Genomic DNA, 49,186 nt, shown 5'->3' with positions numbered 1-49,186 from the left:
CACTAAACCGCTCATGAGAATCAACCCTATAAGTTCTTCCAGCAAGTATGAGTGACCTCCTTGCTCTGCTTTCCTCTTGAAATACGTACAATCAAAACACCACATCTCCAACAGAGGTAATCAGCGTCCGCTTATCGACCCTCTGAATGTTAAAACGCTCTTTTCTGGCTCCGCAATCACTAAGCATTGAGTTCATTCTTGAAAGAACTTCACCCAAGAAAGAAGCAGAAAAAGCCTCTGTAGAGCTTTTCACAGACCTCTCCAGAGAACTAAAGTCCTTAGGATTTTCAAAAAATTTGTTCTCTGCATCAAGTAAACCTTTTACCAAAACCTCTAATAGTGCTACAATATCCATGAGAGTAGTCTCCTTTGCATAGTTTTTTAGTCGAAACCATTGTATCAAAGGATTAATGATTACTCTCTTTTTATTTCTTTATCAACTGACAAAATCTTTACTCTATTACCCTTTGTCTTGGCCGCACTAAGTGCAATCCCCGCGGACATAACGACCTCCTTCGGATTGGCATTGCCCTCCGAGCAGGCAACTCCGCCGGACGCTTTCATATAGACTGTTTCCCCGGACACGGTTATCGAACGATAAAACGCCGCCTGTATCTCTTTAATTTCCAAGGAATCTTCTTGCAGAATTGCCCGGGGAAAAACAATCAAAAATTCATCTCCGCCGTAGCGTGAGGCCACCGCACCGTAGTCTCTTTCCATCTTCTTTAATCGATTGGCGACTGCAGAAAGATATAAGTCTCCCGTCTCATAGCCTCTTAATTCATTTAATTCTTTCAGATTATCAATATCTACCAGGACACAACTGAATTCCTTGCTGTTTTTCAACAACTCCTCCATATTGGAAAGAGCAGCCTGTCGGTTCAACAATTCCGTGAGATAATCATAGCGCAACTTATGAGCAAGCTGGTCTTGCTCGTAAAGCAGACGGTCATTTTCTTCTTCCAAAACTTTGAATAAACTCCTGCTGCGCATTCTGCTTAAAACAAAATAGAGCGAGAAAAGGAAAAGGGAAAGGAACGGAAGCGATGCAATGATAACGATATCCCTGTATTTCCTCCAGATGTCTTGAATTCCACCCTTAATCTCGCATCCCCTAGGCAATTTTTTCCCGGATAAGCGGTAAGCGGTAAGCACCCTGTCACTTACGTACAGAGTCCCCGGACTGTCTTCCGTAACAGGTTGTTCTTCAATCTTCACTCTATTGGAAAGAATCTCTGTCAGTAAAAGCGTGGCGTCTTCCGCCATCAGACGATAATCCACGATTCTCCCCCCTAAAAATCCGGGAATCTCCTCATCCATGGCATGTCCGTAGAGAGGTGTACTGACCTTCGATAAAAGAAGCTTCGTGATCTGACTTCTTGGATAACGGTTTCCATCCTCATCTTCGCCTGCATAAAGGTACAGGAGAATACTCTCTTCGTCTAAATTCTCTATTGACTGAATGAACTCTTCTCTGCTTAATTGGGAAAAATTAATTCCCTCGAAGCGATAATCCGGAAATTGATCCTGAAGAGATAAAAACTCTTCTCTCTCTTCTGCCCCCAAGTAACTGTTATCGTATATTGCCAGAATAGATTTAGCCCTCACTTGCAAGGCTGTAGCCAGATCCAAGGTTTCCTTCATATAAGAAAACATATAGTACCCGGTCATCTTGCTGTTTTTACTGACGCTCTTAGCCAGCTCCTGATCCCGGATGGAGAAGAAAATCAGTGGAATGTCCGGGAAAAGGCTGTCCTTGTATTGCTTTACCAAGCTTAAGCTTCTATCATCTCCTACAAGAACTCCATCATATATAATTCCCTTTTTTTGCAGATAGGCATTCATATCGGCATAAAAATCTGTAGCATCTCTCTCGTCATCCGATGAATAAGATCGCACATGAAAGCTGTCTAAATGAGTCTCCGTTCCGTCCAGAACAGCTCTCACGCCCTCAATCTGTCTCTGAAAAATCTCTTCCGAAGCGGCATCGGAGCTTATAAAGAGGATATTTTTGGAAGAAATCCGCCCCCCTTGCCCTTCCTCTTCTTCCGTCTCCTGCCTATCTTTCTGAACTGCCCAGTCTTTAGGCATGGAATGAAAATAAAATTTCCAGGATTTTAAAACGAAAACAACAAAAATAAGCAGAAATACCATTCCTGCCGAAAGTAGACTTAGCCTAAAAAGACGATTTCCGTCCCTACTTTTCATAATCTGTCCTCGTGTTTACCCTTCTCTCCTTAAAGTAGTATGAATACAAGGCAAATTCTATTCGAGTCCGTCCCCTGCTGCATTTTTTCTGTTTTTTCCGGAAACAAACTCCATGAATCCTTTCCGTTTGCTCCGTGATACTCGCTTTTCCGTGGATGTGTTCTCCTCCTACAACACGAAAAAAGAGGTATACTCTCTTGTATATACCTCTTTTAGTGTACACGATTTGGCTAAATATGCAAGATTTAATTCCAGCCCTTCGGGAGCTCCAAAATCGCCCCTCTGTTTCCGCTGGTAACCAATGCCTGATAGCGAAGAAGATAGCCCTCCGTCACCTTCGGTTTTCTGGGTTTCCAAAGTTTTCTTCTTCTTTCCAACTCTTCCTCCGAAACCTTCATATCGAGCTTATTTTTTGGAATATCAATGGAAATAATATCGCCTTCTTCTACCAAAGCAATCGGTCCGCCGACAGCCGCTTCCGGAGAAACATGACCAATAGAAGCACCACGGGATGCGCCGGAGAATCGGCCATCGGTAATAAGTGCAACGGTACTGCCGAGTCCCATTCCCATGATGGCGGAGGTGGGGTTTAACATCTCGCGCATTCCCGGACCGCCCTTCGGTCCTTCATAACGAATCACGACCACATCCCCGGGATGAATTTTTCCGCCTTTAATGGCAACAATCGCATCGTCCTCACAGTCAAACACCCTCGCCGGACCTTCGTGAACCATCATTTCGGGCGCTACAGCGGAACGCTTTACCACACCGGTATCCGGGGCGAGGTTTCCCTTTAAAACGGCAATGCCTCCGTTTGGCATAAAGGGATTTTCGATAGGACGAATAATCTCTTCGTCCAGATTTCTCGCCCTTTCGATATTTTCTCCCGTTGTTGCCCCCGTAACCGTAATACCGTCCAAATGCAGAAGATTTTTCTTCGACAGCTCCTTCATGACTGCAGAGATACCGCCGGCTTCATTTAAGTCCTCCATATAGGCGGGACCGGCAGGTGCTAAATGGCAGAGATTCGGTGTCGTATCGGAAATTTGGTTGGCATATTCCATATCCAGGTTAATGCCGCATTCATGGGCTATTGCCGGAAGATGCAGCATTGTATTCGTAGAGCAACCGAGAGCCATATCCACACGCAGAGCATTTTCAAAACTGTTTTTCGTCATGATGTCTCGTGGACGGATATTTTCCTTCAACAAATGCATAATCGCATATCCGGCCTGCTTTGCGAGCCGAATACGAGCCGAATACACCGCCGGAATCGTTCCGTTTCCGGGAAGTGCCATACCGATGACTTCACTTAAGCAGTTCATGGAGTTTGCAGTGTACATCCCCGAGCAGGAACCACAGGTAGGACAGACATTTTCCTCGTAGAGTTTGAGTTCTTCCATGCCTATTTTTCCGGCCTCATACTCTCCTACCGCTTCAAACATGGCGGATAAAGAACGCTTCTTTCCATGTACCTTTCCGGCAAGCATGGGTCCGCCTGAAACAAAGACGGTCGGTACATTGACACGGGCTGCCGCCATAAGGAGTCCCGGCACATTCTTGTCACAGTTCGGAATCATCACAAGGCCGTCGAACTGGTGTGCCTTCGCCATACATTCCGTGGAATCCGCAATCAGATCTCTTGTCACAAGAGAATACTTCATGCCCACATGTCCCATGGCAATCCCGTCGCAGACCGCAATCGCCGGAAATTCCACCGGAAGACCGCCCGCTTCGGCAATGCCCATTTTCACCGCCTCACAAATCTTATCCAGATTGATATGTCCGGGAACAATTTCATTGTAGGAACATACCACGCCGATCATCGGCTTCTTCATTTCTTCCTTGGTATAGCCCAAGGCATTAAATAAACTTCTATGTGGCGCCTGTTGCACGCCTTCCCTTACATGATCACTATTCATTCAATCCTCCTGAAATACGCTAAGAATAACGCAACTCATCCATAATACTACAACAAAAACTCAATTTAGGAATATTTCAAAATTAAACTGTATTTTAAAGAAAACACGCGAGCATGCTCTTCTGCTCAAATCTTTCCGCCGTGCTTGGAGCTATAGTTAAAAATATTGGCAAGAATTGCTCCCGAAATATTATGCCATACGGAGAAGACCGCTCCCGGAACCGTTGCGAGAGGGTACTGAGCAAAGTGGGTTGCCGCAAGGCTCGTCGCAAGCCCGGAGTTCTGCATACCCACTTCAATGGAAATGGCACGACACTTCGTGGTATCCAGCTTCAGCGCTCTTGCTGCAAGGTAACCGGTGAGGTACCCCAATACATTGTGGCAGATAACCACACAAACAATCAGAAGACCGTTCTGCATGATTCGGGCAGAGTTCACGGAAACCACCGCCGCAATAATCAGGACAATCGCAGTTGTGGAAATTAAAGGAAGTGCTTTTACCGCTTTCTCCGTTACCTTGCTAAAGAAACGATTCACCACAATTCCGAGAATAATCGGCACAAGAACCACTTTAATAACGGAAATAAACATCCCGACCACCTGTACATCTACTGTCTTTCCGGCATAGAGTAGCGTAAGAAGCGGTGTCATAAAAGGTGCCAGAATGGTGGATACGGAAGTCATGCAAACCGAAAGGGCAACATCTCCCTTGGAAAGATAGGTCATAACATTTGATGACGTTCCCCCCGGGCAGGTTCCCACAAGAATCACACCAATCGCAAGTTCCGGTGAAAGACGAAATACCTTGGTAAGAAGAAAAGCCAATAATGGCATCAGGGTAAACTGTGCCACTGCCCCGATGATGACATCTTTCGGTCTCTTAAAGACATCCGTAAAATCCGACGGTTTCAGAGTAAGCCCCATTCCAAACATGACGATGCCGAGTAAGGTATTAATCCATGCTGTCTTAATAAAAGATACGCTAGACGGAAAAAAGAGAGAAATGGCGGCCACGAGAATCACAATCAGTGCCATCCACTTACTCACAAAATCACTCAACTTTTCTAATACTCTCATACAATCCTCCTCTCGGACATGCCTCCTCTTTTGCATTGTCCTATTCCAAATAGCTCTTCCCCTATTCCCGATATGGACGGGATATAAAGAAAATAAAAAAGATTTCTCTTTATACATGCGTAAAAGTATAAAGAAAAATCTCTTTTATAATGTTTGCTATTTTATCGCGGCTTTCTCACTTTCGCAAGAAAATGCCGTAATTCTACTATACAGATTCGGAATAGGAGCTATATAGAAGATTTCTTCTCTTAGCCCAAAATCATCTTTTTAGGAAAAATCATCTGTAAGCTCCAAAGTATGTTCTTTCTGCATCTTCGCACAAACTTTTAAAAATGCATCCAAAGGAACATTGTTAACCTGTTTATTGGAGCCTCTCATATTGATGGAAACGGTATTTTCCGCCATTTCCTTATCTCCCAGAACAAGGATATACGGATCCTTATAGTTCTTGTAGGTCTTGATTTTCTCCTTCATATTCTTGTCCGTGTAGTCCACCTCGGTACGAATTCCCATCTCGGAAAGAGCGTCATAAACTTTCTTTGCGTACGCGTTGTGCTCCTCCCGGATCGGTACAATACCCACCTGCTCCGGAGAAAGCCAGAACGGGAAGCTTCCCTTAAAGTTCTCTATTATAATCCCGATGAATCTTTCCAAGGAGCCATAAATCGCACGGTGCAGCACAACCGGCATCTCCTGCTCACCCTCCGCATTCTGGAAGGAACAACCGAAGTTGTGCGGAAGCTGGAAGTCAAGCTGTACTGTTCCGCACTGCCACTCTCTTCCAAGAGCATCCTTAATCTGGAGGTCGATTTTCGGACCATAGAAGGCACCATCACCCTCATTGATCTCAAAACCGCCTTCCCCGTATTTATCGGTCAGAATCTTCTTTAAAGCAGCCTCTGCTCTGTCCCAAACCTCAATGTCTCCCATAAAGTCCTCCGGTCTTGTGGAAAGCTCTGCACGGTAGCTTACACCGAAGGTCTTGTATATTTCATCCGCAATGGAGATAATATCGGCAATTTCCGCCTCAATCTGGGACTCCATAACAAAAGTATGGTCGTCATCCTGCCGGAACTCCTGCACACGGAAAAGTCCGTTCATCTGGCCGGATTTCTCTTTTCTGTGCAGAACATCGTACTCGGAATAACGAATCGGTAACTCCTTATAGGAACGATTTCTTCTCTTGTAAGTCAGCATGGCATTCGGACAGTTCATCGGCTTTGCTGCCATGGTATCGAGATTTTCACGATTGTAAATTACGGAACCGGCCTGAATCTTCACCGTCTTCTCCGGAAGACTCGTGTCATTCGGGTTCTCCATCACGCCGGAAAGGTCTGCATCCGCCTTCAACCACCCCGAAACTCCCGGTACCATAAACATGTTATTGATGTAATGTGCCCAGTGACCGGAAATCAACCACAGCTTCTTATTGTTAATGAGCGGTGCGGAAATCTCCGTATAGCCATGTCTTCTTTGTACCTCTCTGGAATACTGGAGCAGCGCCTGATACATCTTCCAGCCTCTCGGAAGCCAGTAAGGCATACCCGGTGCAGTCTCGTCGAACATAAAGAGGTCAAGTTCCTTTCCGAGCTTCTTATGATCTCTTTCCTGCGCTTCCTGTAACCACTTCAAATGTTCCTTCAAAGCATTCTTATCCGGATAAACAAAAAGGTAAACTCTCTGCAACTGATCTCTATGCTCATCTCCTCTCCAGTATGCTCCGGAAACGGACTTTACCTGGAAAGCCACATTCATCAGTTCCTGAGAATTCTCTACATGGGGTCCCCGGCAAAGATCTACAAAGTCATCTCCGGTATGATACACGGAAATCACCTCTCCATCCGGAAGGTCTTCGATTAATTCCTTCTTGAACTTCTGCTTTGCAAAAAGCTTCAAAGCATCTTCTCTGGAGAGCTCTTCCCTTGTCCAAGGTTCTCTTCTCTTAATGATTTCCCGCATCTTATTTTCAATTGTCGGAAAATCTTCCTCTGTTAAACTCTTCGGAATCCAGAAATCATAGTATGCGCCGTCTTCAATCTGCGGTCCAATGGCATACTGTACCTCTTCCCCGTAAAGCTCAATCATTGCCTTTGCTAAAACATGGGCAATGGAATGTCTGTATCTTTCTAAAAATTCTTCTCTTTCCATAATTCAACCTCATTTACTTACTTTAAGCGTTCGCCTCAGTTCTTACACCTTACGCAACCACTTTTACTTTTCTTTCTTTATGCGTTTGCTTCTAATCTGGCTACGGCCTTTTTCAGTCTGCCAAGAGACTCCTCTTTTCCGAGTACGGAGAGAATCTCTGTCGCTCCTGCCGGCGTCATCATTTTTCCGGAAAGGGCAATCCGAATCGGCCACATGGTGAATCCCGTCTTATAGCCTTTTTCCGTACTGAACTCCTGTAAAAGGCTGTAGAGGCGGTCATTGCTGTAATCCGTTTCCTGCTCCAAAAGAGGAAGAACCTCTTTTAAAAGCTGTAAAGAATTCTCCTCTGTTGTCTTCGCCTTCTTATTCTGATAGAGAGAAAGGGCGTACTCCGGCACTGCCTTAAAGAAGTCTACATGCTCCGGAATATCCGGGAAAATCTCAATACGGCTCTTCACCATCTCGGCAATTTTCTTTAAATCCACCTTCTCCCCGGCAGCCTCCTTCAAATAAGGGTATGCTCTCTCATAGAACTTATCGAAGTCCATCTTCTTAATATACTCTCCGTTCATCCAACGAAGCTTTCCCATATCAAAGACGGCAGGGCTCTTCGAAATTCTGTGATAATCAAACTCCCGAACGAGATCCTCTAAAGAAAGAATCTCTTCATTTCCTTCCGGACTCCAGCCAAGAAGCGCAACAAAGTTCACAACTGCTTCCGGCACAAAGCCCTGGTCAATCAAGTCCTCAAAGGAGGAGTGCCCGGAACGCTTGGAGAGCTTCTTATGATTCTCATCCGTAATCAAAGGACAATGCACGAGTTTCGGGGATTCCCAGCCGAAGGCATCATAGAGTCTCTGATACTTCGGGCTGGAGGAAAGATACTCATTTCCGCGAACAACATGGGTAATCCCCATTAAATGGTCGTCCACGACATTTGCAAAATTATAGGTCGGGAAGCCGTCGGACTTAATCAGCACCATGTCATCCAGTTCCGTATTTTCTACAGTAACATCCCCGTAAAGCTCGTCATGGAAGATCGTTGTCCCCTCTGTCGGGTTATTCTGCCGGATTACATAGGGAAGACCTGCTGCAAGCTTCTCCTCTATCTCTTCTTTCGAAAGGGAAAGACAGTGCTTGTCATAGTGCATGAGGATTTCCCCGTTTACCTCCGTCTTTAAAGACTCAAGCCGTTCCTTGTCGCAGAAGCAGTAATAAGCTTCTCCCTTTTCCACAAGTTCCTTGGCATACTGCATATAAATGCCGGTCTTCACACGCTCGGACTGCACATAGGGGCCGCAGGAGCCGGGATTGTCCGGACCTTCATCCCAAAAAAGCCCCGTCTCTTCCAGGGTTCTGCGGATAATCTCCACAGCCCCCTCCACTTCTCTTTCCTGGTCTGTATCTTCTATGCGAAGAAGGAAATCTCCTCCCTCATGCTTGGCAATCAAATAGGCGTACATGCCTGTACGAAGATTCCCTACATGCATCCTTCCGGTGGGGGAAGGCGCATATCTGGTCCTGATTTTCATAAAAGCCCCCTAACTTAAATTATTCTGCTAAATCCTGCGGTCTCATGGAAAGGTTGATTCTTCCCATCTTATCCACCTCAATCACCTTTACACGAACTTTGTCTCCGATATGCACAACATCCTCAACTTCATTCACTCTCTTATCGGAAAGCTTGGAAATGTGTACCATACCGTCCTTAGTCGGGCTGAGCTGTACGAAAGCGCCGAAGTTCATCATGCGTACTACGGTTCCCTCTAAAATCTGACCCGGTTCAATATCATTTACGATGGAAAGGATAATCTCCTTTGCTCTCTCTAATGCCGCGAGGTCGATTCCGGAGATAGATACCATGCCGTTGTCATCAATATCAATCTTTGCACCGGTCTCCTCGATAATGGCGGTAATCGTCTTCCCCTGCTTACCGATAACATCTCCAATCTTGTCGGTCTCAATCTGTAAGGTAATAATCTTCGGTGCATAGGGAGAAAGCTCTTTTCTCGGCTCGGCAATCGCATCCTTCATAACACCGTCCATAATAAAGAGTCTTGCCTCTCTGGCTCTCTTAATCGCCTCTTCCACGATAGGACGGGTTAAACCGTGGATCTTGATATCCATCTGGATTGCTGTAATTCCGTCTCTTGTTCCCGTTACCTTAAAGTCCATATCGCCGAAGAAATCCTCAAGACCCTGAATATCGGTGAGTACCAGATAATCCTCGTCCGTCTCTCCGGTAACCAGACCGCAGGAGATGCCCGCAACCGGCTTTCTGATTGGAACACCGGCAGCCATCAAGGACATGCAGGATGCGCAGGTGGAAGCCATGGAAGTGGAACCGTTGGACTCCATCGTCTCGGAAACGGAACGAATGGCATAGGGGAACTCCTCTACAGGAGGAAGCACCGGAATCAAGGCCTTCTCTGCGAGGGCACCATGTCCGATTTCTCTTCTTCCGGGACCTCTGGAAGCCTTTGCCTCTCCTACGGAATATCCCGGGAAGTTGTACTGGTGAAGATAGCGCTTCTCCGTCTCAAATTCATTCATCCCCTCTACCTTCTGTACCTCGGAAAGCGGAGCAAGGGTGGTCACATTTAAAATCTGCGTTTGTCCTCTCTTAAACATGGCGGAACCATGAACTCTGGGAAGCAAATCCACCTCCGCCTCCAACGGACGAATCTGGTCAATTGCTCTGCCATCCGGTCTCTTATGATCCTTCAAGATCATTTTCCGAACCGTCTTCTTCTCGTACTGGTAAATAGCATCCGGAAGAATCGCAAGCGCTTCCTCGTCATCCTGAAAAGCCTCTACCAATCGCTCACTGAGAGCGGAGATGTTGGCATCTCTTTCCTGCTTCTCATCGGTAAATACCGCCTTTTCCATCTCTTCCGGACTGACCACGCTTTTCATTTTCTCGAAAACAGCCTCAGGAATGGCGGAAGACTCATAGCTGTGCTTCTCTTTTCCGCACTCTGCGATGATGCTCTCGAAGAAGCCGATAATCTGCTGGTTTGTCTCATGCGCAAGATAAATTGCCTCAATCATCTTTTCTTCCGGAAGCTCATTCGCACCGGCTTCAATCATGATGACCTTCTCTTTTGTCGAAGCAACCGTGAGGAGCAGGTCGGAAACCGCCTTCTCTCCATTTCCCGGGTTCAGAATAAACTCCCCGGCAATCATGCCCACCTGCGTCGTTGCACAGGGGCCGTCAAAGGGTACATCGGAGATTGCTGTTGCAAGAGAAGAGCCAAGCATCGCAAGAAGTTCCGGAGAAGCATCCTGGTCCACGGATAAAACAGTGTTGTTTAAAAGAACATCATTTCTATAGTCCTTCGGGAACAGCGGACGCATCGGGCGGTCTATGACTCTTGCCGTGAGAATCGCATTGTCACTGGCTCTTCCTTCTCTCTTCTTAAAGCCGCCGGGGAACTTTCCGACAGCATACATCTTCTCTTCATACTCTACGGAAAGAGGAAAGAAATCGATGCCGTCTCTGGGTTTCTCCGATGCGGTACAGGTAGAAAGCACGGTAGTATCTCCATAGTGCATCATAACCGCTCCATTACTTTGTGCACAGACCCTGTCCACATCTACCGTGAGCATTCTCCCTGCCAGTTCCATTGAATAACTTTTGTACATAAAGCCTCCTTTTTTTCTTCTTTCCTTCGGAAGCCCCAAAAGCACTGAAAAAGCTACGAAACTCGTCTATTTTTCAGTGATCTCGGTTGCCTTCCAAAGGAAAATTTTGATGAAATAACTGATAAATCATTATACTAAAGGGAAGAAGTCGCCGCAAGGGGCGGATTAAGCAAAACAGGGCAGAAGGGATAACCCCCTCTGCCCTGAAAGTTTCTTACTTTCTGATACCCAGCTTCTCGATCAAAGCTCTGTATCCGTTTAAGTCTGTCTTCTTTAAGTAGTCAAGAAGTCCTCTTCTGTGACCAACCATCATCAAAAGTCCGCGTCTGCTGTGATGATCCTTCGGATTGCTCTTTAAGTGCTCGGTAAGCTCTACAATTCTCTCTGTAAGAAGTGCCACCTGAACTTCCGGTGAACCGGTATCTCCGGGCTTTCTTCCGTACTTAGCAACCAACTCTGCTTTCTTCTCTTTTGTAATCATTTTTTCTCCTTCTTTGCGCTCTACGCAACTCTCACGAAAAACGGAACAAGCGTCGGAGCGCGCTTTGCTACGTCTTCGCGTCATAAAAGTTTCCGGGATTTCCCTTTTCGGAAAATCTCTCCGTGAAAAAGTACAATAAGCCTTTTCACGAGAAAGTATGATACTGTATATCCCTTCCGCTGTCAAGGTTTTCCGGGAGTCACAAGTTCAAGTCCTGGACTCACAAGTTCAAGTCCTGGACTCACAAGTTTAAGTCCGCCTTTTTCGGAATTGCTCTACAGTAAGCAAATCCTCCTTTAGCTGTGCTTTCAAAGCATCCAGATTCGGAAAACGCTTTTGCTCCCGAATCCTCTCTAAAAAGCTGATTCGAATCTTTTCACCGTAAATCTCCTTATCAAAGTTAAGAAGGTGGCTTTCGATTGTCAAGGGATTCTCTGCGGAAATACTGGGGTTTCTTCCGATGTTCGTCATCGCATCGTATTCTTCTCCCAGGACCATCACCCTTGTATAATACACGCCTTCCTTCGGGATGAGCTTCCCTTCTCTCGGGAAAATGTTCGCTGTCGGAAAGGACAGGCTTCTTCCGATAGCCTTCCCGTGCACTACGGTTCCATTGATGCTGTAGGGTCGTCCGAGAAGAGCTGCCGCTTCTTCCACCCTTCCCTCTTCCAGGGACTTTCGGATATAGGAGCTTGAAATTTCCACCTCCTCTCCGGCAGAGTTCGTCGTCAGCACTTTATCCACCACCGTCAGGCTAAAATCATATTTTCCCTGCAGATTTTTCAGAAACTCTACATTCCCTGCTCCCTGGTAGCCAAAGCTGCAGTCCGTTCCCACCACAAGATGCTTCACCTTTAAGGCTTCGATCAGAATGATTCTCACAAAGTCCTCGGGACTCATGCGCGCTGCTTCCATCGTTAAGGGATAGAGATAAACCTCCCGGAAACCAGCATTTTTCAAGCGGGTAAAATGCTCATCCTCCGTGGAAAGCATTTCTTTTCTCCCCTGTAAAAAGAAGCTCTCTTTTTCCATCGTAAAGGAAAGAACTGCAGGCTTTAAGCCCTCTTCCTCTCCAATGCGGAAAACGGAAGAAAAGATTTTTTGGTGTCCCAGATGCACACCGTCAAATTTCCCGAATGTCAGCACTGTCGGAACCTTACTGTATAAAGCCGGCTTCAAAAAGGAAGAAAGCGCCCCTTCCTTCGTATACCGTTCGATTTCAGAGAGTGTCTTACTCTCTTTCAAGTGAAATTCTCCGACCTCTTCCCGGGTAAGCGCCGACATACAAGCCTTCGTTCCGAGCTTTTCTCCTATTTCCGTACAAAGTGTGCGAATATAAGTGCCTTTCGAGCTTTTTACACGGAAAGAGATTCTTTGGTGCTTTCCCCGGCAGGAAAGTCCTTCGAAAGGTTCCGGTTCTGTAAGGGAAAGGAGCTCTATGGAGAAAATTTCAATCAGAGAAGGCTTTCTCTCTATCACGATTCCTTCTCTTGCCATACTGTAAAGCCGCTTCCCCTCTACCTTCTTGGCGCTGTACATGGGGGGAATCTGCTCTCTTTTTCCAAGAAGAGAATGGAAGGCGGATAGAACTTCTTCTTTGGTAACACAATTCTCCTCTTCCGATAAGCGCTTTCCCGTACTGTCCTCCGTATCCGTCTCTACGCCGAGGAGGAGCTCCGCCCGATAAACCTTCACTTCACTCATAAGGCTGTCTACCAGCTTGGTCGCCTTTCCCACACAAACAAGAAGCACCCCTTCAGCCATAGGATCCAAGGTGCCGGCATGTCCCATTTTCTTTTCACGGAGAATTTTTTTTAAAGCTCGGAGCACGTCAAAGCTCGTCATCCCCGCTTCTTTATTGACATTGATGATTCCATCCATAATCTGTACTTACTATACCCTTATCTTCTCCTTGTGAAAAATAGCCTATTGATTCTTACTTATAAATCAAGATTCCTTATTTATTACTGCTTATTGCTCGGAAAGTCCGGCGCATCCATCTGCTTTCTGAGTTCCGCTATAATCTTTTCCAAAATCGACGCTACATCACCTTTCAAGCTGCAACCTGCCGCCATCTTATGCCCGCCTCCGGAAAAATGGGCTGCCACAGCGGAAACATCCAGCGCCGTATTGTTCGAGCGAAGGCTCACCTTATAGGTATTATTCCCAACCTCATAGAGGAAAATCACGCCGTCCACCTCTTTTGTTTCCCGAAGGACGCTGACAATACCATCCACATCTTTCTGATCCACGGAAAAACTTTCCATGTCTTTCATGCTGAGAGAAGAGGCGAAAATCCGATCCTCCATATAGAGTCTTCCGTCTAAAAGCACTTTTCCCGTAACACGCTGCTGGTTGACCGTCTTCATAAAGAAACCGTCATCAATAATCGAGGAAAAGGCGATCCCCTTATCCATGCATTTTCCTGCAATCTCCATCGTATGGGAACTTGTAGATGTATACTTAAAGACACCGGTGTCATGAATAATTCCGGTATAGATACAGGTCGCCACTTCCTTTGTAAAATACCGTTCATCCATTAAATCAAAGCTGATTTCGCAGGTGCTGGATGCATCGGGCAGGATGGTATGATAGGGAAACTCTTCTCCGCTACTCGTAATATGATGATCCACCACATAGCGTTCTTTCGCATTTTTCGCGAGTCGCCCGTATTCTCCCAATCTGTCATATCCTCCGCAATCACAGATTAAAGCCAAGTCAAATTCATCCTTCGGGATGTCGTGCCGAATCTCCGAAAATCCCGGAAGATAAGAAAACTTGGAGTTGGCCTCCATCAAAAAAACCGTCACTGCTTTTTCCGGAAAACGAGTCTTAAGATAATTCTTCCACCCCAAGGTAGACCCCAGGCAATCTCCATCCGGGCGAGTATGCCCTAAAATACAGATTGTTTTTGCCTTTTCAAAAAGGCTATCTAAAGCTTCTCTCATTTTTCCCCTCTCTATTCATCCTCTTCTTTATAACGATTCTCTTGATTAACAGCCTCCCCGACAGGACGTGCCTCATCTTCCAGTTTCACCTTATTTATCAAGGCATCCATACGGGAACCGTACTCTACAGAATGATCCGGAACAAATTGTAATTCAGGAGTATGACGAAGATTTAAGCTTTGTGCCAATTCTCTTCTTAAAAATCCGGCAGCAGCCTTCAAGCCTTCAATGGTCTTCCCCAGACTCTCTTCACTTCCAAGACAGGAAACATAGACCTTGCAATACTGTAAATCAGGTGTTAAATCCACCCCAGTCACATCACAAAAAGGAGATACACGACTGTCCTTTACTTCGTTCCGAATCAGAACGGACAGATTTCTCCGTACATCTTCATTTCTTCTTTGATTCTTAAAACTTTGCCTTTTCAAGCTTCACCTCTTCCTTATTCACATCAGAACGAACGAGATAACGCGCTTCGCAAGTGATTTCGTTCTTGACAAGATGCCTCCGTATTCTCCTCAGCCGCTTGTTGAGAACGAAAAAGCTGTGAAAGAGTAAAGATATCCTTCTTTCACAGCCTTCTTTTATCTCTTTACTTCTTCCATGATATAAACTTCTAACTGATCTCCCTCTTGGATGTCGGTATAGCCTTCCAGAACAATACCGCATTCCTGCTTGGTTCCAACTTCCTTTACATCATCCTTAAAGTGTCTTACGGAAGCAATATTTCCGTCAAAGAGCTGCTCGCCGTCTCTTGTAAGACGCGCCTTTGCTCCTCTTTGTACCTTACCGTCCGTAACAAAGGATCCGGCAATCACCCCTACTCCGGAGGACTTAAAGATCATCCGTACTTCAGCATGACCGATGACCTTCTCCTCAAAGACAGGAGCAAGCATACCCTTCATCGCCAGTTCAATATCTTCAATTGCCTTATAAATAATGTTGTAGAGACGCACGTCTACATTTTCTCTTTCGGCAATATCCTTCGCTGTAGCATCGGGCTTCACATCAAATCCGATAACAATCGCATTGGATGCAATGGCAAGATTAATATCGGACTCATTGATGGCACCTACGCCGGAATGAATCACCTTAACCTGTACTTCCTCATTCTGAATCTTCTGCAAGGAATCGCGAACCGCCTCAACGGAACCTTGTACATCAGCCTTAAGCACTATCGGAAGATCCTTCAGCTCACCTGCCTTAATCTGGTCAAAGAGTGCATCCAGGCTGACTTTCTTTCTGGACTCTTCCACCATTCTCTGCTTTCCTTCGGAAACAAAGGTATCCGCATAGGCTTTCGCCTCTTTTTCATTATCCTTCACTTGGAAGATTTCTCCGGCATTCGGCACGGAATTCAGTCCCAAAATCTCAACCGGCATGGATGGCGTTGCCTTCTTGATTCGTCTTCCCTTGTCGTCAATCATGGCACGAACCTTACCGAAGGCGGATCCTACAGCCACAACATCCCCGACATGAAGTGTACCCTTCTGTACCAAAAGACGGGCAACGGAACCTCTACCCTTATCGAGCTCCGCCTCAATCACTACGCCATAGGCTTTACGGTTCGGATTGGCCTTGAGTTCCAAAACATCCGCCTGCAAGGCGATATTTTCCAAAAGATTTTCCAAACCTTCTCCGGTTTTCGCGGATACGGGGCAACAGATGGTACTTCCGCCATAATCTTCCGCAACCAAATCATAAGCCATAAGCTCCTGCTTTACCTTCTCTACATTTGCCGTAGGTTTATCAATCTTATTGATGGCCACAATAATCTCGGTGTTGGCAGCCTTGGCATGGTTAATTGCCTCTATCGTCTGCGGCTTAATTCCGTCATCGGCAGCCACAACCAGTACGGCAATATCCGTCGACTGTGCTCCACGCATACGCATAGCGGTAAATGCCTCATGTCCGGGGGTATCCAAGAACGTAACGACTCTCGACTCACCGTTCACCTTGACGGAAACCTGATAAGCACCGATAGACTGTGTAATGCCGCCATGCTCCCTGCTGGTCACATTGGTGTTTCGAATCGCGTCCAGAATGGACGTCTTACCGTGATCGACGTGTCCCATAACAACAACGACAGGGGGACGGGGCTCCAAATCCTTCTCCTCATCGACCTCGGAATCCTGCACCAGCTCCGCAATCACATCAACCTTTTCTTCCATTTCGCAAAGGATGTCGTATTCTACTGCAATATTCTCCGCTTCTTCATAGGAAAGTTCGGTGTTCAATGTGACAATCTGTCCTTTTAAGAAGAGCTTCTTGATGATATCGGCAGACTTCTGCTTCATCTTTTCCGCCAACTCTTTAATGGTAATCACTTCAGGAAGAGTGATAGACTTGATGGTTTCTTCTACCGTTTTTACTACTTCCGGCTTAATAAAGGCACCTTTTCCGGTCTTCTTTACCTTAACCTGATCATCTCTTTCATAAGACTGCGTTGCTCCGTACTTATTCTGCTTTCTTTGTGCTCTGTTCTTCTGAGAAATCGTTGCCTTCTCATTTTCAAAGCTCTTGTTCCCGTAGGTCTTCTTTGCAGGCTTTACCGCATCGTGCTTCACACGGCTCTGCTTCTCCACAATTTCCGGTGCAAAGGACTGTGCTGCGGGCTTCTTTGCCGCCTGAGCCTTGCCTCTTCCTCCGTCAAAAGACCTTCTGTCTCCGTCCTTGGAAAAATCCTTGTCCTTCGAGAAATCTTTTGCAAAACCGGGCTTTCTGTCTGTCTTTGGAAAAGCGGAGCTTCTGCGCTCTGCTCTTTCCTTGTCAAAACTCTTTTCTCCGCCATCTTTGGAAACGGCATGGGCAACAATACCGGAGAGTTTATTGACCTTGGGTTTCATCGGCTTTTCTACAGTCTCCGCCTTTTCTTCTACGGCCTTCTTTGCCGCTTCTTCCGCTTCTCTCTTTGCCGCTTCTTCTCTTTCCTTTTGCTCCTGAAGGAGTCTCTCCTCTTCGAGCTTCTTCTCCTCTTCCGCCTTCTTTTTCTGGATTGCATTTAAGGTCTTGAGCGGAGTAACCCTTGCCGTTCCCGGAGGAAGCGGTCTTCCGTTGGGAGACTTCTTCTCATCCTCTTTCTTTTCCTGTTCCTTGGCTTTCTTTGCCTTATCAGAAAATTTCCCGCTCAGAGGGTGATTTTTATGATTGACAGAATTTTGAGAATGAAAAACTACAGCCAATTTTTTCTTCTTGACTGTCCCTTCCTCTTTATTCTCCGTACTTCCCTTTGCTTTATTCTCCTCTAACATCCGCATTCCCTCCATTCATAAAACCGATTATTCTCTCTCCGAAGCCTTCATCCTCTATTGATAGAGAAGAACGCATTTCCTTACCGATGATTTTTCCCAGCTCTTCCTTGGTTCCAACTCGAAAAAATGGAATCTTGTAATGAAAACAACTGTTTTCAAACTTTTTTATCGTATTCTCCGAAGCATCCCCGGCAACCAGTACAACACGGGCTTTCCCTTGCTTAATGGATTTTTCCACAGAAAACTCTCCTGCCTTAATCTTTCCCGCCTTCATGGCCAGACCGATTAATCCGTACATTCTATTTTGCAATTTCTTCAATTTCCTCTCTCAGCTTCTTTAAGCTGTCTTCCGGAATATTCTCCTTAAAAGCTCTGAAAAAAGCTTTTCGTTTTTCCGCTTTTTCCAAGCAGGAAAGCATGGGACAAAGATAAGCTCCCCGACCGTTCTTTCTACCGCTGACATCTACGGAATATGTTCCGCCTTCTTCCCGCACGATACGGAGAAGTTCTTTTTTGGATTTTTTTTCATTGCAGCCGATGCAAGAACGTAAAGGTTCTACTTTCATTTTTCCTCCCGGTCATCGTCTTACGGAATTTACTCTAACTCCTCATCCTCATAGGATCCTTGCTCATAGTCCTCTGTATCGGAATCACTTTCTCCGTGATAATCGATTCCCATTTCATCAAAGATTCCCTGCTCCTGAGCCTGAGACTCGGACTTGATATCAATCTTATAGTTGGTAAGCTTTGCGGCAAGACGGGCATTTTGTCCTTCCTTACCGATAGCCAAAGACAATTGATTATCCGGAACAATCACCAAAGCATCCTTATTATCCTGATCCGCAATCACGGCGATTACCTTTGCAGGAGACAATGCATTCTCAATGAGGTAAGCAGGGTTCTCATCATAATTGATGATATCTATCTTCTCTCCTCTTAACTCCTCTACAATGGTGTTCACTCTGCTTCCGTTTAATCCTACACATGCACCTACCGCATCCACATCATCATCATGCGATAAGACTGCCATCTTCGTACGGGATCCCGCTTCTCTGGAAATGGCTTTAATTTCCACGATTCCTTCTCTAAGTTCAGAAACCTCGTCAAAGAAAAGCTTTCTAACCAGCTCCGGATGTGTTCTGGACAACATCACCTTCGGTCCCTTCGGATTATCCTTGACCTCTACCACATAAACTTTGATTCTCTGATTCGGAAGGATCTTCTCTCCCTTAATCTGCTCTCCTTCTCCAAGGTAGCCGTCTACCTTCCCGAGATTTACAATCAAGGCTCTTCCCGTATCCTTCTCCACAACACCCGATACCACTTGTTTTGCCATGGAATAGTACTCTTCATACAGAATCTTTCTCTCTTCCTCACGAATCTTCTGTACTATAACTCCTTTTGCATTCTGTGCAGCAATACGGCTGAAGGATTTGGAGTCAATCGGAACCTGTACCGTGTCTCCCGGCTCATACCCCGCATCAATCGCTCTGGCATCCTCTAAACTGATCTGGGTGTTGGGATCCCCTACAACTTCGACAACCGTCTTATCCGCAAGCAGAGAAAATTGTGCAGTTTCCGGATTCATGCTGACTCTGACATTGTCAGCAGAGCCGAAGTGATTTTTACACGCAGTCTGTAAAGACAGCTCAATTGCTTCAATAATCGCCTGCTTTGAAATTCCCTTTTCCTTTTCCAACATATCCAGTGCCAAGCGCAGTTCATCATTATTCATTGCTTTACTCCCCCTTCTTTTCCGTCCCGAAAAGAATTCTATCTACTATGCTATGTTTAAATGTTCTATTCCTCTTCATCCGTTTCTTCGACGATTTCTTCATCCGTTTCTTCGCCGATTTCTTCACTGTACAGTTCATCGCCTTCCGAAGGATTATCCTTGAATCCCAAGGAGCAAACCTCCAGAATATACTCCTCAGCAATAAAGTCTTCTTTATCCAGCCACTTGGACAGCCTTCTGGAAACCATTGCACAGTCGTTCACTGTCATATCTTCCTCATCCTGTCTGTAAATAAAGGCACGAAGATAATGGGTTCCGGCCTCCTCAGTGAAGGTTACACTATCCAAGATATAGCCCATTCCCGGAAGAATCTCTTCTAAATACGATTTTGTTCTCTCTACTTCCATGCAATACCCCGTTTCATCCATGCTGATAGGAGCAAATCCGCCCCTTATCATGAAAAGGAGCAAGCCTAAGCTTGCCCCCCTCCAAGTCACAACAGAAATACTTTCAGCATTTTAGCATAGGCAAAACAAAAATGCAAGTATTTTTACTCCTGTATTCTATAGTCTAAAAAAACGAAATGACGCACACTCCGTGAGCAATACTCGTTATGAACAAGATGTCTCAGGCTTCGCCTTAGCCACTTGTTAAGAATAAAAAAAGACTCTTCGATAAGGAAGAGTCTTTATGCGTGCGACAGGATTCGAACCCACGACCTTCTGGTCCGTAGCCAGACGCTCTATCCAGCTGAGCTACGCACGCTTGCTGAACAGAGGAAATTGTATCAAAACCATGGATTCGTGTCAAGTATTAAATTCTTTCAAGACATCAATTTATTTAATACTCTATATTACTTTACTTCTTACTCTTCAAGCTGATTATTTCTTTCCAAAATTCCCGGAATCTCGGCAAGAGATACAATTCTGTAACGGAATTCTGCTCTGGAACCGGCAAGTTCCTTTACTCTTCTGGAAATTCTCTGGTAAATAATCGCGCAGTCCTCTCTCTTTGTTCCGATCAGTAAAATCAAGTACTGAGAAGAAGAATACTTGGTGTAAACATCTCCTTTTCTTAAGCCCTCGGAAAGAGATTGCTCGAGAATCTCCGCTCTCGCATTCAGCTTTTCCTGGTTCTGAATCGGCTTTCCCTCATAGTCCACCAGTGTGCAAAGCATCATGAAGATGGAAGAGCCTCTTCTCTCCAGATTTCGTCTTAAAACGTGATAGATGTCAATAAAACTGGTGAACGGACAAAGGTAAGCCCCCATTTTTCTGGCACCCATCTCACTCTTCAGTTTCTCATCCTTACGGACAATATTGGCCTGAATCTGGCGAATATCGTCGGTTACCACACGGACATTGTCGGAAAGTCTTTCATAGCAGGAGCGAAGCGCTTCCGGAATGGGTACTTCCAATTCATCCTGATAGTAATGCGCACACTTCGTGTAAAGCTCGTATGCCGTCTTGTAATCCTTCTTTAAAATCAAGGCATCAATCATCTCAATCTGCCATCCGTTATCCGGATAAATTTTGTTGGCCTTGTCATAGATTTCAAAAAGGGATTCATAGTCTTCCTGCTCTTTAAAATACTCTCCCAGAAAGTCTACCACATCATCATACAATCTCTTTAAGCGAACGCTCTCCAAGATAACCCAGTAATCCGTAGCAAACTCAGGAAGGAGCTCTCCCTTATAAAGCGCAAAAGCCTGCTGATAATAGGAAAACTTCTTCTCCGGCTTTTTTTCATTTTTCGCTTTTAAGCAAATATCCTCGAACTCATGCACATCCAAAACATAATCATAGTTCGGATCATATTCCGGTGCATACACGCCCCTTTTCCCGTCGATGATTTTTTTCCCGGGCATACCCGCTTTCTTGAGCTGTGTTCTGGCCTGATGAAGAAGATTGTTCAAGCTGTTATTTTCATCCAGAAGAGCCTTATGCCCAAAAACACCGTCAATCAAATCTCTCTTGGACACACCGCCCAAGCCTCTTAAAAAAACAATTTCAGACAACTTCAAAAAGTTAGCCTTATTGTTTGTCCCCAAATCCAGCTTTTTCTCTCCGATGCTTAAGGAAAATCCACCTAACATTTGTACATAAATCTTCGTCTTCATCTTCTCTTCCTTATTGTCCTTTATAAAATTTACGATAATTATATGCTTATTTTAAGAGTGTTTTTTAAGATTGTAAAGTCGAAAAATTAAAAAGTCTTATTTTATAGGTCAATTATACAAAAGCTGTATATCTTCTTGCACTGTGATTTTTTGATTCTTCTCTTCGCCCGGAACAAGTTTTACCTTCTCCTCGGAAAAAAGCTCGATAACCATGGCATCATCGGTGATTTTCTTTTTATAGAGATCCCGCTCAGCCAGAAATTTCTGATAGGCGGAAAGAAGTAACGGGAAAGTAAAAGCCTGAGGCGTTTGAACGGAATAGAGTAAATTTCGTTCTAGACTTTCCCGAACAACCCCATCCTCTACCAGTTTAATTGTGTCTTTCACAGGAAGACCGGGAATGACAGCTTTTGCAATCCGGCTTTCCCGATACAATCTTTCCAATAAATCCACTGTGAAAAACGGGCGAGCCGCATCATGAATAAAAACCGTCTCTTCCGCCTGAGCAGGAACTGCATTCTCCTTTTGCTTCCCTCTTTCCATGTATAAGATTGCCCGATAGACCGAATCAAAACGCTCTTCTCCACCCTTTATCGCGCGAACATTCTTCTTTTTCCGCCAGCCCTCTGTTTCAATCATTTTCTCTACCCGCTCCTGATCTTCCGCGCCAACAATCAGAAGAAGCTCTTTACACCTTTCCCAAGCGAGAAACCGCTCTACCGAAGCATAAAAGAGAGGTTTCCCGTGAAAAGGCAGAAACTGCTTTTTTTCCTCCGTGTGCATCCGCTTTCCGGAGCCCGCCATAAGGATTACGGCCGTTACGGCTTTCTTTTTTTCTTCCATTCTTTCTTCTCCCCGGCCTATTCACAAATACTTGCTTTCCATTTTATTGAATGGCTCTTCTTGGTCTATTTGAACAGTCTATCCTTCTCCCTTCATAGAGCAGAATCTCTTCTCCCTTTACAAGACAGTATAGGCATCTCTTTTTACGGAACGACATTCCTGCCCCGCACCCTCTGCCGGCTTAGCCCTCCGTGAGGGACAGGGAGGGATAGGCATTTACCGAATAGTCGGCAAAGTTTCCGTTCTTCCACTCGTAATAGCCTGCTGCCGCAATCATGGCCGCATTGTCGGTGCAGAGAATAATCTTCGGAGAGTAAAAAGAAATTCCTTCCTTCTCCGCCTTTTCCTGCATTTTCTCCCGAAGCTTTCCGTTTGCGGAGACTCCGCCGGCAATGGCCAGCCGGGAAACGCCGAGATCTTTGCAGAGGAGAATAGCCTTTTCCGAAAGCACCTCCGTTACATTTTCCTGAAAAGAAGCACAGAGGTCCGCCACATGCACTTCCTCGGAAAGCATCTTCTTCCTGTTCATCTCGTTTAAAACCGCGGATTTGACACCGGAAAAGCTGAAGTCATAGGGAGAGTCTTCCATTTTCGCCGTCGGAAAATGAAAGGCATCGGGATTCCCTTCCTTTGCCATCTTTTCCAGCTTCGGTCCGCCGGGGTATCCGAGCCCCACCGCACGAGCCACCTTGTCAAAGGCCTCTCCCGCGGCGTCATCTCTCGTTCTTCCGAAGATTTTGATTTTCCCGTAATCCTCCACGAGAAGCAAATGACTGTGTCCGCCGCTTGCCACAAGACAGACAAAGGGCGGCTGACAATCCGCATGAGAAATATAATTTGCCGCAATATGCCCCTCAATATGATGCACGGGAATGAGCGGCTTTTTAAGAGCGTAGGATAGGGCTTTTGCCTCGGAAACACCGACAAGCAGGGCTCCGACAAGTCCCGGTCCCACCGTAACGGAAATCCCCGACAAGTCGGAAAAGCCTATTCCCGCCTCTTTCACTGCAAGCCGAATGACCTCATCTATTTTCTCCAGATGATTTCTTGAAGCAATCTCCGGCACCACACCGCCGAATTCCGCATGAAGCGCTACTTGAGAAGAGATTACATTGGAAAGCACCTCTCTTCCGTTTTTCACTACGGCTGCCGCAGTTTCGTCACAGCTTGTTTCTATTCCTAAAAGCAGTATGTCCTGCATTTTTTCCTCCAAAAACTAATCTTCAAAAAGGATTTCCCGGCTCCAACCGTCCTTTGCAAACTTGACCGGAAAAATATCCTTGAACTTGTCCTTATATTGCTCGGGATAAAGCTCGGACGGAGAATAATGGGTAAGCCACATCTCTTTCGGCATTGCCTCTCTTCCGAGCCTCGCCGCCTCTTCCATGGTCATATGCTTATGTTTTTTGGCATTACCGGCCTTATCCTCTTCGCCGTACATCCCTTCGCAGATAAATAAGTCCGCCCCCTTAGCCATCTCGGAAATTCTCGGGACCGGTCTTGTGTCCGTACAGTACACTACGGAAATGCCCTTTCGCGCCTCTCCCATCACCATATCGGGGGTGAAAATCCTGCCTTCCCATTCCACCGCTTCTCCATGCTGCAGTCTGTTCCAGCACCGAAGCGGAATCCCCTGCTCCTCCGCTCTTTCCACGGAAAATTTTCCCTTTCTCGGAATCGAAAGACGGTAGCCGTAGCAGGGAATACTGTGTTGCACCTTGAAGGCTTCTATGACAAAGCTTTCCGACTGAAGCTTTTCCACTTCTCCCGTAATTTCCACATATTCCAAAGAAAAAGGCAGTTCCGGGGCAATCATTCTAAGACCGTCCACCACTCTCTTTAACCCCTTGGGACCAATCAGGCGAACAGGCTTTGTTCTCTCCGCATTTCCCATGCTGAGAAGCATTCCCGGTAGTCCCGAGATATGATCCGCATGATAATGCGTGAAGCAAATCGTATCGATCGGATAGGGACTCCAGCCCTTTTCGCGCATGGCTATCTGCGTTCCCTCACCGCAATCTATCAAAAGACTGGAGCCATTGCAGCGCGCCATAAGGCTCGTGAGCCACCTCTTCGGAAGCGGCATCATGCCTCCGGTTCCCAGTAAACTTAATTCCAGCATTTACTCTATAATCCTTTCCATAAGAAGAGCATCCTCTACAGGATCCCGGTAGTAGTCCTTTCTTCTTCCGAAGTTCTGAAAGCCCATCGCCTCATATAGGCCTCTTCCCGGGAGATTCCCCTCTCTCACCTCTAAAAATACCTTTCCTACGCCTTCCTTTTTTCCAATACGCAGAAATTCTTCCAGAAGCAGGCGCCCATAGCCTTTTCCTCTATGCGCTTCTCTCACTGCAATGCTCTCCAGCTCCGCTTCCGTACCGAGCAGACGAAAAATGCCGTAGGCTATGATTTCTTCTTCCTCAACAAGAACAATCGCCTTATCGAATTTTCCGGAAATCGCATAGAGAAAATCTTTCTCGCTGTATGCCATGGAGCGAAAAATTTCCCGATCCAACGCAAGGATCTCTTCCAAATCCGCCTCTTGCATTTCCCGAAACAGCATTTTCCCTCCTCTACATACCTGCTAGACCGGATAATTTTTCGCGCTCAGTCGATCTTCCGTCTTGCCAACCCTTTCCGCACACTCTTCCTCAATAATCTGAAAATCCTTCAGCTCTCCCGCCTCTTTCTGGCGCTCTGCCTGCGGCTTTCGTAAATACTCAAGATGAAATACTTCTCTCTCTCCCGCATTCCACTTCTTTTCCGCTAAAAGCGTAAGAGAAGAAGCTCTTTGTAAAAGAGAAGAGCCTTCCGGGAAAATCAGTCTTTCTTCTCCTAAAGCGGCATAAATCTCTTCCTTATAACGAAGCACGCCGTCACCGAGGAAAATCTGTTTTCCCTCTAAAGACTGCGCAAATTCCAGTACTTCTGAAAGAGAACAAGCCTGCTCTGTGCGGATACATTGACCCCCGAGAAAGGAGGCTGTATAGACCTGCCCTCTTCTGGCATCCAGTATCACATGGATCGGAAGCGGAATATAGCTTAAGTTTTCCTTCAGCATCTCCAAGGTGCTGATACCGAGAATCGGAATGCTTCTTGCTAAGGCAAGCCCCTTTGCCGTAGCAGCGGCAATACGCAGTCCAGTAAAAGATCCCGGCCCCTTCGTGCAGGCAATCAAATCAATTTCCTCGACGGAAACCTTCGCCTGCTCTAAGAGGGAAATACAGGCAGGAAGGAGGGTTTCCGAATGGGTAAGTCCGAGGCAAAGCGTAATCTCTCCAAGAAGCTCTCCATCCCGAACAAGTGCTGCGCCTGCCACTTTTCCGGAAGCATCGATTCCTAAACTGATCATTTTCTTTCTCCCATACAAATCCTTCTGTAGTCGAAGCCTTTTTCCAAGTCCTTTTCTATGCTAATCCACTTGGCATTTTCCGGAATTTCTTCCTCAATCCGACTCGCCCACTCGATAAGACAAACCGCGTCACCGCTAATCATTTCCGAAAAGCCGATTTCCTGCAGTTCCTCAACATCCTCAATTCGATAAACATCGAAGTGGTAAAGCTTTTCTCTTCCCTGATACTCTTTCACAATGGTAAAGGTCGGAGAATCCACAATTTCCTCTATCTCAAGTCCCTTCGCAAAGCCCTTCGCAAAAACCGTCTTTCCTGTTCCGAGCTCTCCTTCAAGACAGTAGATATCTCCTTTTTTCGCTTTTTCTCCAAGCTTCTTTGCCAGCTGAAAGCTCTCCTCTTCCCTTTCGCTTTCCCAAATTTCCATTATTTCTTCCTCTTTGCTTTTATGGCTTGCCTTTTTCCCTCTTCAACCAAGGATTAGGCAGAAACTTACAGCCTTCTTGGGCCTCGTTTCCTTCTTTCCTGTATTCTTTATGAAAAAATGGGCTAGAAAAAGAAGAAGTCCTCTCTTTTTAGCCCTTTTCTTTATTCCTCCGTCATTCCCTTCATGCGAATGAAATGGAAGACTCTTCTTCCCGTCTCTTCCTCAAAGCCTCTCAGCCTTGCTAAGAAATCTTCTTCAAATAAAATGTCGGATACGATGGCAAACTCATCCTGTCTGCCCTTCAATACGATTGGCTTAAGCGCTTCTCCCCCATCCAGGAAGTAAGACTTAAGTTCCTTCTGAATCCCCTCAGCTGTTCCCTCAATACGAAGAAAATACCGGAAAGCGTTGGAGCCCATCGGCTCAATTTCAATCATCTTCTCCGACCAGCCGATTCCCTGAAAATGATTCTTATGCCTTGCCGCCGCAATAATATCGGAAACCACTGCACTGGCTGTCGGAAGCTTCCCTGCGCCTTTGCCGTAAAGCATGGTATTGCCCAGACAATTTCCCACAATACGAATGCCGTTATATACTCCGTTTACAAAGTAAAGCGGATCATCCTTTCCCACCATAATGGGCGCAACATAGGCAAAGTATTTGTCCTCCACTGTCTCTACGGAGCCTAAAAGGCGAATATGGTAATCCATTTGCTTTGCATAGGCCATATCCATATCCGAAATTTCCCGGATGCCTTCCGTATGAATATCTTCGTGACGGCAACGCATGCCGGAAGACATGGAAAGAAGAATCGCGGTTTTTCTGGAGGTATCAAAGCCATCCACATCGGCGGACGGGTCTTTTTCCGCATAGCCGAGGCGCTGTGCTTCTTTCAAGGTATCGGCAAAGGTGGAGCCCTCATCCTTCATTTTACTTAAGATGAAATTACTGGTTCCGTTTAAAATACCGGTAATCTCCGTCACATTTTCCCCTGCATAATTATGATAGAGGGTACGAATAACCGGAATTCCGCCCCCTACGGACGCTTCAAAGTAGAAATTACAGTTATGCTCCTTTGCCGTACGCATAAGCTTCGACCCGCAGGCATCCACTACCGCCTTATTGGAGCTTACCACATGCTTCCCTTTTTCCAGACAACTCATGATATATTCATAAGCAGGATGGATGCCGCCTATTGCCTCCACCACAAGCTCTACTTCGGGATCCTTTTCAATCACGGAAAAGTCCGTCGTGATGAGCTCATCTGGAACGCCGGGAATATGCTCTCTTCGCGCCAAAATATACTTGATTTCAATCTTGTCTCCGCCCTTTTTCTCTACTTGTTCGCGGTTTAATTCCAATACTTCTTTTACTCCGGATCCAACTGTCCCGAATCCCATAATGGCAATCTTCATGCCTCACCCCTTTTCTCTAATCATTTCCGGAAACTTTTCTGTCCGGACATCCAAGCTGCATCCATTTTAAATAGGCCGTAATAAATCGGTCGATATCTCCGTCCAATACCGCATCGGTATTCCCCGTCTCTTCTCCGGTACGGAGATCCTTCACCATTCTGTAGGGCTGCAAAACATAAGAACGGATCTGAGAGCCCCAGCCGTTATCCTTCACTTCTCCCCGAATGCCGGCAAGCTTTGCTTCCTGCTCTTCTTTCTCCTTTAAATAAAGCTTTGTTTTCAGCATCTGCATCGCCTTATTTTTGTTTTGAATCTGAGAACGTTCTTCCTGACAGGCTACCACAAAGCCAGTTGGAATATGTATCAAACGCACTGCGGAAGAAGTCTTGTTAATATGCTGTCCGCCGGCACCGGAGGCACGAAAAACCTCCATCTTAATGTCTTCTTCTCTCACTTCAATATCAATATCCGTCTCAATATCCGGCATCACGTCGCAGGAAACAAAGGAGGTTTGCCTCTTTCCCTGCGCATTGAAGGGAGAAATCCGTACCAGTCGATGAATCCCCGACTCCGAGCGAAGATAACCGTAGGCATACTGCCCCACCACTTCCATGGTGACAGACTTAATCCCCGCCTCATCTCCATCCAGATAGTCCAGAATCTTTACGGAAAATCCGTGGCGCTCCGCCCAACGGGTATACATCCTGTAAAGAATTCCCGCCCAGTCGTTCGCCTCAGTCCCGCCTGCTCCGGCATTTAAGCGGAGAATGACATTCATACTGTCATACTCTCCCGAAAGAAGAAGCGTCGTGTTCATGTTTTCCAGTTCTTCCGAAAAACGGGCAAGCATCTCTTTGATTTCCGGAATCACGGAGGCATCCTCTTCTTCTTTTCCCATCTGAATCAAGGCGTCGATATCCTCGTAGTCTTCCTTCAGCTTTAAAAAGCCTTCCACCTCATCCTTTAAATGGCTTGCCTCCGTGGATAGCTTATTTCCCTTTTCCGCATCCGCCCAGAAATCCGGCTCTTCCATCATTCTGTCCAGCTCTGCAATTCTTTTTTTCTTGTTGTCCAGGTCCAGAGCCTGCTCTAATTGTTTAAGCGGCTCTTCCTTCGTATTTAATTCCGATTTGAATTGCTCAAATTCAATCACAGAGGCTCCTTTCCTTCTTGTTCCCGATTATTCTCTTACTACTAAACCGTTATTACTTCTCTTTTTGATAAATACTCTGTCCATGACAGTTCTTATACTTCTTTCCGGATCCGCAGGGACAGGGATCATTCGGATAAATTTTTCTGCCTTCTCTCATCTTCGGTGCTCTCACCGCGGACTCATCCCTATTGGTGGCAAGAGGCTTTGCAACCTGCTCTCTTTCCACTTTCTGTTCCAGCTTAATCTGATAGAGTACACGCACTGTCTCTTCCTGTATACTTCTCATCATCTCCTGGAACATCTCATAGCCGGCAATCTTGTACTCTACAAGCGGATCCTTCTGACCGTAAGCCTGCAGACCGATTCCGTCACGGAGAATGTCCATATCGTCGATGTGGCTCATCCACTTCTGGTCCATAACCTTTAAGAGGATAACGCGTTCCGCCTCTCGCATCTGCTCCGGATTCGGGAACTCCGCTTCTTTTTCCTCGTAGAGACGAATCGCCCTTTCCTTCAACTTCTGTGCAAGCTCATCTCTGGTCATATGCTCGAATTCTTCCTCAGAAAAATTCAGCTTCCCTAACGGAATAATCTGCATCAACGTATCATTTAATCCCTGGAAGTCCCACTCCTTCGGGCTGTCGCTGTCCACAATATTTTCATTGACATAGAAATCCACGATATCGGTAATAAAGCGGGTAATGAGAGGACGCATATTGTCTCCCTCGAGTACCTTCTCTCTTTCCGCATAAACCACGTCTCTCTGGTCATTGTTTACTTCATCATATTTCAGGAGATTCTCACGGATACCGTAGTTATTTAACTCAATCTTCTGCTGAGCCTTCTCAATCGCATTGGAAAGCATCTTGTGATGAATCTGCTCTCCATCGGGAACGCCCAGAGCTTCGAACATCCCCATCAGGCGCTCGGAACCGAAAAGACGCATCAAATCATCTTCCAAGGAAAGGAAGAACTGCGACTGTCCGGGGTCTCCCTGTCTTCCCGCACGACCGCGGAGCTGATTGTCAATACGTCTGGACTCATGTCTTTCCGTACCCACGATATGAAGACCGCCTGCAGCTCTCGATTCCTCATCCAACTTAATATCCGTACCACGACCGGCCATGTTGGTCGCAATGGTTACTGCACCGTGTACACCTGCCTCCGCAATGATTGCCGCTTCCTGCTCATGGAACTTCGCATTTAAGACATTGTGCTTGATGCCGCGTCTTTTAAGCATACCGGAAAGAAGTTCGGAGGTCTCAATGGCAATCGTACCGACCAGTACGGGTGCGCCGGTCTCATGAATCGCCTCAATCTCATCCACAACCGCCTGGAACTTCTCCTTCTTGGACTTATATACCGCATCGTCGAGATCCACTCTCTGTACCGGTCTGTTTGTCGGAATCTGAATAACGTCCATGGAGTAAATATTTCTAAACTCCTTCTCCTCGGTCTGTGCCGTACCGGTCATTCCGGCCTTCTTCTTGAACTTGTTAAAGAAGTTCTGGAAGGTGATGGTTGCCAGTGTTCTGGACTCTCTCTTTACCTTCACATGTTCCTTCGCTTCAATCGCCTGGTGCAGTCCGTCAGAATACCGTCTTCCGTTCATAATACGACCGGTAAATTCATCGACAATCAAAACCTCGTCATCCTTTACCACATAATCCTTGTCTTTAAACATCAAGTAGTTGGCGCGAAGCGCAAGGATAATATTATGCTGAATCTCCAGATTCTCCGCATCCGCAAGGTTATTGATATGGAAATATTTCTCCACCTTTTCCACACCCTGCTGAGTCAGATTTACGGTCTTTTCCTTTTCATTAACGATAAAGTCTCCGCTTTCTTCGATTTCCTCTCCTAAAATCGCATTAATCTTGGAAAACTCGGCGGATTCCTCTCCTCTTTCAAGTTGTCTGGCCAAAATGTCACAAAGTTCATAGAGCTTTGTAGACTTTCCAGACTGTCCCGAAATAATGAGCGGTGTTCTCGCCTCATCGATTAAAACGGAGTCCACCTCGTCGATAATACAATAATTTAAGCCTCGTAAAACCTGTTGATTCTTGTAAATCGCCATGTTGTCACGAAGATAGTCAAATCCGAGTTCATTATTTGTTACATAAGTAATGTCGCAAGCATAGGCCGCCTGACGATCCTCTGTAGACATTTCATTTAAAACCGTTCCTACAGTGAGTCCAAGGAAACGATGCACCTGTCCCATCCATTCCGAGTCACGCTTGGCAAGGTAATCGTTTACCGTTACGATGTGTACGCCTTCGCCTTTTAAGGCATTAAGATAAGCCGGACAGGTAGAAACCAAGGTCTTTCCTTCACCGGTTCTCATCTCCGCGATTCGTCCCTGATGGAGTACCACGCCACCAATGAGCTGTACCGGAAAGTGCTCCATACCGAGTACTCTCTTAGCCGCTTCCCTTACCGTTGCAAAAGCTTCGGGCAGGAGATCGTCCAGGCTTTCTCCTTGAGACAATCTCTCCTTGAATTTTCCCGTCTGTGCCTTTAAATCCTCATCAGACATTGCCGCCATAGTTTCCTGTAAAGAAAGGATTTTATCTACCTTCGGTTGTATCAGCTTCAACTCTCTACTAGAATGCGTTCCAAATACTCTTTCAAAAAGATTCATTCTTCTATACTCCTTCTCCATACAGCAGTAGTATGGCATTGTATAAATCTATAACTCATAGAGTTTACCATTAGTCCCGTTCTTTAGCAAGGAAGAAGCAGTGAAAATGCTGTGAAAATCAAAGCTTTTCAATCGTGAATTCTTTGTGAAATTCCTCTTTAAACTTTGGATTTTGTTTCCATTTTTTATAGAAAATGCTATACTATGTACAAGAAGAATCTTCTTCTTAAAAGAAAAAGAAAGGAAGGATTCGTTTATGAAATTTAGCATTACAGGAAGAACCATTAGTCTCACAGAAGGGTTAAAGAATATGGTGGAGAAGAAGCTCGGAAAACTCGATAAGTTTTTCCAGGCGGATACCCCTTGCAACGTAACCCTTTCCACGCAGAAGGATTTGCAGAAAATTGAGGTTACCATTCCTGTGAAGGGCAGCGTAATCCGTGCCGAAGAATCTACCGAGGATATGTACCAGTCCATCGACCTTGTCGTAGATGTTCTGGAAAGACAGATTCGAAAGTACAAGGATAAGCTGGTAGCCAGACATCAGTCCTCCTCTTTCACTCCGGAATTCCTGGAAGAACAGGAAAGCTATGATGAGGAAGAAATCAAAATCGTTCGTACAAAGCAGATTGATTTAAAACCCATGACACCGGAAGAAGCATGCTTACAGATGGAGCTCTTAGGACACAACTTCTTCGTTTTCTTAAACGGAGATACCGGAAAAGTCAATGTTGTTTATAAGCGTAAGGCAAAGAGTTACGGTCTGATTGAGCCGGAAGAATAAAAGTTGAACGATTTTCGTTAGCATCATCTTCCAAAGAAAATTCAGCTTAGAAATCATAAAGAGATAGAGAAGAAGCGGGACTGTTCCGATAAACCATCGGAACAGTCCCGCTTCTTTCGCCTGAAAAGAGGCTGCTTTCCTCTTTCTATATAAAGAATCAAAAAATCACTCTATTCCCTAGGAGGCAGTACCATCCGAGCACTCCTGCGCCCGACACTTTGTGCCGAGCCCTAAGAAAAACAGAATAAAAACAATCGGTAAAACAATAGGCACTGCAATATTGATGACTGCCTGTCCCAGATAGCAGAGAAGGGCTATTCCTGTCGCAAAAGGAAAGACGGTTCCGGAAAAACTCTCCTCCCCTTCCCGATCCTTCTCCCAAAGCGTCTTTAAGGAGAAGAATATAAAAAGAAAATAGGCAATCAATCCGGCCATTCCTATGGTCAGCAGAATATTGAGATACTCATTGTGGATATTATCAATCGCGCCAAAGGCACTTTGACTGACTTCAAACTTATAGTGGTCGTTGGTCAGCATATAATAGCTGTCCGGTCCGTATCCGAAGATTCTCTGCCACAAAGGCATTTTGTTCATAAAAAAGTCCAGCCCCATCTTCCAGATGAAACCTCTTCCCGATCCCCAGGCATCATCAAAAAGAAAATAATTTCTGTAATTAGCAAGAAAAGCAAGCTTATGCGAAACATTGGCATCATAAAATACAAAAATAACTCCGCACAGGATGAAACAAAATAAGGCGTAATACAGCGGCCGTAAAAGCTTCTGCACCGCTTCATCCCGAAGCTTCATCACAAGAAGCCGAAGCAGTCCCAGAACAGGAATGGCCAAAAAAGGAAGGGCAGTATAGCCAAGCTGCAAGAAGAACCCCTTATCTCCCAGCTCATAGGATGTCCCTTCCGCGGGAATCAGATATACAGCGAGCTTCATTGTCAGGAAAAATGCAAGATACAGGTCTATGCATTGAAGCAGAACCTCTTTTTTTCGAAAACAGAAAAAGGGAAGCGCCAGGAAAAGCACAAAAAGGGCGAATACCGCGTTATCACTCATCCCGTACATGGCAGCAAGCAAGGTAAACATATACATCAGAAGAAAAAGCAGGCTCCACTTTCCATCTTTTCCCTTAAGATAAAGACCGGCATAAAGCCCTGTATAGCTGATCATCAGGGAAGTATAGCCGTTAATATTTCCCACTCCGCCCGCAAAGGTAGACCACAGACCTTTATTATCCACACCATCAAAAAAATGGAAAAGATTCATCCAAAAGAAATCACTAATTCCCCAGCAGGCCTGTAAGAAAACGGAAAGGGAAAAAATCACAAGATGTCCCTTCTTAAAGTGATAGAAGCGCGTTAAGAAAAAATAATCCAAAAACAATAAGAGCCAGGTAAAAGTTCCCATAAACCTTCCCGTGCTTCCCCACCAGGTCTCATAAATATAGCCCGAAAGAAACATGGAAATGCAATAAATTGCAATTAAAATCAGAAAAAAAACATCCGTAGGGAGAAAAAGCTTCTTTCTTCCATCCTCCACTCTAAAAAACAATTTCGTATAAATCCGGCTTCTTTCTTCTTTCTTCAGCGTAAAAGCATATAAAAGAAGAAAAAGCGTCATAATCGCTGAATAAGCTAAAGAAGAAATCCAGAAAAAACTGAACTTAGCCTGTAAAATATCAAAATATCCGTTTCTAAAATAAAAGGGATAAATCAGGAAGATGACTCCGAGGTAAAGGAGACTGATTCCTTCCGCTATCCTGTAAAAATCTCTTTCTTCCTTTGTCTGCACTTTCACTGCTACTGCGTCCATGATTCTTCTCCGCTTTTCCTGTGTTCTTTATTTTTCTTCATTTTGCAAGAAGCAAGTGTCAGCTATTTTCCTGCGACACTTGCTTACTCTTCTTTTTATTCCCTGCAAGTACCATGCAAAAAGCATCTTCTCTTGCTATTCTACAATATTTCCGGGACCGTTATCGTCACTGCCGGTGGCCTCATCCGGCCCCTTTCCGATACTGGGCTCCTGAGAAGCAGTTTCGGATTTTTTGCTTTCTTCGCTATTCTTCTTCGTTTCCTCACCAGTCGTCTTCGTTTCTGAAGTCGGGCCTTGCGATTTACTTTCCTCCGTACTCTTTCCGGACTTGCTTTCCTCTGTTTCCTTCTTACCGCCGGAAGATTTTGTAGTCTCTATGAGATTTCCGTCCGCATCGGTTTCCGCCTTCTTTTTCTTGGTCTCAGACTCGGACTCGGATTCGGATTCTCCCTTCTTTTTCTTTGTTTCGCTCTTCTTTGTCTCCTCGTCCTCATCATCACTGTGCTTGGACTTCTTCTTCGAGCCTTCTTCACCGCCTCCGTTCTTATAACTTTGTGCATCGGACGCAATCTTATCGCTAAAGGTCCAAACTGCCGAACTCGGCTTGTAATTCTCATCGCCGAAGAGATACTCATGGAGCTTTGTCACGTTGGAAGCTAAAGAAAGCGGAATAACGCAGTCTCCCTTCTTCCCCATCATCTGCGTACGCAAGTCATAGGGGAATCCTTCCGAACCGACAATATTGTACTTGTTGACACCTTTAGCTAGTTCCAAAATATCCCCAACATCCACATTAAAGGCAATTTGCGGAAGAACGGTGTCAATAACATTGGTCAGTGTCGCCAGATCCGCCTTCTTCGCCTTATCCAGCACCTGAGAAATCACTTCTCTCTGCCTCTTTGTTCTTGTAAAGTCGTCATCCATATAACGGAGTCTTGCATAAGCCACAGCCTGTACACCGTCCAGATGCTGCATCCCCGGTTTTTTAATATATTCCGCGGCAGGATTCTTTACATTGACCTTTGATTCAATACTGGTCTCATGAATATAAGCATTCATATATTTGAATTCTTTTTCCGTGATATCGATATCCACGCCGCCAAGCATCGTAATCACGTCGGCAACCGCACGCCAGTTAAAGGTTGCATAATGCTCAATATCCAAATCCAAATTTTTATTTAATGCGGCAACCGCCTGCTCGGGGCCGCCGTCTGCATAGGCTTCGTTAATCTTTGCAAAGCGGGATCCTGCTGCAAGGTTTAAATAAGTATCTCTAAAGACGGATGCCAGTTTCACCGCACCGGTCGCTCTGTCAATACATACAATGAGCTGCACATCGGCATTTGCTCCTCTTCCGACACCGCCGTCACGACTGTCTACACCAAAAACGGCAATGGTCCAATAGCCCTGCATTTGCTCCTGCTTTGTCACGTCAATGTTTTGATTCTTGACATTTTTGATGTTGAATTGCACTTCCGGCTTGATATTCATGTAACGAACCACATAACCCGCACAAACAATCATCACCAAGGTCAGAATTTCAATCACGGAGAGAAGAAGAATCTTCTTCCAAAGAGACTTCTTTCTTTTCTCTTTCTTACTGTAGACCTCATCCAGCTCGCCTTCTATATCTCTTGCCGTATTCATCTGCAGAACATCCAGATTGTCAATCTTCCTTTTCGTTTCCTTCTTTTCTTCCCTTTTTTCTTCCGGAAGGGTCACAATATAAGATGCGCGTTTCCCTGCTTCTATCTGCTTTGCTTTTTCCGTCTTTTCCTTAAGTAGCTCGCCATGGGGCTTTCTACTCCCCCTATTCTGCTCTAATGCCAAAGTCTACCTCCCAAGAGTTCTCTTTTTCGGATATCCGAAAGCCTGTCTGCCTCATCATCCTTTTAAAAGAGCTTTCCTAATCCTTATCCCTGCTACCGCAAAATGAACGATAAGGTATCATACCACAAAATGCGACAGAATTAATAGGCATTTTTGTTAACAAATCCTTTCCATAGCGTTAAAAAAAGGATTTTAATGTCCAGACTTAAGCTCCAGTTCTCGATATACCATAAATCACATTGAATTCTGCCGGTAATGGATGTATCACCCCGAAAGCCGTTCACCTGTGCCCACCCCGTCATACCGGGACGAACCTGATGCTTAATCATATAACGGGGAATCTGCTCTTTAAACATTTCCACAAACTGCGTTCTTTCCGGTCTCGGACCGATCAGAGACATATCTCCTTTTAAAACATTAAAGAACTGCGGCAATTCATCAATGGAAGTTTTTCGGATAATTTTCCCAATCCAAGTAACTCTGGGATCTCCCTTCACCGTCCATGCCTTCTTCTCCTCTTCCGCCTTCTGCACTCCCATAGAGCGGAACTTATACATCATAAAAGGTCTGTTGTGTAAGCCTACCCTCTCCTGTTTAAAAATAATGGGTCCCGGAGAGCTCAACTTAATGAGAGCAGCTACAACAAGCATCAATGGGCCGAAAAGAACAATTCCCACCAGAGAACCGAAAATATCGATCCAACGCTTCAAGATGGCATTCATCGGATCGGTCAGGGGTACATTTCGAATATTAATAATCGGTAAGCCGTCCATATCCTCTGCAATCGGCTTGGAATGAATAAATTGCTGATAGTCCGGAATAAACTTTGTATGTACTCCCGACTTTTCACAAGTCGAAACAATACCGGGAAGCTTCTCGTAAGCCGCCAGCGGCAAGGTGATGGCAATTTCATCAATCGTATTCGTAGAAAGCAAATCTCCGAGCATCTTAATTCCGCCTATTACGGAAATTCCCCTGTAAGACGCCCCCGGTTCTGCCAGGTCATCCACAACACCGTAAATATGGTAGCCCCAATCCGGATTTTTCTTGCAAAGATCAATGAAGCGATCCGAAACCGGAGAAAATCCCACCAAAATAATATGTTTCTGATTAAAACCATTCTTCCGCAGTGCGGAGAGAACTTTCCGTAAAAAGTATCTTTCCGCCGTGGTGAAGAAAATCGAGAAAACATAAAAAAAGCCCAGCATCCTTGTGGAGTAATGTTCAAAATAGCCGCTTTTACGAAAAGCGAAAAGAATGGATGCGGAAAGAAGAAGTCCCACGGAATTACTCTGCAGGATTCGGAAAAAGGCAGTCTTCATCCTTATCGTCCGCATCGGTTTATACAGTCTCAAAATCCAATACAGGAATAAATAGGCCGGAATAAGCGGAATCATGACAGAAAAATAAAACCTGGGTGAAAGCACCCCGTGCCCCTCAGGAAAAATCGGATTTTTTATGGCAAAGTACCACGCAAAAGCGTAAGAAAATGCTAAGACCGCAGCATCTAACAGCACCTGTAAATGATTTAATTGTTTTTGAATGTCTTTAATCATAGGGAAGATTATACAATAGGAATGCCGGCTTGAAAAGCATTCCCGTTTCAGGAAAGAAGAAAACGCGCAAAATGAATTTGTTTCTCCAAAGATTTTTCAGCTTCTTCGGAACCTGCCCGAAGTTCATAATCATGCGGAATTTCTCCGTCCGGAAAATAAGTATATACCGGAATTCCCAAAGCACGGCATTTTCCCTTGAAATCTTCCGCCTGATTCCGAAACGAACCTATATTCCCGTCCGTCAAAAAAGTAGGTGGAAAAGCCTTTGTCAGGTAATCCTCCAGTTTGGTTTCTTCGGCTTTTTTTCCGCTGTAAAATTTTTTATCCCGAAAATAAGCCTGTCCCCAGGAAAGAAAAGCGGCATCATTTTCCTGAAGTCCCGTCTTATGATAACGCGTACCGTCCAGTAAGCCGGATAAAGAGATAAATGCACAAATCTTAGCACCTTTTTTAGCCATAAACGGAGAAATCCCGAGCATCTTCCCATACCCTTTATTCACTTGCGTTAAAATAAACTGACCGGCAAGACTTGCTCCGGCACTGTCTCCCATAAAAATGAGTTTTCTCTCGTCTATTCCCAAACTGTCCTTCAGTCTTAAAAGTTCTTCCACACAATAAGAAATTTGATGTAGCGCCGTCGGATAGGGATAATCCGGCGCCAGTGCATAATCTATGGAAATCACCTGAAAGCCCGCCCTGAGCCAGGTAAGAAAATAGGGATTTTCCCCGGCAATGTCTTTTGTTCCGGAAACAAAACCTCCTCCATGGATATAGATAATCGTTCCAAGAACCTCCCCCCGCCTATTGGAAGGATAAACATAGGCATCATAAAAATGATTCGGATAAACGGAAGGATAGGAAACGTTCCTGTAAGAGAGGAACTCATGAAACGTCTCTTTCTTTCCGGCTAATCCTCCCGAAACGGAAGAAAGCGCCGCCTTATCCCGTTTTTTGGCACCGGCCAGGGAATCTCCCATCCCGATAAAAAAACCTATGGATAAAATAAGCAAAGAAAAAAAGCCCATGAAAAGGAACCGTCGTGTCTTTTCTGTTCCTTTCCAATGAGCTTCTTCCATCTTTCTAAACCTTCTTTTTGCTTTTACTAACAGCCGTTTTTCTTAGCGATAATTTGTAATACTAGCAAATTATGAAGGCAGTTGCAATCCAATTACAGCTTTTTTCACACACACATTTTTTTACACACACTTTTTTTCACACACTGTTAAATTCCACTATTCGGAAATCGAGGAGTATTGCTTAACCCTTCACCGGATTTTGACTATTCTTCCCCAGGGTTACCGTAACGGTCTTCTCCTGATACTCTCCCTTTCCGGAAAGTCTCTGTACCGTTACCTCTACCTTTTCTCCTGCCTTATAGCGGGAAAGAAGGCCGGAAAGTTCTTCCAGACTGTCTACAGACTGTCCGTCAAACTTTGTAATGATGTCCTTCTCCTGCAGAGCGGAATTATCCGTTCCCTCTCCTGTTAAGAGTTTATAGATGTAAATTCCCTTCGGCATGTTGTAGGCTTCCGCAATACTGCTGTCCACCGTTTTTCCTTGGATACCGATATAGCCTTTTTCATCCTGACTAACCTTTGATCTGGTCGTTTTTTGGGAAAGACCTTCCACGATTTCCTTTACCTTCTTCGACGGAATAGAGTATCCCATTCCCTCTACTGTAGTATCGGAATACTTTGCCACATTGATGCCGATTAATTCCCCGTTCATATTGAGAAGCGCTCCGCCGGAATTACCGGGATTGATGGCCGCATCCGTCTGCAAAAGACCGGATTCCGTCCCGCCCTCTGTAGAAATGTCTCTGTTCTTAGCCGATATAATGCCGGTCGTTACAGATTGGCCGTAGCCTAATGCATTTCCGATAGCAACCACCTGATCTCCGACATTGACACTGTCCGAATCGCCATATTTTGCAAAGCTAATGCTGTTTAAGGTCTCCTTGGAGAGGGAGGAAAGCGGAATGGCAATCACGGCAAGATCGACATCACTGTCCGTTCCCTTAATCTCCGCATCATAAGATTTTCCATCTACAAACTGTACGGAAAGCGCGGTAGAATCCTCCACTACATGATTGTTCGTCACAATCAGAAGCTCCGTATCATTTTTTCCGATAATGACACCGGAACCGCTTGCAGCAGCCTCCTGTTCCCCACTCTGCCCGAAAATGGTATAGCCGTATTGCTGATAACGAATGGTATTGGTAATGGAAACCACCTCGGGCATGGCATTTTTGGCAATTTCCGAAACACTCCCGCTTGTCTCCGCAGTCTTATTTGCGGAAGATGCATTTAACTGCTGTGCACTGCTCCCCTGCGAATCGTTCTTCGATGCATTCTCCCCAAAAACTGTGGCTCCCGCATCATTGGACGCCTGTGCAAGAACCCCCGAACGATACTGGTCGGATAGAGCATTTACCCCTACCATCGTGCCTCCTGCTACCGTTCCGAAGAGCATAGCCGATAAAACAAGCCCTGCAAACTTTCTTCCTCTATTCATATTGATACCTCCTCTTTATCCACTTATTTTTTGAAGCCTCTCCTTTTAAGAAGCTCCCTCTTTTTCTCTCTTAACGAGTGCTATACTAGGAGGAAAATATGTTTTAAAAATGGTAAAAGCGTGAAGATACTGTGTCTTCACGCTTTTTGGGGAATTATTTTGGAAATTATAACAATAAAGCTAAATGGCTCTTAATTGCTGTGCAGGTCCTACCGGGGCACGCTCCCGCTAACCTCGCCCAGTAGGGGATACTAAGCGAAAAACTGCAGTTCCTTTGTTTTTCGCAAGTACCCACGGGTTCAGATTACCCCGGAACGAACCTGCACAGTCATAAAACAACAGCTTCCCTTTTTGTAATCGATAACAATCTATACTTCCAAAATAGTCGCTTCATAACCGGAAAGAACAATCTTCCGCCCTGTGATTCGCGGTTCCGTATTGGAAAGGACAAGCTTCTTCACCGGAGCGGGAAGCTCGAGTTCCCGTTCTTCTTTCCGGTAGTTTCCGAGAATGAGGAGGGTTTTCTCCCCTTTTCTATAGAACGCCATCAGGCGATCTTCATCCGCCATAAAGGGAACAAAGTCTCCATAAACCATTGTCTCTTTATACTCCGGGTTCTTCCTTAATGCAGTCAGTTTCTTATAGTAGCTTAAAACGGATTCGGGGTCTTTCTCCTGCTGTGCTACATTGATCTTTTTGTAATTCGGGTTTAGCGGAAGCCAGGGCGTTCCTGTCGTAAATCCTGCATTCTTACTGCTGTCCCATTGCACCGGTGTACGTGCATTGTCTCTGGAATAGCGGTTCACAATCCGGAGCGCTTCCTCTTCCGAGAACCCTTCCCGAAGACAGACTTCGTATTCATCCAGGGTGCTGATGTCATCCACCTCCCGAATGGACGTAAGAACCACATTTTCCATGCCGATTTCCTGCCCCTGGTAGATAAAGGGAAGGCCTCTTTGCAGCATCTGCATCGTAGCAAGGAACTTCTTTGCCTTCTCGGATAAATCTTCCTTCGGAATATAGAAGCTCACGCCTCTGGGTTCATCATGATTCTCAATAATCGTAGAGATAAATCCTACGGGGTTTACAAGTTTCTGCGTCAGAAAGCAGGCATCCCGATACATATTCGGGGTCACGATACCGGCATCATACCAGCCAAGTTCCGACCGGGCACTGGAATGCGCACGAAAATCAAACATCGAGGAAAAATAGCCGTTTTCTCCGATAAACTCCGGAATCTGCGCTTCCGTCTCATTAAAAACTTCTCCAACGGAAAAAGCATGGTGCGGCTTAAAGCAACGATCTCGCATTTCTCCGAGAAAATCACCGATTCCCTCCGCTTCCGTGATCATTCTTGTACAATTGCTCAGTCCGTCATCCCGATCCACCGGAAAATCATGCCCGCGAAGCGGGAAAACTTTCTTAATGTTCAGAATAGCATCGATACGGAAACCGGCTATGCCCTTGTCCAGCCACCAGTTAATCATCTTATAGATTTCTTCTCTGAGTTCCGGATTCTCCCAATTTAAGTCCGGCTGCTTCTTGTGGAAAAGATGCAGATAGTAGGTGTTCTCCGTTCCTTCCACCTTTTCCCAAACCGATCCGCCGAAATAGGAACGCCAGTTGTTCGGCTCGTGCCCGTCTACTCCCTCTTCAAAGTAAAAATACTTGGCGAAAGGTCCCTTCGGATCCGCTACCGCCTTCCGAAACCACTCATGCTCATCACTGCAATGGTTTACCACAAGGTCCAGGAGAATATACATATCCCTCTTCTTCGCCTCGGAAATCAGCTCCTCCATGTCTTCATTGGAGCCGAATCGCGGATCAATCTTGTAGTAATCCGCAATATCATAGCCCTGGTCGGCAAGAGGGGACAGAAAGCAGGGAGAAATCCAGATGATATCGATTCCGAGTTCCTTTAAATAATCGAGTTTTTCAATAATTCCCTTGATGTCTCCAATTCCATTCCCCTTCGTATCCTTAAAACTTTTCGGATAAATCTGATAAGCGACCTTCTCCTGCCACCACTCTTTTTTCATTCCTTCTCCCTTTCTACTATACAGAAACCGTTGATTTCCTTCTCACATCGGTTCATCCTATACAAAGTTCCTTATTCTACTGCCAAAACATAGGCCTCATACGGTGCAAGTTTCCCGGCACGCACATCCCTATCCGGAATATTCTGAATCAGTACTTGTCCTTTCTGAAACTCTGCGGGAGGCGTATACTCTCTTTCTTTCTCCGAAACATTGCATACACAGAGGAGCGCTTTTCCGTCCAGATGTCTTTCATAGATAAAGAGATTCGGATCCTCCTCTTCCAGAAGACGGAAGTCGCCATAAACAATCAAACCAGAGTGATGACGAAGAGAAATCAATTTCTGATAATAGTGGAAAACGGAATCCGCTCTCGCAAGTTCTTCCTTCGCATTCACTTTCTTATAGTTGGGATTCACTTTGATCCAAGGGGTCGCGCTTGTAAATCCGGCATTCTCGGAATCATCCCACTGCATCGGTGTACGTGCATTGTCCCTGCTCTTAAAAGCAATCATCGGGAAAAGTTCTGCAGGATCCAAATGGGCTTTCTCGGTCAGTTCGTGGAAAGCATTGATACTCTCGAGATCCCGGAACTCCGACAAGTCCTGAAACGGATAATTGCTCATGCCGAGTTCTTCTCCCTGATATACGTAAGGCGTTCCCTGCATCATGTGAAGGAAGGTGGCAATACACTTTGCCGAACGCTCCCTGTATAAATCACTGTCATTTCCGAGACGGGAAACAATACGCGGCTGGTCATGGTTACAGAAGAAAATACTGTTCCAGCCTACCTCATATAAACCGTTCTGCCACTTCGTAAGATTCTTCTTCAAAGAAACCAGAGACATCTTCTCCGTATTCCACTTAAAGCCATATTTCGGATTGTCATCCAAGCTGACGTGCTCAAACTGGAAAACCATGTTGAGCTCTGTTCCGTCGGAATTGGCATATTTCTTTGCTTCCTCCAAGGTGACGCCTGCGGTTTCTCCTACCGTAATTAAATCATAGTGAGAAAGCACTTTCCGGTTCATCTCTTTCAGATACGCATGGACGTGCGGCCCGTTTGCACAAATCTGTCCTGCATCCCCATAGATGGCACCGGTCGGAATAGGCTGATTCGGCAATCCTTCCGGCTTCGAAATCAGGGAAATCACATCCATACGGAAACCGTCGATTCCCTTCTCACACCAACGGTTCATCATATCGAAAACTTCTTTCCGTACTCTCTCATTTTCCCAGTTGAGATCCGGCTGCTTCTTCGAAAAAAGATGCAAATAAAACTCCCCTGTCTCTTCCGAGAATCCCCAGGCAGGGCCGGAGAAGAAGGAACCCCAGTTGTTCGGTGGAAGGAACTTCTCTCCCTTATACTCCACTACATCGGAAGCAAATTGCTTCCGCTCTTCGGGGGAAACTTCATTAAGCTTTCTTCCCTTTCTCCAGATATAGTAATCCCGCTTCTCATTTTCCGCATTTTTCCGGGACTCGAGGAACCACGCGTGCTCATCACTCGTGTGATTCACCACAAGATCCATCACAATCTTCAGTCCCTTCTCATGCGCGCTCTTCAGTAAACGGTCGAAGTCCGCCATACTTCCGAAGTCTTCCATGATATCCTCATAATCGGAAATATCATAGCCGTTGTCATCGTTGGGAGAGCGATAGACGGGAGACAACCAAATCACATCAATGCCGAGTTCCTTCAGATAATCGAGCTTAGAAGTAATTCCGTTTAAATCCCCGATACCGTCCCCATTGCTATCACAGAAACTTCTCGGATAAATCTGGTATACAACCGATTCTTTCCACCATGCTTTTTTCATCATCCACTCCTCTACATTGATAAAATGCGCAACAAACAGCACTCTCACTAGATTCTCGCCACTGTCTCCCCTATAAAAAGATGAACCGGAAGGCGAATGTTCTTATAATCGCCTTTCCCCTCTTCAAGTAAGAAAAGCAATTCTTTTACCGCTTTTCTTCCCTTCTCGGCACTGTCCTGTTCCATCGTAGTGAGCATCGGATGCATGCAACGCCCTGCTTTGATTCCGTCAAATCCTACGACGGACAGTTTCTCCGGAATGGAAATTCCTCTATCCATACAAAAGCGCATCATCTCAAGTGCCATAATGTCCGCCGTAAAAAACAACGCCGTCGCATGAAAAAAGTTTTCTTCATAAAAAGAAAAATATTGTTTTTTTCTGATTTCCTCTACAAAAGACAAATTATGCCAGCCTTCGGCAACAAGGCCTTCCTCTTCCATCGCCTCTTTAAATCCTCTATATCTTTCGCTATCAATATAGTGCTTCTCGAGAAGTTCTCCGCCTTCTGTCAGAGAGAAAAAGGCAATCTTTCGGTGTCCCATTGAAAACAGATACCTGGTCATCTCTTTTGCAGCCTCAAAATCCTCTAATCCGATATTGGTATATTCGGCATCTGTAGCGGAAAATGGCGTATCAATGGAAACGACCGGTACGGAGAGACTATTTTTCATCTTGTAATACCCTTCTCGCTTTGCTCCAAGAAGAATAATCCCGTCCACATTCCATTCGCGGGATATCTTTACACAGTCTTCCATGTCCGGATTGCTGTAGAGTAGAAGGAAATACCCTTTTTCCTGTAAAGCAAGTTGCACAGCACCGATTACGGAAGACACAAACGGGTCTTCCACTATACTCTCTTTCTCGATTCGTTTATACGCCAGAATAAGCGCAACGAGCCTGGAGCCCTTGGCAGATAGCATGCGGGCTCCCATATGGGTAACATACTGTTCTTCTTCCAGTATTTTCTCTACCCGATTATAGATTTCAGGACTGACTTTCTCTTTTCTTTTATGAATGACATTGGACACGGTAGAGGGACTTACATTTGCCAATTTCGCAATATCTTTAATTCTTACCATAAGAACCCTCTTCTTCCTTTAGCCTTTTACCGCTCCCTCAACCATTCCGCTCATAATCTGCTTCTGTCCAATCAGGAAAACGATAATCATAGGTAAAATGGCAAGCAGTGCAGCCGAAAGAATGAGATCCCACTGTTTTACATAAGAACCTACAAAGGCCTGCACGGCAACGGGGAGCGTCTTTACCTTTCCGTTTTGTCCAAGCATCAGAGACGGAAGAAGATAGTCGTTCCAAATCCACATTCCGTTTAAAATCGTTACCGTCGTAATAATCGGTCTTAAAAGCGGGAAAATAATCTTAAAGAAGGTTCCTTCCGGAGAGCATCCGTCAATCGCAGCCGCCTCCTCCAATTCATAAGGAATCCCCTTGATAAATCCTGTCAGGATAAATACCGTCATTGCACCGCCAAAACCAAGATAAGCAAATACAATCCCCTGTACAGATTGTAACATACTGATTCCAATGAACTTACCGACATCACGGAAAGTGGATACAAGCGGAAGCATAACCACTTGGAACGGAATAATCATCGAAGCAATAAATACCATGTAAATTACAGTGGCCCAAGTCTTCTTATGATTTCTGCTGATTACCCATGCCGCCATACTGCCAAACAAAACGAGAAGAACCAAAGATACAATGGTAATCACGGTAGAAGTCCCAAAGGCATACCAGAAGTTAAAGTTGGAGTTGTGTATGACGGAGTTCAGATTCTTAAGTAACTGGGCGAAACTCACTCCGCGAAAACGAACGGGATCCGCTACAATATCCGTCTGCTTCTTAAAGGCATTCATAACAACCAGATAGAAGGGGAACAAAACGTAGAGTGCAATAAAAGTTCCCACGATTCCCAGAACTAAACTTTTCCCTTTTCTTGTACTATTCATTACATTTCCACCTCTCTACTGTTACTGATTCGCACCTGAATCAAAGAAATCACAGCCAGAATAATAAAGAACAGAACCGCCTTGGCCTGCGCAACGGCAAAATTATTTTTTGCAATCGCAGTATTGTAAATGTTCAAAGCCAGCATCTGTGTACCGTTGGATAAGTAGGCCCCCATAAAGTCCGGTACGGATCCGGCACCATTGGTCAAGGCCATATTGACATCAAACTGCTTAAAAGCGGAAGTTAAAGTCAAGAAAGTGCAGATGGTAACCGTTGACGCAATCATGGGAATCTTCACCTTAAAGAGTGTCTGCAAAGCACTTGCCCCATCAATGGAGGCCGCTTCCAAGACATCTCCCGGTATCTGCGTAAGGCCGGTCACATAGATTAACATAATATATCCTCCATACTGCCAGATATAGACGATGATAATCGCAAGCATCGCCGTCTTCGTACTCGACAGCATGGAAAATTTAATATAACTCATCAGAACATTGTTGAATACAAACTGCCAGATATAGCCGAGAACAATTCCTCCAATCAGATTCGGGAGGAAATATGCCGCACGGAAAAAAGCAACTCCTCTAAGCTTTGAAGTGCAAAGTAAAGCCAGACAAAAACCAACAATATTAATGAGAATAACATTCAACAATACAAAAACAAAAGTGATAAGAACCGACCAAATAAATGCCGGATCATGGAACATTTTCAAATAGTTTTGAACCCCTACCACCTTCGTAAAACGAATTCCAGTCCAATCTGTAAAAGAATATCCAATTCCCAAAACAAGAGGAATGATAACGGTAATAAAAAAAGCAAAAAGCAGGGGGAATAGAAAAATAAAATACACAATCTTTCGATGATGTGCAGTACTCGGTATTTTATAAAGACCGAAAAAAAACAAAATAGCTCCGCAAACCAACAGCGTTCCTCTTAAATTTGCAATGGTTTTCATTGCACCACTATAATTTGCCTTTATAGTGAATGCAAAGAAGAGAGCAGCAAACATGAGTACAGCCCCCAGTATCAGTAAAAAATTGGACTCTAATCTTGTATCTCGTCCTTTCATGGTTCCCCCTTCTAAAAAATGGGGCAGCATAATGCTGCCCCGCTTCTTCACCTTATAGTGCTGTTCTGCACAGCCTTGTGTGATTGCACTACAGCAAACTCTGTAGTCACATTCTACTGGAAACTCCTCTTAGAATGCAAGTGAAATCTAAAGTAAGATTATCCGGCATAGTACTGTGCAACAACCTTCTCTACAGTATCTACAAACTTAGCTTTATCCAGATTTCCGGAAGCAAAATCCTGGTAAACTACACCAAGTGCATTCTGCGCAAGACCTTCCTTGTTTCCAAGCCAGTGCCAAGCAGAAGTCTTTCCTGCCTTTGTGTAGTCGGTAATCGTCTGTGCAAACGGATCATCTGCCACATAGCTGATGGACTTGAACGGACTTACAAAACCGGCCTTCTCAACCAAAATCTTCTGTCCTTCATCCTCGGAAACCCACTGCAAGAACTTTAAAGCCTCTTCCTTGTTGTCGTTATCAAATACAGCCCACCAAGACGGAGAGTTTGTCTGAATGGTATCGATTCCCTCTTCAAATGCATAAGGAATCATTCCGACTTTAAACTTGCCGGCAGCCTCATACTGCTCCTTATCATCGTTTGTCATGGTTGCCCCAATCCAGGAACCCTGTGTCACGAAAGCATACTTTCCGGCAGAGAAGTTCTGAATCTGCTGGTCATATGTTCCAGAAACAAGAAGTGCGGGATCTGCATACTTATTGAAAAGCTCAACCATATCCGCATACTTGGAGAAACGATCTTTATCAATCTTACCCTGTTCGAGAAGGTCAAAATACTTCGTATCGTCTCTCTTTAATCCGCCATCCTCATAAACACCGAAGAGGTGATTACCGGTAGACCAATAAAGGTTTGTAGCCTCGGCAACATAACCGACAACTGCAGTAAGTCCGAGTTCATCCTTCTTGCTGTCTAAGGTTTCAAAAGCCTTCTTCATAGAATCCGGGCCGGTAATGGATTTCGGATCAATTCCCGCCTTCTCCAAAACATCCGCATTATACGCAAGACCGATAGCCTCCGTTGTATACGGGAAACCTACTACCTTACCATCTTTATCCTTATAAGCGGCTTCTGTATCGGAAACCCACTTTTCATTAGACATATCAACAAGATGGCCTTCCCAGTTCTTAAAATCCGTATCTCCACCGTTTACAAAGATATCCGGCATATTATCAGCCTGGAAATATCCTTTTAATGTACCCTGAATGTCAATACCGCCACCCATGGACTCGATGTTCACCTTCACACCGGTCTCCTTCTCATAAGCGGCTGCCAGTTCCTTCAGCTGTGCATCAACCTCGATTTTACCGTTGACAAGACGAAGTTCTTTCCCTGCGGAAGACTTCTTTTCCTCGGACTTTCCTTCATCCGCTTTGGTTGTCTCAGCCTTATCCGTTTCTCCGGAAACCTTCGTTTCAGAAGAAGATCCGCCGCCACAGGCAGTAAGAGCCAAAACCAAGGCAGCTGTCATCAGCGCTAAATTTCTTTTTTTCATTTACATTCCTCCTTATTTGATCCCTTAACGGGGAGTCATTGTATGAACTGTAAGAATATGAACTATTACTTGATGAATCATACCAGCTTTATCGTATAAATTCAAGAACAATTCTATAAATTGCACATAATTTTATGATTATAAGCTTAAAAATTTGCCAGTATTTCATTACAATAAGTGAGTACTTTATGTTCTGGTTAATATATGTATATATTATTTTTATTCTTAACAAGTATTGTGCGCGTAGCGTGCGATATCTCGTTTGCAAAACTTTATCCTTATTAAACCATAGTTCAAAATTTATGTAAAAACTCGCTATAAACAAAAAAAGAAGCCGTTTCGATAAAAACGAAACAACTTCTATGAATGAACGACCCGGAACGGATTCGAACCGTCGACCTCCGCCGTGACAGGGCGGCGCTCTAACCAACTGAGCCACCGGGCCATCTCGTACCTGCTTCTTTAGTAGAAGCATATAGTTAACTGCGTACTCAGTAATCCCTAGAGTCTAATTCCCTAGCAACTACCTTTCTTCAGAAAAACAACATATCAAAGAAATAACTCTAGCAGTAAAACATATCAATCAGACGCATTGGATAAGCCCTCGACCTATTAGTAGCTGTCAGCTGAATGCTTTGCAGCACTTACACCTCAGCCCTATCTACCTCGTTCTCTTCAAGGGGTCTTACTCTTGCGATGGGATATCTCATCTTGAGGTTGGCTTCACGCTTAGATGCCTTCAGCGTTTATCCATTCCCAACTTGCCTACCCTGCGATGGGATTGATTCCCAACAGGTTCAGCAGAGGTCAGTCCATCCCGGTCCTCTCGTACTAAGGACAGATCCTCTCAAATATCCTACGCCCGCGCCGGATAGGGACCGAACTGTCTCACGACGTTCTGAACCCAGCTCGCGT

The 49,186-nt window shown here is 45.2% G+C and carries 38 protein-coding genes, 2 tRNA genes and 1 rRNA gene; 1 reads left to right on the top strand and 40 read right to left on the bottom strand.

Annotated elements, in window-relative coordinates; genetic code table 11:
* Positions 1–91: 91 nt before the first annotated feature.
* From HMPREF9624_RS00205 to secA, 27 genes are all read right to left on the bottom strand, one after another.
* Positions 92–355, bottom strand: coding sequence for a UPF0236 family transposase-like protein (locus HMPREF9624_RS00205; RefSeq protein ID WP_009535985.1), 264 nt, complete (start codon positions 353–355; stop codon positions 92–94).
* Positions 356–414: 59 nt separating this feature from the next.
* Positions 415–2,208: a GGDEF domain-containing protein gene (locus HMPREF9624_RS00200; RefSeq protein WP_009535984.1), complete on the bottom strand. Its 1,794-nt coding sequence runs from the start codon at positions 2,206–2,208 to the stop codon at positions 415–417.
* Between the two features lie 245 nt (positions 2,209–2,453).
* Positions 2,454–4,130 (bottom strand): dihydroxy-acid dehydratase, encoded by a 1,677-nt coding sequence (gene ilvD, locus HMPREF9624_RS00195; RefSeq protein WP_009535983.1) that lies wholly within the window; start codon positions 4,128–4,130, stop codon positions 2,454–2,456.
* Between the two features lie 125 nt (positions 4,131–4,255).
* Positions 4,256–5,206, bottom strand: coding sequence for a bile acid:sodium symporter family protein (locus HMPREF9624_RS00190; RefSeq protein WP_009535982.1), 951 nt, complete (start codon positions 5,204–5,206; stop codon positions 4,256–4,258).
* A gap of 267 nt (positions 5,207–5,473) precedes the next feature.
* The gene (locus HMPREF9624_RS00185) at positions 5,474–7,354 is read right to left on the bottom strand and encodes a threonine--tRNA ligase (RefSeq protein ID WP_009535981.1); all 1,881 of its coding nucleotides are present in this window, start codon (positions 7,352–7,354) and stop codon (positions 5,474–5,476) included.
* 77 nt (positions 7,355–7,431) lie between these two features.
* Positions 7,432–8,886 (bottom strand): glutamate--tRNA ligase, encoded by a 1,455-nt coding sequence (gltX, locus tag HMPREF9624_RS00180; protein ID WP_009535980.1) that lies wholly within the window; start codon positions 8,884–8,886, stop codon positions 7,432–7,434.
* A 19-nt stretch (positions 8,887–8,905) separates the two neighbouring features.
* Positions 8,906–10,999: a polyribonucleotide nucleotidyltransferase gene (locus HMPREF9624_RS00175; protein WP_009535979.1), complete on the bottom strand. Its 2,094-nt coding sequence runs from the start codon at positions 10,997–10,999 to the stop codon at positions 8,906–8,908.
* Positions 11,000–11,213: 214 nt separating this feature from the next.
* The gene (gene rpsO, locus HMPREF9624_RS00170) at positions 11,214–11,480 is read right to left on the bottom strand and encodes a 30S ribosomal protein S15 (protein ID WP_009428902.1); all 267 of its coding nucleotides are present in this window, start codon (positions 11,478–11,480) and stop codon (positions 11,214–11,216) included.
* A gap of 249 nt (positions 11,481–11,729) precedes the next feature.
* Positions 11,730–13,361, bottom strand: coding sequence for a bifunctional riboflavin kinase/FAD synthetase (locus HMPREF9624_RS00165; RefSeq protein WP_009535978.1), 1,632 nt, complete (start codon positions 13,359–13,361; stop codon positions 11,730–11,732).
* A gap of 83 nt (positions 13,362–13,444) precedes the next feature.
* The gene (locus tag HMPREF9624_RS00160) at positions 13,445–14,428 is read right to left on the bottom strand and encodes a DHH family phosphoesterase (protein WP_009535977.1); all 984 of its coding nucleotides are present in this window, start codon (positions 14,426–14,428) and stop codon (positions 13,445–13,447) included.
* Between the two features lie 11 nt (positions 14,429–14,439).
* Entirely contained in the window at positions 14,440–14,856 is a 417-nt protein-coding gene (gene rbfA / locus HMPREF9624_RS00155) for a 30S ribosome-binding factor RbfA (RefSeq protein WP_009428156.1), read from the bottom strand.
* 156 nt (positions 14,857–15,012) lie between these two features.
* Positions 15,013–17,679, bottom strand: coding sequence for a translation initiation factor IF-2 (gene infB / locus HMPREF9624_RS00150; RefSeq protein ID WP_009535976.1), 2,667 nt, complete (start codon positions 17,677–17,679; stop codon positions 15,013–15,015).
* On the bottom strand, positions 17,663–17,989 hold the full coding sequence (locus tag HMPREF9624_RS00145; RefSeq protein ID WP_009535975.1) for a L7Ae/L30e/S12e/Gadd45 family ribosomal protein: 327 nt from the start codon (positions 17,987–17,989) through the stop codon (positions 17,663–17,665). Before HMPREF9624_RS00145 ends, infB begins: the two co-directional genes overlap by 17 nt.
* The gene (gene rnpM / locus HMPREF9624_RS00140) at positions 17,979–18,245 is read right to left on the bottom strand and encodes an RNase P modulator RnpM (protein ID WP_009427925.1); all 267 of its coding nucleotides are present in this window, start codon (positions 18,243–18,245) and stop codon (positions 17,979–17,981) included. The genes HMPREF9624_RS00145 and rnpM overlap by 11 nt, the downstream gene beginning before the upstream one ends.
* A 29-nt stretch (positions 18,246–18,274) precedes the next feature.
* Positions 18,275–19,414 carry a transcription termination factor NusA gene (gene nusA / locus HMPREF9624_RS00135; RefSeq protein ID WP_009535974.1) on the bottom strand — a complete coding sequence of 380 codons (1,140 nt, stop codon included), beginning with the start codon at positions 19,412–19,414 and terminating at the stop codon, positions 18,275–18,277.
* A gap of 65 nt (positions 19,415–19,479) precedes the next feature.
* Positions 19,480–19,821, bottom strand: a complete 342-nt coding sequence (locus HMPREF9624_RS00130; RefSeq protein ID WP_036594642.1) for a ribosome maturation factor RimP — start codon at positions 19,819–19,821, stop codon at positions 19,480–19,482.
* 284 nt (positions 19,822–20,105) lie between these two features.
* Positions 20,106–20,179, bottom strand: a tRNA-Arg gene (locus HMPREF9624_RS00125).
* 100 nt (positions 20,180–20,279) lie between these two features.
* Positions 20,280–21,533: a bacterial transcriptional activator domain-containing protein gene (locus HMPREF9624_RS00120; protein WP_009535972.1), complete on the bottom strand. Its 1,254-nt coding sequence runs from the start codon at positions 21,531–21,533 to the stop codon at positions 20,280–20,282.
* A 108-nt stretch (positions 21,534–21,641) separates the two neighbouring features.
* On the bottom strand, positions 21,642–22,376 hold the full coding sequence (gene ispD / locus HMPREF9624_RS00115) for a 2-C-methyl-D-erythritol 4-phosphate cytidylyltransferase (protein WP_009535971.1): 735 nt from the start codon (positions 22,374–22,376) through the stop codon (positions 21,642–21,644).
* Positions 22,377–22,557: 181 nt separating this feature from the next.
* On the bottom strand, positions 22,558–23,577 hold the full coding sequence (gene tsaD, locus HMPREF9624_RS00110; RefSeq protein WP_009535970.1) for a tRNA (adenosine(37)-N6)-threonylcarbamoyltransferase complex transferase subunit TsaD: 1,020 nt from the start codon (positions 23,575–23,577) through the stop codon (positions 22,558–22,560).
* A 15-nt stretch (positions 23,578–23,592) separates the two neighbouring features.
* Entirely contained in the window at positions 23,593–24,498 is a 906-nt protein-coding gene (locus HMPREF9624_RS00105; RefSeq protein ID WP_009535969.1) for a ribonuclease Z, read from the bottom strand.
* A complete protein-coding gene (gene rimI, locus HMPREF9624_RS00100) occupies positions 24,499–24,939 on the bottom strand; it encodes a ribosomal protein S18-alanine N-acetyltransferase (RefSeq protein ID WP_009535968.1) in 441 nt (146 codons plus the stop codon). It abuts the gene before it with no gap.
* Between the two features lie 21 nt (positions 24,940–24,960).
* Positions 24,961–25,728 carry a tRNA (adenosine(37)-N6)-threonylcarbamoyltransferase complex dimerization subunit type 1 TsaB gene (gene tsaB, locus HMPREF9624_RS00095; RefSeq protein WP_009535967.1) on the bottom strand — a complete coding sequence of 256 codons (768 nt, stop codon included), beginning with the start codon at positions 25,726–25,728 and terminating at the stop codon, positions 24,961–24,963.
* Positions 25,725–26,153 (bottom strand): tRNA (adenosine(37)-N6)-threonylcarbamoyltransferase complex ATPase subunit type 1 TsaE, encoded by a 429-nt coding sequence (tsaE, locus tag HMPREF9624_RS00090; protein ID WP_009535966.1) that lies wholly within the window; start codon positions 26,151–26,153, stop codon positions 25,725–25,727. Before tsaE ends, tsaB begins: the two co-directional genes overlap by 4 nt.
* 161 nt (positions 26,154–26,314) lie before the next feature.
* Complete coding sequence (locus HMPREF9624_RS00085; RefSeq protein ID WP_009535965.1) at positions 26,315–27,568, bottom strand: homoserine dehydrogenase; 1,254 nt, start codon at positions 27,566–27,568, stop codon at positions 26,315–26,317.
* Positions 27,569–27,584: 16 nt separating this feature from the next.
* Positions 27,585–28,721 (bottom strand): peptide chain release factor 2, encoded by a 1,137-nt coding sequence (prfB, locus tag HMPREF9624_RS00080; protein WP_009427853.1) that lies wholly within the window; start codon positions 28,719–28,721, stop codon positions 27,585–27,587.
* Between the two features lie 52 nt (positions 28,722–28,773).
* Positions 28,774–31,362, bottom strand: a complete 2,589-nt coding sequence (gene secA / locus HMPREF9624_RS00075; RefSeq protein WP_009535964.1) for a preprotein translocase subunit SecA — start codon at positions 31,360–31,362, stop codon at positions 28,774–28,776.
* Positions 31,363–31,618: 256 nt separating this feature from the next.
* Between secA and hpf the strand changes: the two genes are divergently transcribed.
* On the top strand, positions 31,619–32,146 hold the full coding sequence (hpf, locus tag HMPREF9624_RS00070; RefSeq protein WP_009428002.1) for a ribosome hibernation-promoting factor, HPF/YfiA family: 528 nt from the start codon (positions 31,619–31,621) through the stop codon (positions 32,144–32,146).
* Between the two features lie 177 nt (positions 32,147–32,323).
* On the opposite strand, the gene HMPREF9624_RS00065 is transcribed toward hpf, so the two are convergent.
* The 13 genes from HMPREF9624_RS00065 to HMPREF9624_RS00005 form a co-directional block, all read right to left on the bottom strand.
* Positions 32,324–33,967, bottom strand: coding sequence for an O-antigen ligase family protein (locus tag HMPREF9624_RS00065; RefSeq protein ID WP_009535963.1), 1,644 nt, complete (start codon positions 33,965–33,967; stop codon positions 32,324–32,326).
* 135 nt (positions 33,968–34,102) lie between these two features.
* On the bottom strand, positions 34,103–35,797 hold the full coding sequence (locus tag HMPREF9624_RS00060) for an LCP family protein (protein WP_009535962.1): 1,695 nt from the start codon (positions 35,795–35,797) through the stop codon (positions 34,103–34,105).
* Between the two features lie 140 nt (positions 35,798–35,937).
* The gene (locus tag HMPREF9624_RS00055; protein WP_009535961.1) at positions 35,938–37,353 is read right to left on the bottom strand and encodes an undecaprenyl-phosphate glucose phosphotransferase; all 1,416 of its coding nucleotides are present in this window, start codon (positions 37,351–37,353) and stop codon (positions 35,938–35,940) included.
* A gap of 47 nt (positions 37,354–37,400) precedes the next feature.
* The gene (locus tag HMPREF9624_RS00050; protein WP_009535960.1) at positions 37,401–38,429 is read right to left on the bottom strand and encodes an alpha/beta hydrolase; all 1,029 of its coding nucleotides are present in this window, start codon (positions 38,427–38,429) and stop codon (positions 37,401–37,403) included.
* A gap of 181 nt (positions 38,430–38,610) precedes the next feature.
* Complete coding sequence (locus HMPREF9624_RS00045; RefSeq protein ID WP_009535959.1) at positions 38,611–39,867, bottom strand: S1C family serine protease; 1,257 nt, start codon at positions 39,865–39,867, stop codon at positions 38,611–38,613.
* Positions 39,868–40,235: 368 nt separating this feature from the next.
* On the bottom strand, positions 40,236–41,906 hold the full coding sequence (locus HMPREF9624_RS00040) for an alpha-glucosidase (protein WP_009535958.1): 1,671 nt from the start codon (positions 41,904–41,906) through the stop codon (positions 40,236–40,238).
* A 71-nt stretch (positions 41,907–41,977) separates the two neighbouring features.
* The gene (locus HMPREF9624_RS00035) at positions 41,978–43,723 is read right to left on the bottom strand and encodes a glycoside hydrolase family 13 protein (protein ID WP_009535957.1); all 1,746 of its coding nucleotides are present in this window, start codon (positions 43,721–43,723) and stop codon (positions 41,978–41,980) included.
* 47 nt (positions 43,724–43,770) lie between these two features.
* Positions 43,771–44,802 (bottom strand): LacI family DNA-binding transcriptional regulator, encoded by a 1,032-nt coding sequence (locus HMPREF9624_RS00030; RefSeq protein ID WP_009535956.1) that lies wholly within the window; start codon positions 44,800–44,802, stop codon positions 43,771–43,773.
* A gap of 18 nt (positions 44,803–44,820) precedes the next feature.
* On the bottom strand, positions 44,821–45,690 hold the full coding sequence (locus tag HMPREF9624_RS00025) for a carbohydrate ABC transporter permease (protein WP_009535955.1): 870 nt from the start codon (positions 45,688–45,690) through the stop codon (positions 44,821–44,823).
* Positions 45,690–46,760 (bottom strand): carbohydrate ABC transporter permease, encoded by a 1,071-nt coding sequence (locus HMPREF9624_RS00020; protein WP_009535954.1) that lies wholly within the window; start codon positions 46,758–46,760, stop codon positions 45,690–45,692. The genes HMPREF9624_RS00025 and HMPREF9624_RS00020 overlap by 1 nt, the downstream gene beginning before the upstream one ends.
* 158 nt (positions 46,761–46,918) lie before the next feature.
* Positions 46,919–48,271 (bottom strand): ABC transporter substrate-binding protein, encoded by a 1,353-nt coding sequence (locus HMPREF9624_RS00015; RefSeq protein WP_009535953.1) that lies wholly within the window; start codon positions 48,269–48,271, stop codon positions 46,919–46,921.
* A gap of 371 nt (positions 48,272–48,642) precedes the next feature.
* Positions 48,643–48,716, bottom strand: a tRNA-Asp gene (locus tag HMPREF9624_RS00010).
* Between the two features lie 147 nt (positions 48,717–48,863).
* Positions 48,864–49,186 (bottom strand): 23S ribosomal RNA (locus HMPREF9624_RS00005); the annotation flags it as partial.

The sequence above is a fragment of the Oribacterium asaccharolyticum ACB7 genome, assembly GCF_000238075.1.
In the GTDB taxonomy this organism is placed as follows: Bacteria; Bacillota; Clostridia; order Lachnospirales; family Lachnospiraceae; genus Oribacterium; species Oribacterium asaccharolyticum.
The sequence above is the reverse complement of the archived record's forward strand: the minus strand, read 5'-3'. Positions and strand labels throughout refer to the sequence as shown.

Excerpts from the sequence above, each read along its gene's own strand:
- HMPREF9624_RS00205 (WP_009535985.1), bottom strand. The coding sequence starts at position 355 with ATGGATATTGTAGCACTATTAGAGGTTTTGGTAAAAGGTTTACTTGAT.
- HMPREF9624_RS00200 (WP_009535984.1), bottom strand. The coding sequence starts at position 2,208 with ATGAAAAGTAGGGACGGAAATCGTCTTTTTAGGCTAAGTCTACTTTCG.
- ilvD (WP_009535983.1), bottom strand. The coding sequence starts at position 4,130 with ATGAATAGTGATCATGTAAGGGAAGGCGTGCAACAGGCGCCACATAGA.
- HMPREF9624_RS00190 (WP_009535982.1), bottom strand. The coding sequence starts at position 5,206 with ATGAGAGTATTAGAAAAGTTGAGTGATTTTGTGAGTAAGTGGATGGCA.
- HMPREF9624_RS00185 (WP_009535981.1), bottom strand. The coding sequence starts at position 7,354 with ATGGAAAGAGAAGAATTTTTAGAAAGATACAGACATTCCATTGCCCAT.
- gltX (WP_009535980.1), bottom strand. The coding sequence starts at position 8,886 with ATGAAAATCAGGACCAGATATGCGCCTTCCCCCACCGGAAGGATGCAT.
- HMPREF9624_RS00175 (WP_009535979.1), bottom strand. The coding sequence starts at position 10,999 with ATGTACAAAAGTTATTCAATGGAACTGGCAGGGAGAATGCTCACGGTA.
- rpsO (WP_009428902.1), bottom strand. The coding sequence starts at position 11,480 with ATGATTACAAAAGAGAAGAAAGCAGAGTTGGTTGCTAAGTACGGAAGA.
- HMPREF9624_RS00165 (WP_009535978.1), bottom strand. The coding sequence starts at position 13,361 with ATGGATGGAATCATCAATGTCAATAAAGAAGCGGGGATGACGAGCTTT.
- HMPREF9624_RS00160 (WP_009535977.1), bottom strand. The coding sequence starts at position 14,428 with ATGAGAGAAGCTTTAGATAGCCTTTTTGAAAAGGCAAAAACAATCTGT.
- infB (WP_009535976.1), bottom strand. The coding sequence starts at position 17,679 with ATGTTAGAGGAGAATAAAGCAAAGGGAAGTACGGAGAATAAAGAGGAA.
- rnpM (WP_009427925.1), bottom strand. The coding sequence starts at position 18,245 with ATGAAAGTAGAACCTTTACGTTCTTGCATCGGCTGCAATGAAAAAAAA.
- nusA (WP_009535974.1), bottom strand. The coding sequence starts at position 19,414 with ATGAATAATGATGAACTGCGCTTGGCACTGGATATGTTGGAAAAGGAA.
- HMPREF9624_RS00130 (WP_036594642.1), bottom strand. The coding sequence starts at position 19,821 with ATGGAAGTAGAGAGAACAAAATCGTATTTAGAAGAGATTCTTCCGGGA.
- HMPREF9624_RS00120 (WP_009535972.1), bottom strand. The coding sequence starts at position 21,533 with ATGAAGACGAAGATTTATGTACAAATGTTAGGTGGATTTTCCTTAAGC.
- ispD (WP_009535971.1), bottom strand. The coding sequence starts at position 22,376 with ATGGAAGAAAAAAAGAAAGCCGTAACGGCCGTAATCCTTATGGCGGGC.
- tsaD (WP_009535970.1), bottom strand. The coding sequence starts at position 23,577 with ATGCAGGACATACTGCTTTTAGGAATAGAAACAAGCTGTGACGAAACT.
- HMPREF9624_RS00105 (WP_009535969.1), bottom strand. The coding sequence starts at position 24,498 with ATGCTGGAATTAAGTTTACTGGGAACCGGAGGCATGATGCCGCTTCCG.
- rimI (WP_009535968.1), bottom strand. The coding sequence starts at position 24,939 with ATGCTGTTTCGGGAAATGCAAGAGGCGGATTTGGAAGAGATCCTTGCG.
- tsaB (WP_009535967.1), bottom strand. The coding sequence starts at position 25,728 with ATGATCAGTTTAGGAATCGATGCTTCCGGAAAAGTGGCAGGCGCAGCA.
- tsaE (WP_009535966.1), bottom strand. The coding sequence starts at position 26,153 with ATGGAAATTTGGGAAAGCGAAAGGGAAGAGGAGAGCTTTCAGCTGGCA.
- HMPREF9624_RS00085 (WP_009535965.1), bottom strand. The coding sequence starts at position 27,568 with ATGAAGATTGCCATTATGGGATTCGGGACAGTTGGATCCGGAGTAAAA.
- secA (WP_009535964.1), bottom strand. The coding sequence starts at position 31,362 with ATGAATCTTTTTGAAAGAGTATTTGGAACGCATTCTAGTAGAGAGTTG.
- hpf (WP_009428002.1), top strand. The coding sequence starts at position 31,619 with ATGAAATTTAGCATTACAGGAAGAACCATTAGTCTCACAGAAGGGTTA.
- HMPREF9624_RS00065 (WP_009535963.1), bottom strand. The coding sequence starts at position 33,967 with ATGGACGCAGTAGCAGTGAAAGTGCAGACAAAGGAAGAAAGAGATTTT.
- HMPREF9624_RS00055 (WP_009535961.1), bottom strand. The coding sequence starts at position 37,353 with ATGATTAAAGACATTCAAAAACAATTAAATCATTTACAGGTGCTGTTA.
- HMPREF9624_RS00050 (WP_009535960.1), bottom strand. The coding sequence starts at position 38,429 with ATGGAAGAAGCTCATTGGAAAGGAACAGAAAAGACACGACGGTTCCTT.
- HMPREF9624_RS00045 (WP_009535959.1), bottom strand. The coding sequence starts at position 39,867 with ATGAATAGAGGAAGAAAGTTTGCAGGGCTTGTTTTATCGGCTATGCTC.
- HMPREF9624_RS00040 (WP_009535958.1), bottom strand. The coding sequence starts at position 41,906 with ATGAAAAAAGAGTGGTGGCAGGAGAAGGTCGCTTATCAGATTTATCCG.
- HMPREF9624_RS00035 (WP_009535957.1), bottom strand. The coding sequence starts at position 43,723 with ATGAAAAAAGCATGGTGGAAAGAATCGGTTGTATACCAGATTTATCCG.
- HMPREF9624_RS00030 (WP_009535956.1), bottom strand. The coding sequence starts at position 44,802 with ATGGTAAGAATTAAAGATATTGCGAAATTGGCAAATGTAAGTCCCTCT.
- HMPREF9624_RS00025 (WP_009535955.1), bottom strand. The coding sequence starts at position 45,690 with ATGAATAGTACAAGAAAAGGGAAAAGTTTAGTTCTGGGAATCGTGGGA.
- HMPREF9624_RS00020 (WP_009535954.1), bottom strand. The coding sequence starts at position 46,760 with ATGAAAGGACGAGATACAAGATTAGAGTCCAATTTTTTACTGATACTG.
- HMPREF9624_RS00015 (WP_009535953.1), bottom strand. The coding sequence starts at position 48,271 with ATGAAAAAAAGAAATTTAGCGCTGATGACAGCTGCCTTGGTTTTGGCT.